Consider the following 57,671-nt stretch of genomic DNA (forward strand, 5'->3'; position numbering starts at 1 on the left):
TTGAGTAACGGGCAGCATCCACCCCAACAGCCTCAACCAAATCGTCAAGGGTGATAACGGTGCCGGCACGCTTCGACATCTTGACGGCTTTACCGTCACGCACCAAGTTCACCATCTGGCCAATAAGCACCTCTACCCCATCCGGGTCATAGCCCAAGGCCTGCGCGGCAGCTTTGAGACGGGCAATATAACCATGATGGTCCGCACCCAACATGTAGATGCACAGGTCATGGCCACGATCGAACTTGTTTTTTACGTAGGCGATATCGCCAGCGATATAGGCAGCATTACCATCAGACTTGATGACAACACGATCCTTATCATCACCAAAATCAGTGGACCGCAACCACCAGGCACCATCTGCAAAGTAGAGCTTGTCAGAATCCTTGAGAATCTTAATCGCGGCATCAACAGAGCCATCCTCAAATAGGGAATTCTCATGGAAGTAGACATCAAAATCAGTGCCGAACTCGTGGAGAGTGCGCTTAATATGCGCAAACATCATCTCCACGCCCTGGCTTCTGAAAACTTCCTGACGCTCATCCGCGGGAAGATCACACACACCAGGGTTCTTTTCCACAATAGTGGCGGCAATGTCATCAATGTAGTCACCGGCGTAACCATCCGGTGGCGTCGGCAAATGCAGAGCAGAAAACACCAGAGAGTTAGAAAAACGATCAATCTGGTTACCGTGATCATTGAAGTAGTACTCGCGGGTAACCTGAGCCCCCTGTGCCTCCATAACACGCCCCAGAGCATCACCCACAGCCGCCCAGCGGGTACCACCCAAATGAATAGGGCCAGTGGGGTTCGCCGAAACAAATTCGAGATTAATACGTTTCCCGGCGAGACTATCGCCGCGGCCAAAGTCCTCCCCCGCAGCCACAATAGTGCGCACAAGTTCACCCTGCGCATCTGCAGCAAGGCGAATATTCACAAAGCCAGGACCCGCAACAGTAGCCTCCGCAATCGCATCCGCTTCCCCCAACACAGCGGCAAGCTCAGTAGCGAGCTGACGAGGATTAGTCCCCAACTTCTTCGCACTCTGAAGAGCAATAGTCGTGGCATAATCGCCATTTTCGGGATTACGCGGCCGCTCCACCGTCACCTCCGAAGGAAGCACAGTAGAGTCAAGACTTTGTTCTTTAACGACCTGCTGCAAGGCAGCAAGGACAACTTTTCCTAATTCTGCGGGCGTCACAATTGACCATTCTACGTGGTAAAGCCCCTAAAGTGGTACCCGTCCAGGTGGAGTGCTTTAGTAGTCAAGCGGACTGACTGGTACACTCTAAATTCGTTACGCCTCCGTAGCTCAGGGGATAGAGCATTGGTTTCCGGTACCAAAGGTCGCACGTTCGAATCGTGTCGGGGGCACCACCACAGCAAGTAAAGCTATTCCACCGTCGGATTGTTCCAGTCCAGATGTAATCCAGGGATTTCTGTAAACCGGCTACTGTCACAGGTGAAGATGATGAGCTGGCCGACTGATGTGGGGTCAGACTCGGCGAGAGCTGTTGCTGTCTCTATTGCCTTGGCCATATCTCCACGATGCTCAGGGTCTGAATAGCCCAGGATATCGTCCAAGATGACGGGAACACTTCCCTGGTTGACCAGCTGGTAGCAGGCTAGTCGAGAGAGCACAGCTAACTGTTCACGCGTACCAGTGGAAAGATCCTTATAGGCTATGGGGCTGCCGCCTGGCCGTGTAATCGCGCTTTCGATTCTGAGGTTATCGGCAACATTGACGGAGAAATCCTCACCCCACACGTGCTGGCCAAGTGCTGTTAATGCAGTGACATAAGGGGTTTGGTAGCGGGCGGCGGTACGTTGCCGGGCGTCCACAAGAGTGTCGCGGAGTAAGCGAGCCGCCTCAGCCTCTGCAGTGACACGCTTATTAGCACGCGATAGTTCTTCACACTGTCCTTCTTTATCCTCCAGGGCGGTGTGCAGTCCTAAGTCCAAATGTGAATCAAGGACGCCTTGCTGATGCTGATATTTGTTCTCAGCCTCGCGATACTTTTCCCGAAGGTTAGTTAATGCGCTGGTGGCATCACTTAATGCTGGTGTTGGGTCGCCCATGTCGGCATGCATAGCGTCAAAGTCGGAGATTTTCGCACGCTGTTTAGAAACAGTAACTTCCTGCTCGTGAAGTGCCGCAGTATGAGCTTTCATTGCTTCCTCATCTAGCGGGGCAAGTTCTTGTTCTTCCTCACGTGCACTGTTAAGAGTCTGGGTGAGAACTTCTCGCCGAGCACATGCGTTCTCATAATCCCGGGATGCAGCTTCCCACCGCTGCTTTGTTTCCGTGTAGCCACTACGTAGTTCTTCCAGATCATCTGCGGACAGGGTAGGTAATGTACCTGCTCGGGCCTGGTCGATAAGCTCCGTGGGGTATGTCGCAAATTCTTGTGTAAGAGTTTGTTCTTCCTCCGACAGACGTGATTCTGGATGCACTGCGTCAAACGTCTGTAGGTCTGTAGTGGCAGTGGTGTATGCCTCATCAGCTTTTTCCCATGCATCGGCTTGCGCAGCTGCACTCTGCCAGTCGCTAACGTGTAGTTCTGCAAGCGCAGCCTGGTAATCGTTTTCCTGCTGTTGCAACATGTCGTGCAAGTGTGCTGCTTCAGCTGCCGGTTCCACTGCAATAGTGACATGCCCAGGGACTTCAATAGTGAGCGGCTGCCCCAAGTCGGCGCGTAAAGATTCGTGGAGTTCCCCGCCATTACAGAGGATGTGGCTATCCTCCGTCTGTGGTGTGATGGTGATTGTTCCAGCTGTTGCGTTGAGTGCTTGGCGAAGACTTTCCGTTTCCGTGTGGAGTTTCTCTGCCTGCTGATACACCGCAGGATTATGGGCAAAGGACGCACGTTTTTCAGCAGCATCGTCTACTGCTTCACGAAGTTTTTTCGCCTGTTCTTGTATGTCGTGGAGAGCATATTCACGCTTCACAAGATCTACTAGATGAGTAGCGCTCGTCATCTCTTCAAGTGCTGTTGCTAACTGCGCACACTTCTTTTCTAGTTCCGTTACTTCGTTGCCATCTGCAGATGGCAAGTCCGCTAACTCTTTTTCCGCATTTTTTATGCGTTTTTGGACATTCTCATGCTGGTTAAGAAGATTACTATCGGCTTCTACAACAGCCTGTGCAGCAGCTAGCGTCGCTTCATTTGCCGTCAATTGAGTGCGTAACTTATCTTTCTGCTGTCGCTGATGGGCATAGTTTTTCGCCTGCTGCTGTAGTTCTTTTTCGTCCGCTTCTACCTGGTGAATCTGGTCGGCTAAAGTATCGCGCTGCGTCGCAAGCTCCGTGACATTCTGCGCTATGTCGTGTGTTTCCTTTATCTGGTCTTTAAGATCAGCAATCTCCTGTGTAAGTTTTTCTTCTTCCTGAATACTGTGATTGCGTTCCTTGTTGGGACGTCCAGTTTTTGTGAAATAGCGATCACATTCAGCCTGGGCCGCATCCAAAATATGGTCCCCCGACATGGCACCATCATTCTGCTCACTGGCGGCAGCATCCAATGCTTCTTGGAGAGCTGACTGCCCGTCGGTAAGTTCAAAACTCGCTAAGTCTTTCCCCTGTAGAAAGCTCAGGGCAGAAAACAGGGCCATATCTTCATGCTCTGCCAGCAGTTCTTGCACATAGTTGTGTGCGGGATCTCCCCACAAAGCCTCTTTACTACCATCCGCGAAGACAAGCGTTGTCCCTGCTTGACGTCCCCGCCCAAATTCTTTCCGCAGGGTAAAACGTTCCCCCCCGATAGTGACATCTAGCTCCACAATGGCAGGACGGTCCACCCCACTGCGCCGAATCGCTTTAACAGCTTCTTTACGGGAAGTCGCTTTCTCTGTGAGAACGAGGTTAATAGCTTCAATAACACTGGATTTACCTGACTGGTTGGGGCCTGCAATGACGGTGATACCGTGGTCGTGAAAATCAATCTTTTGTTGTGCAATTCCACGGTAATCCTGCACTGTAATGGAGTGAAGGCGCATTAGTGGTATCCTCCCTGTGCTGCTAGCCGATACAACAACATAAGCGCATTTTGAGCAGTTTCATCGCCGGCTTCCGCTTGTTGTGCAAGCTCATCTGCCGCTTCTGCCACATAACCGGCAAGATTTTTACGCACCTCATCGGTGGCGGGAAGTACGTGTGTAGAACTATTTCTCTCCCATACATGGAACCCGGCCAGCATACTTTCCCAGCGGTCTTCTTCTTCAGCGAGATACGCTGCGTCATCGAGGGGAAGAGTGGCGTTACACGCCAACCGAATGACGGTACGGCGTTTATTAGGAAGCGTATCGAAATAGTGTGCTAGCTCAGTGATATCGGCAACGCTATTGATATCCTTCTGCACAGTATGAAACGTCCATTTCCCGCAATCGAGTGGGGTTACTGTGCAGTCATCTGCTGCGAGTTCAACAAGGAGACAGTGCCCTGAATCCTTCTCCACATCATCAAAATCTGTCATTTCGGGGCTTCCTGAATACCAGATTCTTCCGCTCTTCCCCACCGTGGCTGTAGAATGTCGATCCCCTAACGCGATGTAATCACAGTCGTACTGCGATAGTGCGTTTTCCAGCTTCTCAAGGGGAATAACGTCACCACCGATCGCATCATCCAACTGCGGGGCGAAAGTATCCACACTTCCATGCACGATACCTACCCGGTAAGTATCGGAATCTTTAGGATGATTTTCTATACTCTGCAGTGCTGTGAAAAAAGGGTTTTCCGTGGGGTAGCGATTCGTATAAGGCCCAACAATGAGCTCTAGCTGGGAAATTTCTGGCAATACCAACACGGTAGGTTCGGTGGGAACTATGACGTTATCTGGGCAGTGGGTACGAAACGCTGGTGCGCAATAGACACTTTCACGCTGATACGAGTCATGGTTACCTGGCTGCAGAACAACAGGACACGGTAAGTCTCCCAACATTTCTAGCAGGGACACTATGGTATTGCTATCTAGCTGAGTGCCATCAAAAATATCCCCCGCTACTACTACTGCCGCAACATCATAGTTGACAGCATGCTCGCAGAGACGTTCCACTGCGCTTAATCGAGCATCCCGAAAAACAGCTTGTTTTGATTCGGGGAGATGACGGCGCGTCATCCCAATATGCCAGTCACTGCTGTGTAGAAGACGCAGGCTGTCAGTCATGTGTAGTCTCCTCAGTGTCGATGTCACCAGTGAGGAAGTCCCAGGCATCGTGTAGATCGGATTCCATCGTGAGTTTATCAACGGGGTCATTAGTGTAGGCGGTGGCAGCAGCCATCCTCTGCACTGGATCGAGGTCTTTATAGGCTGGATCTGGTAGTGGGTGCGGCACCTCGGGAAGTTCACCAGATAACGACCAATAACGGTAACTATCAATCGCTATGGGTGTATCCGTCTTCGACTCGTCTGCATCTGCATGCGCTGGCCGAGTGATACGCTGCGCCTGCTCCCCACGCGGAATAGTGACGGTAGTACCAGTGGTGTTAGTTTCTGCTTCCACTGGATCTGTTGAGACAAGAATATCCCCCAGCGAGATTCCACGAAGCTGCAGGTACCATTCACTATCCCGGTCCATTCGCTCCACAAGGAGGTATCCCAGTGCAAGTGTGTGGGAACACCGTTGGTCAATAGCTGGGCAAGTACATGCGCAATGCAGATCCGCGCCACCCAGCGGTAAAAGATCTTCCAGAAATGCGGGCAGTGTTCCCGCAATAATCTCTTCCGCAGAGCCGGGATGCTGTGCGATAGCAGTACGCACTGCAGCAATGGTCGCAGCACTAACTGGGGCACAGGTAATAGTTGGGGAAAAAGGCGAAAGTTGGCTTCCTTGTACCTCCCCCGCCACAGTGGTTCCATAATGTTCCATAGCGAGGACAGCACCATTGCGCGCCAATGCTTTAGCCCGCGTCACATGGGGGTGGCGGATAGCAGAATTCCGGTAGTTGTGGTAGTCCTGCCTCCGATAGGGTTCTTCTAATGCTTGTTCTACCTGCTTTCCCCACCAGGTACGCCCAAAATGTCCGGTTCTTTTCTGTGCGACAAGACCCCTCATTTACGTCACCTCCAGACGGAAGAGTTCCTGTAGCTGCTCGTCGTCGAGTTCTGTGAGCCAGGTTTCGCCAGTACTCACCACAAGATCCGACATGGTGGATTTATGGGAAATAATGTCGTCAATACGCTCCTCAATAGTGCCGTCGCAGACAAGTTTTCGTACCTGCACATCCTTAGTTTGACCAATGCGATAGGCACGGTCAGTGGCCTGATTCTCAACGGCTGGATTCCACCACCGGTCATAGTGAATGACGTGGTTTGCCGCAGTAAGAGTGAGCCCCGTTCCCCCAGCTTTCAGTGAAAGCACCATAATAGGGGGCCCATCTGGAGACTGGAAACTATCCACCATAGCGTCGCGTTCTTCGCGTCGGAGTGAACCATGTAAGAAAGGAGCAGGAACACCAAAACGCTTCCTCACATAGTCCGACAGATATTCACCAAACTCTTTGTACTGGGTGAAAATGAGAGCCTTCTCCCCTTCCGCCAGAATTGTTGAGAGGAGTTCTTCCAGCAATGCGAGTTTTCCAGAACGGTGTTGTCCGTGGCGGAGAACCGCAGAACCATCACCGAAATAGTGGGCGGGATGGTTACAAACTTGCTTTAGCTTTGTTAGCGCCGCCAGGACCGCCCCTTTACGCTGCAGTCCCTTTGCCTGCTGGATTTTTTCCATCATGTCGTCAACGACAGCTTGGTAAAGGCCAGCCTGTTCAGCTGTGAGAGTGGCCCGCATAACGATTTCTGTCTTCTCCGGTAGATCACTGATAACTGCCGGATCACTCTTAAGGCGACGCAGGAGGAAAGGAGATGTCAGAGAACGTAATTGCGCTGCCATAGTGTCGTCATGGTCGCGTTCAATCGGTAATGCGTAATGATGGCGGAAACCATGCTGCGTCCCCAAATATCCTGGGTTCACCAGATCCATAATGGCCCGGAATTCCTCTAAATTGTTCTCCATGGGAGTACCAGTAAGGGCAAGACGATGAGTTGCTGGCAAAGCACGGGCAGCGCGTGATTGTTGTGTCGCAACATTTTTCAAATGCTGCGCCTCATCGTACACAATTCTCCACCACGTTATTTTTTCCAGCTCCGCACGATCTCGATGGAGAAGGTTATACGTCGTAATAATGACATCATGCTGCGCCACTAAAGTACGGAATTCTTCCCCAGCCTGTCGATCGGCACCATGGTGAATAGCGACGGAAAGTTGTGGAGCAAATTTTTGTGCTTCGTGATACCAGTTAGCGGCAAGAGACATGGGGCAGACAACAAGTACTGCAGATTCTGCGGGGACCACCCCACATGCTTTGTCATAGGCCATAACAGTGAGTACTTGAAGGGTTTTCCCCAAACCCATGTCATCAGCCAAAATTCCACCCTGGCCAAGCATGTCAAGGCTTGCTATCCAATCCACGCCACGTTGTTGATAGGGACGCAGTTGTGCATTGACAAGGCCGTCAGTTGTGACGTGAACGGGCTGCGCACAGTGGGCCATAAGATCATCGATCATCTGCGATCCAGCTACCCCCGCTACCGGCACGGGGGCTTCACTGCTGACAAGCTCATGCAGAATATCGCCAGCGGCCCCCTGCTGCGTCGATTCGAGATCTGCCTGCCGCAACGCTTTTTTACGCCGTTTTCCACTCTTAGCCGCAATAAACTCGGCAGCCCGGCGCAACAGTAGCGGGTCTGCTTGTACCCAGCCGTCACGTAAATGGACTAACCCGGATTGTTCTTGCACAATGTCAAAAAGTTCCGCGGGGCTGAGAACTGTTTCCCCTAATGCCACTTGCCATTGGTAGTCCATGATGGCGTCTAGGCCAACTTTGGCGCCGCTGACGGCGGAGCGGGCGGCTTGTTCATCCTCGCCGGGAGTGACGTGTAGCCGGACAGATACGGGAGCGGAGACCCAGGCGCGTGGCAGCATGACGACAACACCTTGTGCGCGGACTAGGTCTACTCCGCGGGTGACGAAGTCTGTGACTTGTGTGGTGGTGAGGAGGCGGTCTTCCCCGTAGCCGGAGGGGATACTGTCTAGTAGTGCCGGGTAGGCGTCTGTTGCCCGCCCCCACAGACGGGTTGCTGTGGTGTAGGAGGCCGCATCGATTGCACTGGGAATGAGGGGTTCTGGGGCGCCGCCGAGAACTCGCACGGACACTTCTAACCCCCACCAGTCGGGGGTATCAGGCAGAGGTTCGTGGATACGCAGTACTAATTCTGTGTCATTGTCTGCGGCTCCGTTCTGCCATTCTCGTAGTCTTTCGGAAAATCCTATGTTTCCTTCAAGAAAGGGTTCTCCGGTGATGAGTGCTTCTACGAAAGGGTGGCGTGGACGGTGCGGCATAGTGCGGAGCTTGTGCCGGCAGGTTTCTGCCGTCATGGCCTCTACGAAACTTTCTACGGCAGCAAACCCGCCATTGTGGGCGAGTTCTGGTGGCATAGCGTGGAGAAGTTCTGTTAACCATACGCGTTGTGCTCCCCCGCCGAGCAGCTGCCATTGGGCGTACCAGGTGGGGCCTTTTCTCCATAGTCGGGGGACGACTCGGCCGGCCCGCACCCACTGGTTCACGCCTGCTACTGCGTGGGCAAGAAAACGCAGGTCGTCTCCTAAACCAGGAATGGGGTCTGGCTCCTCATTACAGGCGGTCTCATTGCAGGCGGTGAGGAAGTTGAGGGCTGCTCCTGCACTAATCACAAGGCAGGGAACAGTCTGGGAGCGGGGGTGTCCGTCACTATCCACTGTGGTGAAAGGAAGACTATGGCGGAAAACTGGCACTCTGCTGATGAGTGTCGTGATGAGTGCGGGGAATGCTGCGTCCGGTAAATCCTCTACTCGGCCTACTACCTCTCCCCCTGCAACATCACGAATCCACAGCATTAAGCCGCGGTCGGGTATCCACCGACCGCGTAGCTCGTAGGATGATGCTGCGGGTTGAGTCATGCTTCTATCCAACCAGTCCCCTGTAACATTTTCTGCTGCGCCATGGCCTATTAGCGACAATACGCGCCGAGGGCATAAAGTAGCTCCCCCACGAAGAACGTACATGTGCTTAACTACAGGTTCTTCCCCTAGTAGAGAAATACTTTTATGCTTTCATCTCCTCCACCTTTATCTCCTCCACCATTCAGCACAGTATCTCAGACGACAGCGCAGACGGCACTCCAGACCTCTCCTCAAACAACGCCTCGAACAGCACCTCAAAACATAGCTGCTGAGCCGGTTCATTTGTGGAGTTTACGCGGACGCCGGTGGCTACTGTGGGTGGGATGGGTTATTGTCCCGCTCGTGATTGCGCTGGTGATGATGGGTTTGCAGTGGATTCCTCCCCGACAGCAATGGCCGGGTAGCCCCTCCCGCGATGATGTCAGCAAACTTCTTGCGCGTGTTCGTGTTGTTTCTACGCGACATCATGTACTGGGCTATGAGAGATCCTGTACAGGCACGTCTGCGTGTAGTTTTGGGGAGCCCTGGACTGATAATTCTGACGCACCAGGCAGCCATAATGGTGTCGATACGCGCTCTGATATGCTGCGTAACCTCTCTTCACCACTGGATCCTTATACTGGGCAGCCTCTTCCCCAACAGCGTCGTCAGAAACATATTGACCACTTGTTCCCACTGGCAGCCGCTTGGGATTTGGGGGCAGCCCAGTGGCCGCAGCGGAAACGGACAAGTTTTGCCAACGATATAGAACGCAATCTGGTTGTTGTGTCTGGCGATGTCAATATCGACAAGGGCGACAGTACCCCCAGTGAATGGCTACCGCCGTGGAAGGGATCTCAGTGTTGGTATGCGGCACGCTACCTTACTGTCGCCATTTACTATCAGCTTGCTATTACGGAAGCTGATTGGCATGCGCTTTCCGGAGCGCGCCGACTATGTCACCGTTCCTAGTGCACTCTTAGTGCTTTTTGCCGTGCTTATGCCCGGAAAAATCATTTTTCTTGGAATACCCTTTACCACCTGGCTGGTAGCTCTTTGTAGATCGGGGATTCCAGTCTTTCCGATTATTCCGATTTTTCCAGTCACTCCGGTCATGATTTTGCTTGCGGGAGTACTTCTTGGGGCGTTTGTAATTGCCCTTCTGTTTCTTATCCCGTTTTGCCTGCTTTAGTGCACCGGGGCGGTTGGCGGGCGGGCCCGGATCCAACTCCAGGTGAATAAGCTGCCCAGAAATCCGTGTCTTCTGGAGATTATCGAAGACTTCTTGGGGAAGGTCAGCTGGCATGTCGACGAGGGAATGGTCACCCCGGATAGAGATGTGGCCAATATCGGCACTACTGATACCGCCCTCATTCGCAATAGCGCCCACAATGCTGGAGGGGGTGACTTTATGGCGTTTGCCAACAGCAATACGGTAGGACACGAGATCTTTGCCACTGCGTGACTGGTGCCGTCCTTCTTTACGCTTTCCACCATGGGAGAAGGAACGTTGCCGCCCCTGGTAGTCCTCTACTTCTAGTTCCTCGGTAAGGAGGAAATCCTCAGTGTCATCGACGGTTTGTACTGCTAAAGCGGCAGCAATACCTACCATGTCGACGCCGGTATCTGCTGCATAAAGTTGTACGAACCCGCGGAAAAGATCCAGGTGTTCGTCTTCTAAAGCGTGAGTGATGGACTCGTTGAAGCGGCGCACGCGGGTTTCGTTCACATCGTCCACGCTGGGAAGTTTGACTTCTTCCAGAGACTGCCCTGTGACACGCCCGATTTGTTTAATCATGCGGCGCTCGCGCGGCGTGACGAAAAGCAGTGCCTGGCCAGTTCTACCGGCGCGGCCAGTACGCCCAATGCGGTGAACGTAAGACTCGGGGTCATGCGGCATGTCGTAGTTGAGGACGTAGCTAATACGGTCAACATCAAGGCCGCGGGCAGCCACATCGGTGGCAATAAGAATATCGAGTGCGCCTTCTTTGAGCTGGTTAATGGTGCGTTCACGCTGCGCCTGCACCATATCACCGTTAATGGCGGCGGCACCGTAGCCACGTGCCCGTAGCTTATCGGCCATCTCTTCGGTCTGCTGCTTGGTGCGGACGAAAAGAATCATGGCCTCGAAGGTCTCTACCTCGAGGATACGAGTAAGCGCATCAATCTTGGATCGCTGGTTAACAATCACGTAGCGTTGTTCGATATTGGCGTTAGTGGTGGTGGGAGTCTCAATCTCAATTTGTTGCGGATCGGTGAGATATGACTCCGAAATGCGCCGGATAGCCGGCGGGATCGTCGCGGAGAAAAGCGCGGTCTGACGCGTCTCGGGAGTCTGTGAGAGGATCTCTTCAACATCCTCCTGAAACCCCATCTTGAGCATCTCATCAGCTTCATCGAGCACAAGATAACGCAGTTCGGAAAGATCGAGTTTTCCCTTAGAGAGATGGTCAATGATGCGCCCGGGGGTGCCCACAATAATCTGTGCCCCGCGTTTTAATCCAGCGATCTGGACACCGTAGGACTGTCCCCCATAGATGGGGAGAACTTTCACACCGGGCAGGTGCCGGGCGAAGGTAGACACTGCGTCCGCTACTTGCAGGGCGAGTTCACGGGTAGGGGCAAGAACGAGAGCTTGGGGAGCTTTAAGCTCGGGGTCAATTGACGCCACCATGGGTAGGCCAAAAGCGGCAGTTTTGCCGGTACCGGTTTGGGCCATGCCCACAACGTCTTTTCCGGCAAGGAGGAGAGGGATAGTAGCAGCCTGAATTTGGCTGGGGGACTCGAAACCGAGGTCACTGATTGCTTGAAGAATCGGAGCGGGCAGAGCGAAGTCAGAAAATGTTTCGACAGTAGTCATCGGATCCTATACTACCTGCTACTACCTGCGGAAACCTAAAGGGAGCGAGAGGTAGTACAGTTTTCTGTTACTGACGGTAGCGTTTCACGTGCCGGGACCCAGGCCAGAGCACTTACCGTCAAAACAATGCCGGTAATGCCGAATGCCCAGGTATAGCCCAATGCATCCGCAATAGCGCCAGCCACCAATGTTCCCACAATAGATCCAAGATCTGAGGACATCTGTACCGATGCCAATATTGTGCCAGCACGATAACCTGCTACAACATCCCCAATAGCAGCCTGCTGGGCGGGGTTAATCACGCCCCCACCGAGACCGGCGAGAAAGGAAAGGCCGTAGATGACGCCAATGTTTGTTCCTTGCCCAAGAAGTATCGTCATTATTCCGCAGAGAATGAGTCCACCAATAATGAGTGGACGCCTCCCCCACCGATCTGACCAGTGCCGTGTAGTGTAGAGCGCCACAACGTTTCCAATGGCAAAAATAGCCATGGCGATACCAGCTTGCGCTGCCCCATTTGTATGAAGAAGAGAGGAAACGAAAAGCGGTAAGAGTGCTACGCGGACACCGAAGTTTCCCCACCCGTTAGAAAAGTTTGTCGCTAGGCAGGCCCAGTAGGCGCTATCCCGCTTGACGTCTCGTAGCTTCAGCTCAGGAGTACACACTGTAGTAGAAGATGTTGTGTGCTGTGGTGATGAGGACTCTTCACAGTTCTTTTTATCTTCTTTGGCATTGTCCGTATTATCAGCAGCCTGCGGGATACGCCCAGCGGGAAGCATCTGCCACACAACAATGATCGCCAACAATAGCGCCACTGTATAGACATAGAAAGGCAGACGAATATCCACGTGCCCCAACATGCCACCCACCACGGGGCCAGCAATATTACCGATGAGAAAGGCACCACCGTATGCCGAGGTGGCGCGTCCCCGCATGTGTGCGGGAACCATGCGAACAATCATGGCGGTGGCGGAAACAGTGAACAGTGTGGATCCAATGCCACCTGCACCACGGTAGACAATAAGTTCCCAGTAACCGTGAGCAAAAGTCGTTGCCAATGTGGACGCGGCCACGATAAAAAGACCAGTGATGTACATGGGACGCGCGCCTAATGCATTAATAAGTTTGCCGGACGCTGGTGCAAAGACCAATCGCATAAAGCCAAACACACTAACAATGGCGGATGCCGCCATAACACTCACACCAAAACTGTGCGCATACTGTGGTAGCACTGGCGTAATAAGCCCATAGCCAATGGCTATGAGAAATGCTGCCCCTACGAGGACCCAGACTCCCTGTGGGAGAGCTTCCCGAGATCGCGTATGTGGAGTCTCCCGCGTCTCTTGTCTCTTCTGTTTATGCATGCTGAGTGAGATGGGCTAGTACGCGGGCACCGCCATGGACGGCACTGGCGGGGACTCGTTCGTTTTTTGCATGGAAATGGCCAAAACCGTCATAGTCGCTGGGAAGTTGCAGGGGCACGAAGCCGAAACATTCAATACCTAGATGCTGCAGGAACTTATTATCTGTTCCAGCTGGTAGGTGGTAGGGTGCCACTACCCCAGCGGGGTCAGTCGTAGCAAGAGATGCCCGCACAGTATCCACAAAGGGTGCATGGGGGTCACTGGATACGGCATTGGGTTGCTCCCACTCAATGGTGAGTGCTTCATAGTCTTCCCCCAATTCAGTACGCAGCAGCGTGTCAACAGTGTGGAAAAACTCTTCTTCATGCCCGGGGAGAACACGGCAGTCGATAGTTGCTGTTGCTTCAGCTGGGATAACATTCACTGCATAGCCGGCATGCAGCTGTGTGGGGGCGGCGGTATGACGCAAACTAGCACGCACAACGGGCCCTAAGAATCCCCACTCTTCAGTGGCGGTATCGAGGTCATCATCGTCATACTGCTGGCCTGTTACTTCGGTGATTGTGTCCAAGAAAGCATCCAGTGCTGGAGTATGGACAATGGGGAATTGATAGCGGGCGATCGCTGCTACAGAACGCGCAATTACTGATACTGCATTAGTTCCGGAGGGGCGTGAACCGTGCCCGGCGCGACCTGTAGCACTAAGCCGTGCCCACGCTACCCCCTTTTCGGCAACAGCGAGGGGATAGATTCGCTTATCTGGATAGCCGGGAAGGGTGACGGAGAAGCCTCCCACTTCGCTGAGTGCTTGGGTTACGCCTGTGAACCATTCAGGATGGTGGTCAACGAGCCAGTGGGATCCCCATACTCCGTCGTGTTCTTCGTCCGAGAACCACACCATCATGAGAGTGCGTGCTGGTCGCATGCCGCTAAGTGCATAGTGGCGGGCGACTGCCAGCATCATGCCGGCAAAATCTTTCATGTCGACAGCGCCTCGTCCCCAGATCCAGCCGTCAATAATGTCACCGCTGAATGGGGGGTGGTCCCATTCGTCGGCGTTGGCGGGGACGACGTCGACGTGTCCGTGGAGGAGAAGCGCATGTGGGTCGTCTCCGGGGATAATGATGCGATAGTTTCCGCGTCCCGGGCGGGATGCTAGGTAGTCCCCTTTTATTCCTACTTCAGCGAGTTTGTCGGCAATGAAGTGAATGCAGCGGTCTTCCCCGTCACCAATATCGGGGTCGCCAGTATTAACGGAGGGGATGCGGATGAGCTCTTGTGTGAATGCTACGGCTTCGCTGCCAAGAGTGTCCCAGTCGTTCCAGTCTCGTGCGGGAAGAGAATGTGCGCTAGTGATCGTCATACCTTCTAGTGTAGGGGGAGAGAGACGGGACGTTTTTCGGCATTACGGACAATTGTCCGTATGACGAGGGTAAGGGACTCTTCCACCACTTTCATGGCATCCGCGCTACTTGCTAGAGCGGGTTTTTGGGGAGTTCGGAGACTGAGGTGCCGGAGGAGATAGCCATGCATAAGGTCGACGATAACGGATGCTAACTGGTTGAGATCCATTGACCAGACAACGGCGGTGCGTTGCGCTATTAGTTCGAGGTAATTGCAGAACAGTTGGGTGAGGGAATTGTAGTAGCGGGTGATGAGATCTTGAAAGCGTTTATTCGAGTTGTGGAATGCGTACGAGATGATCTCGTATATCAGTGGAGAGTTTTCGGCTTTGGCGGATGTTTCGTTGAGGACTCTAATGGCATCGCTGTATAACGCTTCTTCTAATCCGGTAATACTGAGCCCTGTCATACTGTTTGACTCTGTTCGGGAAACGGTGGTGCGCACGCTGTTGGTGATGGTAGAAATAATTTCGTTAATGGTATGAGCAGCCATTTCGTAGAGCAGTTCTTCTTTATCTTGAAAACAGTAGTGCACTACACCAAGGGAGATGTCGGCTTCTTGGGCTACGGCACGGGTGGTAACTTGTGCGAAACCTTCTCGCCGAGCAACGATCATAGCTGCTTTTATAAGGTGCGCTCGACGATCTTCTTTATTCATACGCATGGTGTTGGTGCTCTCCACGAGGTAGTGAAGTTGTCGCGTAGCGGGGCATATGTACAGCATTATCCTAATCGGGATGGCGTGCGGACAGCGTGCTGCAGTTAAAATTTACTTATTCTTACATGCTTTTCTGTAACTTAAATCACTCTCTCTACTTTCTAGGTACCATGGAGAGAAGAAAATACTCTAAGAAAATGAGGATTACCAGTGACGATACCATCAGATTCTTTTGGACAGAACCAATGGTTAGTAGACGAAATGTATCGAAAGTTCCGTCATGATCCAGACAGTGATCCAGACAGTGTTGATGAATCTTGGCGCGCCTACTTTACTGATCACCGGTTAATCCCCACCCCCACACACGTCCTTCCACAAAGAGAAGAAAAAGTTATCTCTGAACCCGGTGGCCCCACCAACCCCACAGCCTTCCTCTCCGACTACAACTATTCGGAGACTGCCGCAGATCCTGTTCATGTTGAGCGTGTTTCCACAGAAAAGGTACGTTCTGCCGCGAAAGATGCCCTCACCACTATGTACAACGTGGAGCAACCTACTGGTCCCACGTATCCAACCCTAGAAGCGGAAGAAATGACCCTGCTCCGTGGTGTGGCTCGTGCAATTGCCCGCAACATGAACGCTTCTCGCGATATTCCCATGGCGACCTCGGTGCGGTCTATCCCCGCAAAGTTGATGATAGAGAACCGTCTTCTCATTAATAGTTATCTTGCGAAAACGCGCGGCGGGAAGGTCTCTTTCACTCACCTTATTGGCTACGCCATGATTCAAGCTATAAAAGCGTATCTGAATATGAACTGCCGTCTGGAAGAAAAAGATGGGCATTTCACGCGTGTACAGCCAGACCATATCAATCTTGGCTTAGCGGTAGATCTACGCGGGAAAAATGGTGGCCGCTCCCTAGTTGTTGCTGCCATTAAAGAAACCGAAAATATGGACTTTCGACAGTTCGTCGCTGCCTATGAAGATATTGTGGCACGTGCCCGCAATGGTGAACTTACTGCAGCTGATTTTGCGGGAGTAACTATATCACTCACTAACCCGGGCGGAATTGGTACTATTCGTTCTGTCCCCCGCCTCACACCTGGTCAGGGATGTATTCTCGGTGTTGGTGCACTGCAATATCCGGCAGAATATGCAGGAATGAGTGAGACGAGTCTCGCTGAATTAGGTGTCGGCAAGATGCTGACGGTTACCTCCACTTATGATCACCGCATTATCCAGGGCGCTGAATCTGGCGAATGGTTGGGAACCATTCATAAATTATTGCTGTCCGATGAGTTCTACGACGAGATCTTTACGAGTCTTAATCTGCCTTTCGAACCATGGCGGTGGCGTCGTGATATTACCTCCCACAGTGTTAATAAGGACGCCCGAGTTCTCCAGCTTATTGAGGCCTACCGCGATCGCGGTCACCTAATTGCGGATACGAACCCACTGAATTTCAGCGAACCTGGTCGCAAACGCCAAACATATCCCGATCTCAACATTGCCACGTATGGGCTAACTATATGGGACCTCGATCGTGAGTTTGCAGTAGGTGGGTTAGCCGGGCATGAACGTATGAAACTGCGTGACGTCATGACAATTCTCCGCAGTGCCTATTGCGGAAAAATGACTGTCGAGTACACCTATATTCTTGACAATGAGCAGCGTGAATGGATCCGTACCTATGTGGAGAATACGAATGCTCCTCTCTCCAACAAGGATCAAAAACTCACACTCACTACTCTTATTGCGGCAGAGGCATTTGAGTCTTTCCTCCAAACAAAATATGTGGGGCAGAAACGCTTCTCCCTCGAAGGCTCTGAATCCCTCATCCCTATGATGGATCGCATTATTGATGTTGCCGCCGACCATCATGTGCAGGAAGTTGTTATCGGCATGCCACATCGGGGTCGCCTTAACGTCCTCGCTAATATCGTCGGCAAACCCTACAAGCAGATCTTCAGTGAATTTGAAGGCAATATGCTCTCCACTGAACAGCAGGGCTCCGGCGACGTGAAGTACCATTTGGGATCCGAAGGTATCCACTACCAGATGTATGGCGATAACGACATTAAAGTGACGCTCACCGCCAATCCTTCCCACTTGGAGGCCGTTGACCCAGTTCTTATTGGCATTGTCAAAGCCAAGCAGGATCTTCTCGCTCGCACAACAGACCACACTTCGCACGACGATTCTGAAAAACGACAAACAGAACAACAAGCAGAGCAGCTGACAGAGTATCCCGTCATGCCGCTTATGCTGCATGGCGACGCCGCTTTCTCCGGCCAAGGTGTAGCCTACGAAACTCTCAATTTAGCGTTATTGGAAGGCTATAACGTGGGTGGCACTGTCCATATTGTGGTGAATAACCAAATCGGTTTCACGACTTCTCCTTCGCAGGGACGCTCTAGCGAATACTGCACTGATATTGCGAAAGCTTTTGGCGTTCCTGTTTTCCACGTCAATGGAGATGATCCGGAGGCATGTGTCCGCGTTGCTCGCGCTGCAGTCGAATTTAACCAGCGCTTCGCTAAAGATGTTGTTATTGACCTAGTTTCCTACCGTCGCCGGGGCCACAATGAGGCTGACGACCCCTCCATGACGCAGCCTGCCATGTACGACATTATCGACAATAAACGCTCCGTGCGGCAGTCTTACTTGGAAACTCTCATTGGGCGTGGAGACATCACCACACAAGAAGCAGAAACTGCTATGCAGGATTACCGTGGAGAACTTGAAAACGTTTTCCAACAGGTTAAAGAACTGGAGAAGGAATCTGCACCGCTCTCCCACTCTGTTGCTACCAAGCAGCGTGTTCCCTACAATCTTCAAACTGCTATTTCTGCTGAACGTTTGGAAGAGATTGGTGATGCCTTCATCAATGTCCCCGAAGGCTTCTCTGTTCACCCACGAGTAAAGCCCATTCTGGAATCCCGCTACCGGATGACGCGCGAAGGCAAGGTTGACTGGGCGATGGCGGAACTTCTTTCCTGGGGGTCACTACTCCAGGAGGGACGCGATATTCGTATTGCGGGAGAGGATAGTTGTCGCGGTACGTTCACACAACGCCACGCCATTATCGTAGATAGGAAAAATAGCAATATTTATAGTCCGCTCCGGGCTATTGCCCAAACTCACGGCGGGCACTTTGATATCTATAATTCGTCACTATCCGAGTTCGCTGGACTGGGCGTGGAATACGGATACAGTGTGGCCCACACCGATGCTCTTGTCTGTTGGGAGGCACATCGCCAATGGTGCACAAACTATTGTCGACGAGTACGTTTCCTCCGCGGAGGCTAAGTGGAACCAGTGTTCAGGGCTCGTTATGCTTCTTCCCCATGGGCAAGAAGGGGCGGGACCGGATCACTCTTCTGCACGTATTGAGCGTTATCTACAACTGTGTGCTGAGTCCAATATGACAATTGCGCAGCCCTCTACGCCAGCCAATTATTTCCATCTACTTCGTCGCCATACTCTTTCTAGTATCGTTCGTCCGCTTATTGTGGCGACGCCGAAGTCTATGTTGCGAATGAAAGCAGCCACCAGCCCCCTGGAAGATTTTACGCAGCGCAAATTCCGGTCTGTTATTGACGACCCGTATTTCTACGACCGCACACAGCTACATGACCCTAGCTCGGTAAAGACCTTAGTGCTCTGCTCTGGCAAGGTGTATTACGAGTTGGCTCGCCGCCGCGATGCAGAGAGCCGCTATGACCTGGCAATTGCTCGTTTGGAGCAAATCTATCCTGTGCCCTTCCGACGTCTCTACGAGCTTGTAGCGCGCTACCCACAGGTCGAGAAAGTCGTATGGGTCCAGGAAGAACCGTCTAACCAGGGAGCATGGCCATTCCTCAAGGTGAAACTCCCTACGGTCGTTGGGAATCTTCCACCTTTTGAGCACTTCTCACGGCGCAGTATGTCGGCACCGGCTACTGGTGTTTCCAGTGTTAACCATGCCGAGCAAAATCTACTGATGGATACAGTATTTTCGACTACGCTACCGCAGTAATAGTTACGATTGCTTAGCTTTTTCTGCAGCAGCTTTCACAGCAGCTGTGACGGCTGGGCATACCCGTGTATCGAGTGGCGATGGAATGATGTAGTCAGCTGCTAAGTCATCCGGGTCGATAACGTCAGCGATGGCATAGGCGGCTGCCTGCAGCATTTCTTCACTGATATCGGTAGCACACGCGTCCAAAGCTCCTCGGAAAATACCGGGGAAAGCGAGAACGTTGTTGAGCTGGTTGGGATAATCAGAACGGCCCGTTGCGACAATGGAAGCATGCCGGTGTGCAACGTCGATAGGTATCTCCGGGTCGGGGTTAGAGAGCGAGAAGATCATGGCGTCAGGAGCCATGGTCTTCACAACGTCTTCTGGTACATGTCCGCAAGACACTCCCACGTAAACATCAGCATCGCGCAGTGCTTCTTCCTGTCCACCGACGATATTGTTCGGGTTGGTGATCTTAGCCAGTTTTTCTTTTACGGGGTTAAGACCATCTCGACCGCGCGAAATAATGCCATGGGAATCTAACACCACAATGTTTTTGACTCCCGCATTGAGAATAATTTTTGTGCAGGCAACGCCGGCAGCACCGGCACCCGAAACAACAACTTTCAGATCTTCTGCTTTGCGCCCGGTAAACCGGCAGGCATTAATCATACCGGCAAGGACAACAACCGCTGTACCATGCTGATCGTCGTGCATGACGGGAATATCGAGTTCTTTTTTCAGACGGTTTTCGATTTCGAAGCAGCGCGGTGCAGAGATATCCTCCAAGTTGATTGCGCCGAAACTGGGTTGTAGACGGATACATGTCTCGACGATCTCATCGGGGTCGGTAGTGTCTAGTACAATCGGGATAGCATTGAGCCCGGAGAACTGTTTGAACAGTGCGCATTTACCTTCCATAACGGGGAGTGCGGCTTTTGGACCAATGTTTCCCAGCCCAAGCACTGCAGTTCCGTCACTAATAACGGCGACCAGGCGTCCTGCCCAGGTGTAGCGCCTGACATCTTCTGGTTTGTCGTAGATGTCGTTACATGCGAGAGCTACTCCAGGGGTGTAGGCAACTGATAAATCGTGCTGGGTATCTAGTGGAGAATGCAGCGCGATATCGAGTTTTCCATCGAGGTGATACTTCAATACTTCTTCTTCTGTTACCGCATCTTCATTAATTGCGGCAGTGAACATACCGTCATCGGCGTTATTACGTGTTGTGATAGTCTGTGTCACTTGTATCCCCTTCACGTCACAATATTTCTCACTAGTGATGTAAGAGACAATACCCTTACTCGTCTTATCCTAGCGACAGGTAAACTTCCATTCCATGCATGTAGTACAACTTCCTCTTCCTCAGTGTTTTCTCTTTGAAGCCCCCACCTTCCCGGATAAACGGGGTTTCTTTTCAGCCCCATTTCATGCCCCTACCTTTATCGATACGGTTGGCTATAAACTGGCTGTAAAGCAAACAAACCTTAGCCCCACTCACCGTGGCGCCGTTCGCGGAATCCACTTCGCAGATGTTCCACCAGGACAATCCAAGTACGTTTATGCAGCTAGCGGGCGTTTATTAGATGTCCTTGTAGACCTCCGTGTAGGTTCTCCAACTTTTTCTCAACATGTTGCCGTCGAGTTGTCACCTAATAGTGGAAAAGCTGTCTTTCTCCCCGAGGGAATGGGACACCTTGTTATTGGACTCACCGATGATGCAGCTTTAAATTATCTCTGTTCAGAGGCCTATAATCCGCCTGCTGAACATGGCATTAACCCATTTGACCCAACTCTTTCACTGCCATTTAACACATGGTGTGAAAAATACGGTCTCGGTAATAAAAGTTGCCTAACACTGTCAGAGAAAGATCAAGCAGCGCCCACATTAAGAGCTGTAAAAGAATCTGAAGCACTTCCCCGCTACGATGAATGTGTCGCTTACTATCATGATTTGCAGCACATGCCATCCGACCACTAACTACTCTCTAGTCCGCCTACCTCATCTACAGGAGCGTGCAATGGGTTTTACTACCTTCTGGGATAAACTCTTCAACCCTCAGAAAAATACTCACGAAGAGTCTAGAGAGAATGCCCATATCCCCACTGCTGAAGCAACCACAGGATGCGATGTTTATGATGAGAACGGACACCACATTGACCGCACGTTCGACTATCGCAGTGGCTTCCATTGGGTAGAAGAGCATCCCGGACATTTCGTATGGCTACAACTCCGCGACCCGAATCGTCGGCAGATGACACACGTAGGGCGTGTCTACAATCTACACGAACTCCTTGTAGAAGACTGCTCTACCGACCACCAACGCCCCAAACTTGAGTCCTTCGACGATTCCCTTACCCTAGTAGCCCGCACCCTCCGCTATGTTGACCACGAAGTTATCGACAATCCTGCAGACGCCGTTGAAACAGGTGAAGTGGTTCTTGTCGCAGGTAAAAACTACTTTATCTCTATACAACACGGCAACGGTCGCAGCCTCGATAGAGTCCACAAACGCCTCTCGCACAATCCCGAGGATCTAGCACAAGGTCCCATGATGTGTTTCTACAGCGTCGTCGACCATGTTGTGGACTCATATCTTAAAGTCGCAGCACTCATGGATAACGATATTGACGACCTAGAAGAGGAAGTCTTCGATCCCAACACCGATATCGACATTGATGAAATTTATGCCGTAAAACGAGAAGTGCTGGAAATTAAACACCTCATCTCGCCACTCCGCACACCACTCCACGAACTGTGCAACAGTGACCAAATCTACGTAGACGAAGATATCCGCAGTTACTTCCGCGACGTTGAAGACCACCTCCTGCGCGCCATATCAGACGTGCACGGATTCGATGAAGTGCTCAGCTCCCTCATCTCTGCTGCAGCTGCAAAAGTAGGCGTTGAGCAAAACGTTATTAGCCGTGCATTGTCTGCATGGGCTGCCATCATTGCCGTCCCCACACTTATCGCCAGCATCTACGGTATGAACTTCACATTCATGCCCTTGCTTGAAGTTCACGGAGCCTACTATGTTGTCGTTGCCCTCATGGTGGTCTGGTCAGTCACTATGTACATGGTCTTCAGACGAAAGAAATGGCTCTAATCTCTACTCTGTTACTCTTTATTCTGTTTGTCGACGCCAGGCCGGTGACATTTTTTCGTGGAATGTCCCGCCTTCTTTAACAATCATGGTGCAAGCTATATCCATTTTTATAGCCTGTTCCATACCTTTATCGGGTCCCAATACGTCAAGGCCCGTCGCCAACCCGTCAGCCGTCATACACGAATGATGCATAACAGTTACCGAGGCAAGATTATGAGTAATAGGGCGGCCAGTACTCGGATCAATCGTATGCGAATAACGATGCCCGTCCTTTTCAAAATAGTTACGATAATCCCCCGATGTGGCTACTGAAGAATCGGCTAAATGCACCATCCGGTCTAAGAACGTATCCTCTTGCGATATCGGGCGTTCTACTGCTACCCGCCACGGACCACCATGCGCACTAGCCCCCAGGCCGCGCACCTCTCCCCCCACATCCACTAGGTAACGGTCTATTCCCAATGCTTCTAATTCATCGGCAATGTATTCCACCCCAAAGCCTTTAGCAATAGAAGATAGATCAACATAAAGGTCCGGAATTTTCTTCACCAGTGCATCCCCAACAATGTCCAAATTATTGATGCCGCACTGTGCTTTAGCTCTCCTAATCTCAGCGTCGGTAGGTACCCTATTCGCACGGCCATCTGGGCCAAACCCCCACAAGTTCACTAACGGCCCAACAGTAACATCAAGTTTTCCCGCAGTAACTGCATGAAGACGGATAGCCTCCCGCACCACCGTAATAACGTTTGAAGAAACAGGAAAAGGAGTATTAACGTCACGGAACTGGTTAAACCGAGACAGTTCAGAGTCCGGAATATAGGTGGACATCTGCTGATTAATAGCGGAAAACCGTTCTTCTATCTTTTTACGAACATCCTCAACAGAAGGATTTTTCCCATCATGGAGATACGTAATTGCATAATACGTTCCCATGGTGGTGCCACGAATAACATTCTTTTGTAGGGTCTCATCCAAACTACAGCCCGTTGCTGCCCCCAACCCGAGGACTCCTGCAGACCCAGCCATCCTAAGAAATGTACGTCTGGAAAGATGGCGCGTATTTCTGTACGCACTGTACGTTCTATACACTCTGTGCGCCCAAGGAGCAGAAAATTTCTTTTTCATGACACCGCTCTCGCAGACAATACGCACTACTGCGTCTACCCAGCACTGTCCATCTAGTATAGTGGCACTTCACACCGCATCTTACTGTGGAGTACATGTGACAATGCCTACAGTGTTAATTACGCTACAGTGTTAATTCCGCACGCATTACACTGAATACATGAACTCACCTAACCGTGTTTTCGTAGGGCGACTAGATAATCTTGTCGTTCTCGGCCCCGATGGTGAATCACTTGGTCGCGTTCGGGATGTTGTTCTTACCCTGCAAGATCCCACTTCTTCACCTCGTGCTGTAGGGCTGGTTATTCAGCTTCTCAATAGACGCCGTATCTTCCTCCCCATGCTGCGCATTGCGAGTTTTTCTGAATCTGCCGTCACCCTCGTGACAGGAAACGTCACTGTCCGTTCCTTCAAACAACACCCTATGGAGATCCAAGTACTAGGCGAAATGGTGGACTCCATCGTCCAGGTACGCGATCCTGAAATTGAAGATCTTGACGGTAAAAACGTCGTTGTCACAGATGTTGAAATTGAACAAACACGAAGCCGTGACTGGATTGTTTCCCGGCTAGCCGTACGCCGTCGCACCGGCCCCTTCTCCCGCCGCGGTGCTATCCATCTAGTGGAGTGGGAATTTATTCAAGGGTTCTCTAACACCACTGTTTTGAATAATGAGCAGGATGCGGCTGCTCTTGCCCAACGATATGAGGACATGCGCCCAGCAGATGTTGCCTCCGCTATTCTTAGCCTTCCGCAAAAGCGGCGTCTGGAATTGGCCTCTGTACTTGATGATGAGCGTCTTGCCGATATTGTGCAGGAGCTTCCCGATGACGATCAGACGGAGCTTCTTACAGCGTTACCGCTCGCCCGTGCCGCCGACGTTCTGGAAGCTATGGATCCCGATGACGCCGCTGATGTCCTTGGAGAAATGCCGTCACACGAGGCAGAAAGTCTGCTTAGCCTCATGAATAAGCAGGACGCTGGTACAGTCCGCCGCCTGCTTACATTTAGTCCTGAAACCGCTGGCGGCATTATGACGCCTGAACCCATTATCCTGACTGCACAAACAACTGTGGCAGAAGCACTGGCGCATGTTCGTAATCCAGATCGTTCTGCGGCCGTATCCTCCCTTGTCTATGTCGTGCGTCCCCCTACACAAACTCCCACTGGGAAATATCTTGGCGTTGTGCATACGCAACGATTACTTCGGGAACCACCATCAACACTCATTGGCGATTACATTGATACCGATCTCACTGCGCTCACCCCAGAAGCCTCCACGGAATCGGTAGCTCGTTACCTTGCCACATATAACTTGGTGTGTGGACCGGTGGTGGATAGTACCGGGCACCTACTGGGTGCTGTCAGCGTTGACGATCTGCTCGACCACCTTTTGCCGGAGAACTGGCGCGAAGCAGAAATGGCAGTAAGGGAGGTAGATGATGACAGATAATCATAACCGTCTCGATATTCCTCAGCTGAGTGGACGTCGGCGACGCATCTTCGATACAGAAACTGTCGGTCGTCGTGCTGAAGTAGTGGCGCGTTTTCTAGGTACCGGCAAATATTTGGCCTACTAGACCGTGTTCGTTGTGGGGTGGATCGTCCTCAATATTGTGCTAGCACGCCACGCTTTTGACCCCTACCCTTTTATCCTTCTCAACTTGGCATTTTCGACGCAGGCCGCCTATGCAGCACCGCTTATTCTGCTGGCACAAAATCGTCAAGAGAATCGCGATCGTGTCAGTCTGCAGGAAGATCGTGTACGTGCCGCCCAAACTAAAGCTGATACTGAATTCCTCGCCCGTGAACTTGCCGGTGTCCGTATTGCGGTAGGCGAGACTGTTACACGCGACTACATGCGCCATGAATTAGATGAGATCCATGACACGTTACAAAAGATCAATGAACGACTCGACCACTTATCTAATTCTTCTGATATGCAAGAACATGCTGATAGCGCAGCTATTACTGCACCATCTGAGACATCATAAATTTTCTCAATAGTCTGGCACGCTATAAGCGAGCCCAGTCGATAACTATTCTCTCCACTCGCTAAACTGAAATCCATGACTGCTGTAAATCTTGATGCGGTACAAGCTGCCCTTGCTACTGTAAAAGACCCTGAAATTCACCGCCCCATCACAGATTTGGGAATGGTAGACAATGTCGATATCGATCCCAATGGCCACGTTACTGTAGCTATTCTTCTGACGATTGCGGGCTGCCCCTTACAGTCCTCCATCCGCGATAGTGTCATCTCAGCAGTTTCTCGCGTTGAGGGAGTAACTGCAGTAGACGTCACCTTGGGAGTTATGACGGACGAACAGCGACGCGCAATGCGCCAAAAACTACAAGGTCCTGGCGCCCAAAAAGATATTCCCTTTAATAAGCCCGGTAATCATACAACCGTCTACGCCGTCACCTCCGGCAAGGGCGGAGTTGGCAAATCCTCTACCACTGTGAACTTAGCCGCCACCCTAGCTAAACGCGGCTTTTCCGTAGGCATCTTAGACGCTGATATCTACGGCCATTCCATTCCCCCCATGCTTGGCTCCACTATGCCGCCTACCAAAGTAGACGACATGATGATGCCGCCTGAGGCGCATGGTGTGAAATGTATTTCCATTGCTCAATTCACCGCCGGTAATGCTCCCGTTGTCTGGCGTGGCCCCATGCTCCACCGCGCACTACAGCAATTCCTGACAGACGTGTACTGGGGCGATCTTGACTTCCTCCTCCTCGATCTTCCCCCCGGAACAGGCGACATTGCCCTCTCTATCCCCTCCTTGCTCCCGAATTCCCAGCTCCTCATTGTGACAACCCCACAGACGGCAGCTGCAGAAGTAGCGGAACGCTCCGGCATGATGGCGGCACAAACCAAGCAGAAAGTTGTTGGCGTTATCGAAAATATGTCTTGGATGGAGCTTCCTGACGGTTCCACCGTGGAAATGTTTGGAAATGGTGGCGGTATGACGGTCGCTATGGATCTCACCCGCATGTTGGGATACCAAGTCAACGTGTTGGACCAGATTCCTATGGATGTGCGTCTTCGTGAAGGAGGAGACGCGGGCGTCCCCATCGTCCTTTCTCACCCGGATAGTACTGTGGCTAAAGCCTTCAATAATATTGTTGATCAGCTTCTTGAACAGCGCGAAAGCATTGTTGGACAGTCGCTAGGTATTCAGCCGCATTAATCCCACTATCGTTCCTCTACAGGAAACCATATCTATAACACTGCCCTTCTCAACACTGGTTATGTGCTGAGAAGGGCAGTGAGTTTATATGGTGCAATAAGATTGTTGAGTTAGTCTTCCTCATCAAAGGAAATCTCAACATCTTCTTCGTTAGATTCTTCCCAACTATCCCCCACTGTAAGAGGAGCACTCGGAGATCCTGTTCCTTCCGTGGAGGACGTTTCCTGCGGCCGATATCGCGCTAAACCATCCGCACTAAAAGCAGCTTCCTCAGCCGTAGACGCAATGCCATCATTAATAGTTACTGCAGAAGTAGTGGTGTGATTGTGCAACCTTGTCGCTCCCGATACCGCATCACTGCCCTCATGCCCACTACCTTCATGAGGGCCACGCACCGGTTGCTCAGGTGCTGCCCGGAATGCTGATTCATCAACATCATTGAGACCGCTAAGTTCTTTAAGATCAAAAGTAAGATCTTTCTTCCCCAAATCAACGTCTAGAACAGACGCATCATCATCTAGTAAGTAGTGGATGGCTGCAGCCTTCGGTCCCATTGTTTTAATACGGGCAATTTCTTTTACTGGTTCCTGGAATTCTTTAAGATCCCCGAATTCTTCATCCACGTTATCTTTTAACTGGTCTTGTGCATTATTAGCCCAATCACGCAGTTTACGTAGTCCTTTAGCAAGGCGACGAGCAGCATCTGGGAGACGATCAGGACCTAAAATGATGACAGCGACAACGAGGATAACGAGAATTTCCCCCCAGCCGACATTGCTAAACATAATTCTCTTTCACCACTCTTATTCGCTTCTAAAACCGCTCTGCCACTTCAGTGAAATCCCTTGCGTGAAATGGCGAACGCGCATCCGGATATGTGCTCCCACTGCGCGCCATCCTTCACGTATCTCTTCTTTCTGGGCGATAGTGTGCAATGAACTTACCATATTGTTATCTTCTGCATAGTGCGTAGCCGCGGCATACCCCTCACTAGTTGCTATTTTACGCAAGACCTCATCGTTTGCAGGAATAGCATGGAGCTTGCGAACTAGTGAGTGTGGAGTACTGAGAGGTTTATTCGCCTGTTGAAGACGTGCACGTGCTTGTCTTTGTTGTTCAACCAGTGCCCGGCATTCCGGGCACTGCCGGAGATGCTGTTCCGCCCGCATACGCACGTAATTAGGCATAACGCCATCGACATACACACTGATGGCTTCTTCTGAAAGATGCTCTGTGGACCTAAACGGCACTGTTTTATGGCCCATGCTCCACCTTTCGCCTACACGCCCCAAAAAATCTCTAGAGAACTAGAAAACTCTCTCTACAGTCGAGTATACGGAGCTTATGGCACACTACCAGAGCAGGTGAAAGAAAAGATGAAGAATTATACGAGAACTGGCCTGGTATTACCGAGCTGAGCACGCAACTGGGCGCGACCACGATGGATGCGGGAACGAACTGTCCCAATTTTTACCCCCAGTAGATCAGCAATCTCCTCATAGGTATGTCCTTCAATATCGCAAAGAACTACTGCCACACGATAATCAGGAGAGAGCGAATCCAGTGCACGCTGTAGATCAGGATGCAGGACTTTCTCATCAACAACTGCAGCGGGACCAGCAGAATTAGACACGACACGTTCTGTATCCTCAGGGAGACACTCCATACGAAGAACAGAACGATGGCGAACTTGATCTAAGAAAAGATTAGTCGTAATACGGTGCAGCCAGCCTTCAAAGGTTCCGGGGCGATAACGATCAAGCGAGCGGAACACTCGAATAAAAGTCTCTTGTGTAAGGTCTTCTGCATCCTGCGCATTACCACTGAGACGATATGCTAAGCCATAGACGGAATCTGCGTATGTCCGAACAATCTCATCCCAGTTTTCGCGTGATACCGCCGGAGATTCTACAGTCTCAGCTGACGTGGATATTTCAGCTGGTGTGTGGGTATTCGTGGCCGTCGATGCCTGAGCACGACTATGTATCGTGGTTTCTTTGGGCATCGTAATCATTGGTGTCATCCTTTCATGCACCGTGTTGAATTCCCAAAGAATGTTTCCGGGAACTCAACCAGACACCATGAGTATCGGAAAATGCCTTGCAAAGGCACTGGAATTAGTCTGTGTTTTCCCTGTGAGTTACAAAACACCTCGTCACACCATATTTATCTGTAAAAATTACCATGCTTTCGGTGTTTTACCAGCTATCTTCGGATTATCCTCGTTAAGCTACACTTGTGATTGAGCTTGTAGATTCCATTACGTCCAGCATTATCGAAACACCCGCTCTTAGCGATGCCCGTCAAGAATCCCTCAATAAAGGTTTTACGCCGCTTTCTCCCATTGCGGCAGAAACCGTCACAATGCTGTCCGCTACAACGGAAGTTCACACTGCTGCAATCGTCTCTTCTTCGGGGGCTGTGGCAGCACTCAGCATTGCCCACGGCATGCAGCAAGGTGGTGTTGTCACCTACATCAATCCACAACCTGAACTAGTGGACCATACCCGCCAAAACTACAACGCTGAAAAACCGGCGGGAGTACTGCTGCGCCCCATTACAGGTCTGCCACTAGACGTTATGAGCCGATTGGCTGACGACGCCTACGACCTTGTCTACGTTGAGGACGTCGCTGATCAATTGGGAATTTTTGTGGAGACCTCAGCCCGCCTTCTCCACACGGGAGGAATTCTTATTCTGCCGAATTCCCTCGCTAATGGTCACTTCCTGGAAGAAACAGATCCGGCAGAAGCAACAAACGACGATGATAATAAAGCCATCGCCGCCACTACCCTAGCCGGTATGCTAGCAGAAACTGACGATTTTGAGGTTTTTCGTCTGCCTCTCGATGAAGGAATGACCATCGCACGCCGCGTGTAATAATGTCCATCCAGATGTCTTTACGTTAGCTATCTTTACGCTTGTATTGCCGTATTTCCACAGAGCACGTTATTTGTTGGTGCACAGCGGCTAATTCTGCTGCGGCCGCAGATACTTTTTCTGTATCACTGTGATAGCTCGATGGTCCCATCGTAATGATCTGTTCAATTTGGGAGCGGGTAGGCGTAATTGTCCACTCACACAAATCGCAGTCAACCTCGTCAAAATACTCTATAAATCCTTGGCGTAAACGGTCTGCTTTCTGACTATCCACGTGTACCGCAATACCTGCTGCCACTAGTTCTTGCAGATGGCGTTGAGATGGTGCCACAACAAGCACGCCTCCTCCCGGACGCAATACACGAGCTGCCTCCGCGGGGTTGCGCGGAGCAAAAACATGCATAACGAGGTCTGCGCAAGCATCCTTAATGGGCCACCGCTGCCACACGTCGGCAACAATAGCGCCTACATGACCATCTAACTTTGCAAGACGCTTCGCCGCTGGCACAGAAATATCTGCAGCAATAATGCGTGTTTCTGAACTCACTGCACGTTGTAGCTCATGGGTGTAATAGCCAGTTCCAGCACCCATATCAACAATGACAGGAGTGTGTTGATCACTACTCATAGTCATTTGTGCCCCATGGGCTGCTATACGGCGCGCTAGAGGAGCATAGAGACCGCTGGCGAGAAAAGTATCTCGATTCATCACCATGTGCGCATTATCGCCAGGAAAAGCACGACCTGCTCCAAAAAGTGTGACATATCCTTGACGGGCTACATCGTAGTGGCGTCCCGACTCTGTCGTCAGTACTCGTTTGTCATTTCCGCACCACTGTAATGATTCTCCTGTACGTGGATCAGCTAAATACGCGACAACATCATCCAGCATACTTTTTACCCCACACAACAATAATGTCCGCCGGTTTCCCGACGGACATTAGAGAAAAACTGTATTAAGCCTCAATCTTGGCCAGCTCCTGGCCAAGTTCAACTGCTTCGTCAGGAGTCAGCTCGACAACAAGACGGCCACCTCCCTGCAGGGGGACTCGCATGATAACCATACGGCCTTCTTTGACAGCTTCCATTGGCCCATCGCCAGTGCGTGGTTTCATTGCCGCCATGCTGTGCTTCCTCCTATTTTTGAAATATGCTCGACGTCCATTGTCTCTCATTTTGGAATAAAATGCCAATGATATTGAACTATTCGTGCTTGTCAGAGGGTGTATTGCAGTTTTCACGGCGGGAAAGATCACTCGCAATTTGAGCTAGTGCCCAATCAACTTCTCGACGATCATATCCACGTTTTTCAGAATGAAAACGAAGATTATTAATATCCGCCGACCGTATATCGTGAGCGGGAAGAAACGTTTCTACTGTTGGAGTAGTCTCTGAAAGTTTTCTCTCCTGCGGAAGAAAACTCCATGTCGTTAGCAGGAAAGTGACAATAGCACCCACTACACCAGCAGCAATACAAATAGCTACCCATGCACCTGCACTCATAGCATTCTCCTTGAGTTTTTCAGCACCTGTTTACCAACAGTACCGACTATTCCTCCTCATCCGCTTCGAGTGTTTCATCGTCGTCATCCAATGCATCAGTAAAACTATCAACTTGATGTTGATGAATTTTAATGATGTGACGAACCGCGTCTTGCGCAGAGTCCGTTACATACAAAAGCTTGATATCTTCAGGCGAGATCATTCCCTCATCAAGCAACGTGGTAGTAATCCAGTCCATTAGCGGACCCCAGAATTCACTGCCAAACAAGACAATGGGGAATCGAGAAATTTTCTTCGTCTGTACTAGCGTCAAAGCCTCAAAAAGCTCATCTAACGTACCGAAACCACCTGGCATACAGACAAATGCCTGCGAGTATTTCACAAACATTGTCTTGCGGACGAAGAAGTAGCGGAAGTTCATTCCCAGATCAACCCACTTGTTGATCTTTTGCTCAAATGGCAATTCAATACCTAAGCCAACAGAAAAGCCTTTAGCGTCAACTGCCCCTTTATTCGCGGCTTCCATCTCTCCCGGGCCGCCCCCTGTAACAACCGCATATCCTGCTTTACTGAGTTCTTCAGCAACTTCGTATGCCGCGTGATACCACTTGTTATCTGTTTCTGTACGGGCAGATCCAAAAACACTTACTGCTGGCGGCATTTCCGCTAGTGCACCGAATCCATCAATAAATTCGGACTGGATGCGCATTACTCGCCACGGATCAGTGTGCAACCACCCGGTATCTGGCTGTGGCTGGAGAAGACGAGAATCAGTGGTGGAACCACCGCGCCGCACTTGTGCACGACGTCGTACTACTGGTCCCCTCATATAGGACGCAGCAGATTGATACATGGCATTGGGGTTAGTATTCGTACTTTTCACAATTAATCTTTCTTTACATACTCTGAAGGAGTGGTCAAATAGGTGCGCACAATCTCCGTGACACCAGCGATATGCTCCACTGGACAATGTTCATCCCGCTTGTGGGCAAGAGACGGGTCCCCCGGTCCCAGATTCACAGCTGGCATTCCCATTGCCGCAAAACGTGAAACATCAGTCCATCCATATTTAGCTCGTACTTTTCCCCCAGCCGCGGCAACGAGTGGAATTGCTGCCGGGGCGGAGAGACCGGGCATGGCACTTGCAGACATATCGAGAATTTCCCACGTCAGACCATTGACAATAGTGTCCTGACGAGTACCTTCCGACGTTTCTGTGACGCCTTCTAGGCTCAGCCCCAAGGTGGTGCACACGTAGGATAGGGCCTCTGCTTCTGAACGATCGGGGGCAAACCGAAAGTTTATTTCCACCCATGCTTCATCTGGAATGACGTTCCCGGCTACTCCTCCAGACATTCGCACAGCGTTAAGTCCCTCACGGTAAAGACAGCCGTCAATGTTAACGTCACGAGCTTCATGGCGAGCGAGTTTAGCGAGAACTGGACTTAGCGCATGAATGGCGTTGTCTCCCATCCATGCACGGGCTGAATGTGCACGCAAACCATGGCTTTCAATACGCATACGCATTGTTCCCTGACAGCCTGCTTCAATCCAGCCGCCAGAAGGTTCACCCAGTATGGCCAGATCACCCTGTAATAGTTCTGGATACTCGCGTTGCAAAGCTCCCAGACCATTAAAAGACCCTGTAATTTCCTCGCAGTCATAGTAGACGAGGGTCATATCATGCTGCAGCTGCGGATCGTCGGCAAGAGTATAGAACAGGTGATAAAAGACTGCATCCCCAGACTTCATATCCACGCTGCCACAACCATGAATACAATCTGTTCCCTGCTCTCCCGGCCCACGATAGCTAGGTACATTATTGGCAATGGGGACAGTGTCAAGATGGCCCGCGAGAACAACACGACTTGGTAGTCCACGGTGAGTCCGCGCCACTAGACGATTGCCGTGCCGTTCTACCGTGATAGTTGGGTGATCTACTTGGGCTATTTCCCGAAGCCCGCGCTCTACCGCATCAGCGATAGCAGTTTCCTCCTGCGAAACGGAGGGAATATCCACAAAGTCCTGGGTTAAGGAGATGGGATCACGGCGGGGGTCAAGTATCATAGGAATTTTCATTCTCACCCCCACAGTTTACGGTGGACAAGACTGTTTATGGAGAGTCTTACCATTATTCACTTTGTCGTTAACGACACAATAGTATGTGAACTAGCACACATATCACCTGTACAGTAGGCTGATTTTATGACGACATACGGAGCATTTGCGCGCGGAATCGCGACTGTCACCAGCGATGGCAAAATTCTAGACACCTGGTACATAGACCCAGTTTTACAAGAAACCACAGGTGGTGAAAGCTACACTCACAAGCTCACCCCTGATGATCTCAATTCCAGTTGGGAAAATTTGCTCGGCTACGACGCTGCCCGCGATGTCGAGCGTATAGCTGTAGAAACAGTAATCGCAGATCTTGATACTCCCCCCGTTGACGCATACGACGCTTACTTACGGCTCCACCTCCTCTCCTATCGCTTGGTAAAACCCAATACGATTAACCTGTCAACTCTCTATCGAGTGTTACAGAACGTCGTATGGACCAATTTTGGCCCCTGCTCTGTAGAAACCTTCGCTGCCACACGTCTCAAACTGGTACAGCGTGGACCTGTTATTGTCTACGGCATCGACCGTTTCCCCCGCATGGTCGATTACGTCATCCCCTCTGGGGTACGCATCAGTGATGCCGATCGTGTCAGGCTCGGTGCGTACCTCTCGGAGGGCACCACCGTCATGCATGAAGGTTTTGTGAACTTTAATGCGGGCACTCTCGGTGTCTCTATGGTGGAAGGGCGTATCTCTCAAGGCGTTATAGTAGGAGATGGCTCTGATATTGGTGGCGGTGCCAGCATTATGGGCACACTCTCCGGCGGCGGTACACAGCACATCACCATAGGTGAACGCTGTCTCCTGGGGGCTAACTCTGGCCTTGGAATCCCCCTGGGAAACGATTGTGTTGTAGAAGCAGGCCTTTACATTACTGCCGGCTCCAAAATCATGAACTATCTCGATGGCGATCCCACCGAGGTAAAAGCCTTAGACCTAGCAGGTCGAGACAATGTTCTCTTCCGCCGTAATTCCTTGACGGGTGTAGTTGAAGCCGTCAAGTATGGCAAAGTGGGAATTGAACTGAACGATAGTCTCCATAACAATTAATTTCTAAAGAAGGTCGTATGGCTAAGTTCACACCGACAACTCCTCATAATTCCAACGCATCCAATAATCTGTCTGAAAGCGTATCTTCCTCTGACGAGAAGCCAGCCTTACGAAAAGGTTTACAAGTCCGTCACCTCACCATGATGGGGCTGGGATCCGCTATTGGTGCAGGTCTTTTCCTAGGAACTGGACAAGGTATTCACGCTGCAGGACCAGCTATCCTTATCTCCTATATTGTTGCTGGAATTATTGCTGTTCTCATCATGCAGATGCTTGGCGAGCTCAGCGCTGCCCGCCCCTCCAGTGGTTCTTTCTCCACCTATGTAGAGATGGCCTACGGGCGCACTGGTGGATTCGTGACGGGGTGGCTCTACTGGTTTATGCTCATTATGGTCTTGGGCGCAGAGATGACAGGCGCCGCCGGTATTATGGGCCAATGGTTCCATTGCCCCTCATGGATTCCTGCACTGGTCTGCATGATCTTCTTTACCATTATTAATCTTGCCCAAGTTGGCGGTTTCGGAGAGTTCGAGTTCTGGTTTGCCGCCATCAAAGTTACCGTCATCGTGCTCTTTCTTATTGTTGGCATCCTTCTTATTTTCGGTATTCTGCCCGGTACTGAACCAGTGGGATTCACCAATTTTCTTGGCCACGGTGGCTTTATGCCCAAGGGTTGGAGTGGCGTGGCGGCCGGTCTTTTATCCGTCGCTTTTGCTTTTGGTGGTATCGAGATTGTCACTATTGCAGCAGCCGAATGTGATAATCCCAGCCTCTCCATCGCAAAATCGGTTCGCTCGGTCATCTTCCGCATTGCCGTATTCTATTTAGGGTCTGTTGTCGTTATTACGTTCCTCCTTCCCTGGGATCAATTACAGGGAGCGAAAAACGCGTCTGAAAGCCCCTTCACGGCAGTACTAGAGAAAGCGCACATACCTGGCGTTGTCACGTTCATGGAAGTCATTATTGTGCTCTCCCTGCTGAGCGCATTTAATGCCCAGATTTATGCCACCTCCCGAATGATGTTCTCGCTGGCTAAACGTGGCCATGGACCTCAAGTACTTACTAAAATCTCCCGTACTGGAGTACCTCTTAACTCGCTACTGGTCAGCGTCTTTTTCGGGTTTGTCTCAGTTGCGCTGAACTACCTAAATCTTCCGGGACTGCTTGTCTTCCTCCTCAATTCAGCGGGGGCTGCCCTGCTGGTTGTCTGGGCTTCTATTGCTCTTTCCGAGCTTAAATTGCGTCCAGTTTTTGAAAAAGAAGGAGATCTACCAGTAAAAATGTGGGGCTACCCCTACCTAACGTGGGTTGCCCTCGTACTGATGGCAGGGCTTACTGTATTGATGTTTACGGACGAAACAACCCGTAACCAACTCTTTGCCACCATCATTATTGTCATTGTTCTGGTGATTCTAGGTTCTATCAATCGTGCATGGCGCAAACAACATCCAGTGGAGAACACTCTCTCGCAGGATTAAGGCTGTAAACGTTCGCAGGCTGCGTCAATACGCTCATCGGTGGCAGTTAGCGCAATGCGCACATGCTCTGCCCCACGTGGACCATAGAATTCACCTGGAGCGACAAGAATACCCCGCTCGGCAAACCAGTGCGTGAGTTCTCTGCAGGGTGTACCGTTTGTTGTCCACAGATAAAGCCCAGCCGCAGAATCATCAACCCGCATTCCCGCAGATTCCACCGCTGCTTTGAGCTTTTGGCGACGTTGCCGATAACGATCGTATTGTTCATGAACATGACGATCGTCACGCAAGGCAGCTGCACTAGCGGACTGTATGACAGTTGGCACCATAAAACCAGCATGTTTTCGGACTGTTAAAAGTTCTTGGATAAGAGAAGGATCTCCCTCGACAAAACCAGACCGATAGCTCGCCATATTAGACGTCTTAGAAAGAGAATGAATAGCGAGTATGTTGCTAGTATCTCCATCGCAGACTGCAGGATCTAGGATAGAAGGAGCTTTTCCTTCCCAGCACAGACCAAGGTAGCACTCGTCTGCAGCAATGATGACGCCACGCTCCCGCGCCCACGCCACAACCTTCCGTAAATGCTCAACAGGTAGTACCTTGCCTGTAGGATTAGAGGGACTATTGAGATACATTAATGCTGGAGTACAGGGCCCCACCTGGGCTGTTCCATCTGCACGGACAACAGTACATCCTGCTAACAGTGCACCTACTTCATACGTGGGGTACGCAATCTCTGGGATAACGACAGTATCGTGTTCTCCCAGCCCCAGCAGAGTGGGCAACCAGGCAATGAATTCTTTCGTCCCTATAACCGGCAGAATTTGTGTGGCTGGATCGAGCGGAATAATGCCGTATCGGCGGGTAAGAGCATCTGCACAGGCCTCACGCACATCGTGGGTACCAATAGTTTGCGGATAGCCGGGGACGTCGGCTGCTTCCTCTAAAGCGTTCTGGATAAAGGGATCAACTTTATCAACAGGGGTGCCTACAGAAAGATCGACAATGCCGTCGGGGTGGCTAGCCGCTAGGCTACGCACCTCCGCCAAAGTATCCCAAGGAAAAGCAGGAAGTCCTGCAGCGACGGGGGTACGTTTACGGGGTGCGATAGACATAAAAACTTATTCGCTTTCGTTTTGTGGGGGTAGCGAGCTCACAAAGTCAGTGTCGTATCCAGTGCGTCCAACACTGGCGGCTCCACCCGGGGATCCCAGCTCATCAAAAAAGTCGGCGTTGGTCTTTGTATATTCAGACCACTCATCCGGAACATCATCTTCATAGAAGATGGCTTCCACAGGGCAGGCGGGCTCGCAGGCGCCACAATCGACACATTCATCGGGGTGAATGTAGAGCATGCGGTCGCCTTCGTAGATACAGTCCACCGGGCACTCTTCCACGCATGCGCGATCAAGATAATCAACACAGGGCTGCGCGATGACGTATGCCACGATGTCATCCTTTCCGACTTACCACGCTAGGACTAGCGTGTGAGGGACGGCGCAGAATATAACGCCGTAATCATCACAAGACTGCTTAAGAGCAGAGTTACTCACTCAGTTTAGTATGTGCCAGCGCCGCCGCAATATCAGCGGAGTTCACAGCGCTAGCGGAATGCGGGTGACGAACAAGCCGATACTCCTCCGTCCGCAAAAGCGGCTGTGCGATATTATTCGACATAGCAAACGAGACTGGCCCAGAGGTCGGCGCATATACTGTGACTTGCGTAGCATGCGCCCGCAATGCAGCAATTTTAGCGGCGTAGGCAGCATCGTCGAGGGCAATAGTGTGGGTCGCTTCATTGTCTGCAGTGTTGAAGATGTCGTGTGCCGCCGGCATAGACCACTGTGATGGAATAGCCCCGGCTATAGTGTTGAGTCCTGCTTCTACGCGGCTCATCGACTGCATCATCCAGTACACCAATGGCACATCCCAGGCGGGTGCGAGAGGTTCTTTTTCAAGAGGCTCTTCCGCATGGTAAAGATGCGTACCCCCATATCCGCATCGATGTTCAGCCTGCCATAGTGGATCGGCATAAAGACCAGCTTCATGCAGTTGCTCAATGCTTCTATCCCCTGTGTAAGCAGCTTTATCAACTGCTAAAAGACCACAGTGATGGGCGCGAATATGGTCAGGATGCCCATAGGTTCCACCGTCGTCATAAACCAACACCACGTGGGGCCGCATCCACCGAATCCAGCACGCTATAAGATCTGCTACGTGATCAGGATCGGCGCGGAGAAAAGCACGTGGATGGTCATTTGCTGGAGTGTTCAGCATACCGGAGTCGCGGAAATGTCCCGCGCCGCCCAAAAAATGTGGACACCCTGCATGCAAAGCCTGCAGTGCCTGGGTAAGTTCGTGAATACGGTAACCACCTAGTTGGTCCGCTCCCCCTCCTGCGGCGACAAGCTGCGCGTAGGTTTCCCCAATTACTTCGCCTTCTTCGCCGAGCGTGCAAGTTAGCACGGCTGTTTGTGCCCCTGCTGCCTGGTAGGCCGCTAGTGTTCCGCCGGTGTAGAGAGTTTCATCGTCAGGGTGTGCATGGAGTGCTAAAACGCGAAGTTTTTCACCGTCAACATATCCGGTAAGAGAAGCTGGCCGAGAAGCAGACAGAGAATCTGATACTGCCGTCATTGGACTATCCCCTCCTGCTCTTTAATAGCGACAGTCCACTGGGAAACATTGTAAAAATAGCCCAATGAAGGGGTGGAGAGAATCTCATGGACGGGGTTAGAGATACGGGAACTGTATGCCTCGAGGAGAGTTTCCTGCCAAATGGGTAGTACTAATCCCAATTCCCCTAATCGTTGCTCTATCTTTTGAAGGAAAGGAAGCGCTACCACAATTTGCTGTTGTGGTGATAGCGGATCTGTAGCGGTTCGCATTTCTTTAATGAGAGAGTTCAGAATGGGATCACAGATACCGGTGGTATTGACACCGCGGCTTCCTCTCTGAACATTTTTGCTACGCGCTTGGTCTGCTTGTTGGCCATTTTCTTTGCTTGGCAGTTTACTGTATTTTTCTCGCAATACCTGCAGCGATTGTCCCGTGCTGGGATCTACTCCTCGATGTTGTTGCGCATTGGAAATGCTGTCAGAAATTTCTTTTTGCTGGGACTCATTCCCCACTGCGGAAGACGCAAGCGTATCTAACTGCGCTGATTGGATACGGGCTGGATCTGGGCGGACGGCATCCCCCACAGTGCAGTGGAAACGGCTGGCGACACTAGCGATAACTGATTGGTCGGTACTGTGCCAATCCACTACCAGATCAACTTTTCCGCGTGGTAGCCAAAAACCGTAGAGATCTGTCGCCGTTGTATCTTGCACAATTGTGGGGAATCCTTGTTGGCTCAGTTGATCAGCGATAGCTGTTGCTGCAGCTATCGCCTCTACGTCTCCTCGTACAGTTCCGATAATGAGAGCTCGGTTATGGCCGTGGCGAGTAACAATACGGCGCCCTTGCTGCGCCCATCCTGCATTGTGGAGAATCGCGGCCCCTTTACTCTTGGTAGATGCCATGCTGGGGGTAAGAGAGTAAAGCGCACTGCGTTGCGGAGGCACGGTAACGAGTTGCGGTAATGCTACTGCGGGGACGCGTCCGCCGGTAACTGTATCTAGCCGGTTGGATGCTAGTTGTGCCACTAGCGGCACATTAATAAGGCTAAAGAGTGCTCGGGACACTGCTGGCTGCCCTCCCACTAGTGAGGAGGCGGCATTGATAGAAAGAGAGAGTTGTCGGGGACGCCACGCATACGCTGTGCTTATTCCCGGAATAGCGTTAAGACGAGTTGGCGCTAGTGAATCGCCTTGAATATACCCTGCCTGAACACTTTCCGAGCGTAACCCTTCAGCGATTTGGTCAGAGGCGCTTTGACGTTGAATGCGGATGGAATCTGCGGCCATAGGTGCCCCGGTAACGAATTTGTCGTTTGGCATCAGTGTAATTTGCCCGCGGTCTATGTCGACGCTGCGAACTGTCGCCACACCAGCCGAGTACGGCATATCGTGATCCAACTGGGACAGACCAGGAATATCGTTCAGGAATTGAGACGGTAGAAGGTGCTGGAACAACGTCCGCCACTGCGCATAGGGATGTTTGAAGGTAACAACTACTGTCTTCCCGTCATTTTTCCCCTTTATAGAGGTAATAAGGTCATAGCCTGCAGTAGTGTCAATCTCCGGAGCTTTCATCATGACGTGCCACAGGTAGCTGAAATCGCGTGCTTCGACGGGGACGGGAGGACTACCTCCCCACTGTGCACCTGGCTGAATTCGATATGTCACCTGGAAAGGCGACTGGCTTGTTACCTCCGCTGAACGCATCAGCGATTTATTCATCGTCCACTGTGTGGAATCTACTAATGCGGTTTGGCTTGTATCACCCGCTGTGGCGGCGGGCACAAAAACACTGGGTAGGGTGAGGCTTGCCAGGATATCGGTAGTGAGTGTTCTATCTCCCGCAAAGTGCGGATTGAACCCTGCTTCTAGCTGGTCAGTAACAATTCCAACAACATTGTCCCCGTCCGTTTTTACGCTAGGAGCAGGTTGTCCAATTTGTGCGTTAGGAGCTTTTGCCGTACATCCCGCCACAAGGACAAGAGCACTACAGAGTAATGCGATGTGGGTGGTGGGATGCCGACGCACTATTCCTCCTGAATGCTACATATGCTTCATATGCCCGCGAGCGCGGCCGCGTTCAGCAGCTGAGAGTACTACTTTACGCACACGGATAGCGTTAGGAGCCACTTCGACACATTCGTCGTTGGCGCAGAACTCCATTGCTTCTTCCAAGCTAAGCGTACGTGCTTTAGCGAGTGTTTCTGTCTGATCGGCAGTGGAAGAACGCATATTTGTCAACTTCTTTTCTTTGGTGATGTTGACATCCATGTCTTCCGGACGAGGATTCTCGCCCACAACAACGCCTTCGTAGACTTCATCACCGGGGGTAACGAAGAAATCGCCACGGTCTGCGAGCTGGAGCAATGCGTAGGCGGTTACTTGTCCAGCCCGGTCCGCAACGAGGGAACCAGAGTGACGGGCGCGAATGTCACCGGCCCAGGGGGCGTAACCGGCAGATACAGAGTTGGCAATACCAGTACCGCGGGTTTCCGTAAGGAAGGCGGTACGGAAGCCAATAAGTCCACGAGAGGGAACGGTGAATTCCATACGTACCCAGCCGGTGCCATGGTTGCTCATCTTATCCATCTGGCCTCTTCGCGTTGCCATGAGCTGAGTAATGGCGCCTAGGTGCTCTTCGGGAACGTCAATAGTGGTGTTCTCGTAGGGCTCGTAGACTTTGCCGTTAATCTTCTTGGTCACAACGTTTGGCTTGCCGACGGTCAGCTCGAAGCCTTCGCGACGCATGGTTTCTACCAGCACGGAGAGGGCCATTTCGCCACGTCCGTGGACTTCCCACTCGTCGGGGCGGTCGGTGGGTAGTACGCGTAGGGAGACGTTACCAATAAGTTCACGGTCGAGACGGTCTTTCACCATGCGTGCAGTTAACTTAGTACCGCCATTTCGTCCGGCCATAGGCGAGGTGTTAACGCCGAGGGTCATGGAGATTGCGGGCTCATCGACGGTGATGCTGGGGAGGGCCTCAGGGTGTTCCGGGTCAGCCAGGGTATCGCCGATCATAACGTCGGGAATACCAGCGATAGCAACGATATCTCCGGCGACGGCTTCGGTGGCGGGCTGACGCTCTACACCGATAGTCTTCAGCAGTTCTGTAATCTTAACGACCTTTGTGACCTGCTCACCTTCGGGGGTGGTGTGAATCCAGGCGACTTGCTGTCCTTTACGCAGGGTGCCGTTGTAAATACGAACTAGTCCAATACGGCCGAGGAAGCTGGAGGCGTCCAGGTTGGTGACGTGTGCTTGAAGCGGGGCGTCCGGGTCACCGGTGGGTTCGGGGATGATCTTGGTAATGAGGTCAAAGAGGCATTCGAGGTTGTCGGAGTTAGGCAGTTGGCCGTTTTCCGGCATTTCTAGAGAGGCAACGCCGGCGCGGCCAGAAGCATAAACGGTGGGGGTATCCAGCAGTGCTTCGGCGGCAGCAATGGCTTTTTCATCGGAGAGGTCTGCGGCCAAGTCAAGCAGCAGGTCTTGGCACTCGGCAACAACTTCGGGAATGCGGGCGTCGGGGCGATCTGTCTTATTGACAACAATAATGACGGGAAGGCAGGCTTCGAGGGCTTTGCGGAGAACGAAGCGGGTTTGTGGGAGTGGTCCTTCGGAGGCGTCAACAAGGAGGATAACGCCGTCAACCATGCTGAGACCGCGTTCTACTTCGCCGCCGAAGTCGGCGTGCCCGGGGGTGTCAATAATGTTGAGGATGAGGTCTCCCCCATCTTTTGCTTGTCCGGGACGATGCACAGCTGTGTTTTTGGCGAGAATGGTAATGCCCTTTTCTCGCTCTAGATCGCCGGAGTCCATAACTCGTTCAGCAACTTCCTGGTGTTCAGAGAAGACACCGGACTGTTCCAGCATTGCATCAACTAGGGTGGTTTTACCGTGGTCAACGTGGGCGATGATGGCTACATTGCGGAATTCGTGCTTCTGAGGCAAGAGAGCTCCTAGCAAGGATCGACAGATTCAGCCGCAGTACTTATGGGCTGTGGAGTGAGCTGTAAACACAAGACCGACGCTGTGCGCGGCAGCTCCAACGGCAACTTTACACGTCACAGTTTGAAAACTGTTAGTTGGAGGCTTATTGCCCACTTCTCACCGAAAATTGTGTAAAAAACTTTTATTTTCTAGTTTGCCGGTAAAGTTAGCCACTAAGTCACTTATCCGCTACACGCTATGAAAGACCCTCATAGCCTCGATCCCATTAACAAGGACTCCATCAGTGTCGTCAACTAGCTGGACTATTCTCGCCCTCGTCGTCTACTTTGTGGCGATGATCGGTATTGGTCTCTATGCCTTCCGCAAGACCACGAGCCACGAAGGATACATGCTGGCTGACCGACAACTTCACCCCTTCACAGCAGCTTTATCGGCGGGTGCGTCGGACATGTCGGGATGGCTTCTGATGGGTTTGCCCGGCGCCATCTACATTTCAGGTCTCTGTGAAGCCTGGATTGCGGTGGGTTTGACGGTGGGTGCGTGGCTGAACTGGAAGATTGTGGCTCCGCGTTTGCGGTCGTATTCCGTTGTGACGCAGGACTCTATTACTATTCCGACGTTCTTAGAAAATCGTCTCCATGATTCGTCCCATGTCTTGCGTATTTGTTCGGGGCTTGTCATCCTGTTTTTCTTTACCTTCTATGTGTCCTCCGGCATGGTGGCGGGGGGAACGTTTTTCCAGGCCACGTTTGGTACCTCCTATTTGACGGGCATGCTCATTGTTTCCGGTGTAGTGGTGCTGTATACGTTTGTGGGCGGCTTTTTAGCTGTTTCATACACCGATGTTGTGCAGGGTCTTCTCATGATGACGGCGCTGATCGCTATTTCCATTACGGCGGTAGTGTCCTTGGGTGGTTTTTCTGAGACAACGGACATTATTCGCACGTCGTTCCCGGATCATTTTTCTATGGTGCATGGTGTGGCGCCGTTGACTATTGTGTCTGCGCTGGGGTGGGGTTTGGGGTATGTGGGGCAACCGCACATCATTGTGCGTTTTATGGCCTTGCGGTCTCCTCGTGAAGCTGCTTATGGTAGGCGTGTCGGCACGACGTGGATGGCGGTATCCATTCTGGGGGCTATTGCTACCGGTTTGGTGGGGTGTGCTTATCTCCATGTTGATGGGCATGAGTTGACAGAGTCTCAGCAAACTGCGGAAACAGTGTTTTTGGTGATGGGCCAGAAACTCTTTCACCCATTCTTAGCGGGTGTGGTGTTGGCGGCGGTGTTGGCTGCCATTATGTCGACTATTTCTTCGCAGTTATTGGTGACGTCTTCTGTACTGGTGGAGGATCTTTACCGCGGGATTTTCAAGAAGAAGGTGTCGCAGCGCAGGTTGGTGTTGTTGTCTCGCTTCGCGGTGTTGGCGGTGGCGATTGTTGCGGCACTGTTGGCGATTCCCCGCTCTAACACCATTTTGGAGTTGGTGGCGTTTGCGTGGGCGGGCTTCGGTGCCGCATTTGGCCCCATTATTGTGCTGTCGTTGTGGTGGAAGCGTCTTACTAAGGAAGGCGCTATTGCCGGTTTGCTGACGGGTGCTGTAGTGGTAGCTGTGTGGGGATTCACTCCGGTATTGTCGTCGCTTATCTATGAGATGATTCCGGGGTTCTGTGCAAATATGCTTGTCGCAGTTATCGTGAGCTATCTCACCAAGCCGCCATCTGAGCAGGTCGTGGCTGAATTTGAGAAAGCGGTTAAAGATTCCCGCGAGTAGAAATCGTTTCCCCCTCTCCATTAATTATTAGGCAAGCCTATACTTACAGTTATGGGAGGAATCCTAAGAAGGTACCCCTCCCGTTACTGTCCGTTACCTAATGGAGATGAGAATGTCTGCTGACAACCAGGAATACCGCATTGAGCACGACACTATGGGCGACGTAAAAGTCCCCAAAAACGCCCTCTACGCCGCACAAACCCAACGAGCCGTAGAAAACTTCCCTATCAGTGGTAACACCATCACTCCGCACCACATTGCCGCCCTTGGACACATTAAGCGCGCCGCCGCACTCGCCAACCTCGAACTAGGTGTTATCGACGAAGCCACCAGTAAAGCCATCGTCACCGCCGCAGACGAGGTTATCGCCGGCAAACACAACGACGAATTCCCCATCGACATCTTCCAAACGGGCTCTGGCACCTCCTCTAATATGAACACCAATGAGGTCATTGCCACCCTGGCCACACGCTACAAGAAGGAAGCTTGGGAAGCCGCCGGTAAACCCGCCGACGAGTTCACCCCCGTCCACCCCAACGACCACGTGAATGCCTCCCAGTCCTCCAATGATGTTTTCCCCTCCTCCATCCACATTGCCGCAGTGGAAGCCATCACCACAGTTCTAAAGCCAGGCCTAGAAACCCTCGCCACCGCCTTGGAAAAGAAGGCAAAAGAGTTCACATCTGTTGTGAAATCCGGTCGTACCCATTTGATGGACGCCACGCCCATTACGCTTGGGCAGGAATTCTCCGGACACGCCCAGCAGATTCGCAATGGTCTGGACCGTATCGACTCCTCCTTTGGCCGCCTCTGCGAACTCCCCCTCGGCGGCACTGCCGTTGGCACCGGCATTAATACTCCGGCTGGTTTCTCACAGCGCGTTATCGAGCTCATTTCCGAGAACACCGGTCTCCCAGTTGTGGAAGCCCCCAATCATTTTGAGGCACAGGCTGCACAGGATTCTCTCGTCGAGATGTCCGGTATGCTGCGCACCATCGCCGTCAGCGAAGTCAAGATCGCTAATGACCTGCGCTGGATGGGATCTGGCCCGCGCACAGGCATCGGCGAGATCTCCCTTCCCGACCTGCAGCCCGGCTCCTCCATCATGCCCGGCAAAGTTAACCCGGTTCTCCCCGAAGCCACCGTCCAGGTAGCCGCTCAGGTTATCGGCAACGATGCCGCCATCGCCTTCGCAGGTGCACAGGGTAACTTTGATCTTCTGGTTATGCTGCCGGTAATGGCCGCTAACCTCCTGACCTCCATCACCATTCTCGGCAACGTATCTCGCGTACTAGCTGAGCGGTGCATTGATGGTCTTGTCGCCAATGAAGAACGCTGCCTGCAGCTAGCCGAATCCAGCCCCTCCATCGTCACCCCACTTAACCGCGTTATCGGCTACGAAGCATCCGCCAAGATCGCCAAATATGCCATCAAGAAGAACCTCACCATTCGCGAGGCCACTATTGAACTTGGCTACGTTGAACGCGGCGAAATTACCGAGGAGAAGCTAGCAGAAGCCCTCAATGTGGCTGCCATGACACACCCGCAGAAGTAGCCAACTTCTCCCGTTAACTATTTTCCCTTCTGCATACTCCCCCGTAGGAACTGAAACAGTAACTGAAACAGTGTCATACACAGACAGTTTCTCCTGCGGGGGAGCATGTAATTTTTAACACACTGCATCTTTTTATTGCACTAAATAAGCAGCTCAGCAAAGTTTTTAACAAAATAGCGTAGGCTATCCTTGGCAGACGTCATCGAAAAAGAAACCTAGGGTGAGAGTTGAGTATTTACCCTCTCTGCCCAAGGAATGATGATGCCGGAATTCTTCTACGAAGACATGCTGCCCCTGCAATCCGACCCCACTGAATACCGCCTCCTTACCAAAGAAGGCGTGGAAACAGTGGAAGGACCGGACGGCACTACTTTCCTCAAGGTGAGCGACGAAGCCCTCACCTTGCTATCGGAAACCGCAATGCACGACATTGCCCACTACCTGCGTCCCACCCACCTCGCAAAACTCCGCAAGATTTACGACGATCCGGAAGCTAGCGACAACGACAAATTCGTCGCCTACAACCTTCTACAGAACGCCGTCATCGCCGCGGAGGGAACCCTCCCCATGTGCCAGGACACTGGCACCGCCATTATCAAGGGCGAACGCGGCCAGTACGTCCTTACCGAAGGTACCGACGAGCGTGCTCTCTCTCGCGGCGTCTACAACGCCTACACCCAGGACAACCTGCGCTACTCCCAAAACGCACCACTGTCCATGTACGAGGAAAAGAACACCGGCTGCAACCTCCCCGCGCAGATCGAACTCTATGCTGACACCAAGCCGGAATCTGACCGCGACTACCACTTCCTCTTCATGGCTAAAGGCGGCGGCTCCGCTAACAAGAGCTACCTCTTCCAAGAGACCAAAGCCATCCTTAACCACGAATCCATGATGCACTTCCTGGAAGGCAAGATCCGCAGCCTCGGCACCGCCGCCTGCCCGCCCTACCACCTTGGCATCGTTATCGGTGGTACCTCCGCTGAATACGCTCTCAAGACCGCAAAGTACGCCAGCGCCCGCTACCTCGACACTCTTCCCACCCACGGAAGCGAAACCGCCCACGGTTTCCGAGACCTGGAAATGGAAGAAAAAGTCCTCGACATGACCCGCCACATGGACATCGGTGCCCAGTTCGGCGGCAAGTACTTCTGCCACGACGTCCGCGTCATTCGTCTCCCCCGCCACGGCGCATCCCTGCCCGTCGCCATCGCCGTCTCCTGCTCCGCAGACCGCCAGGCCAAGGCCAAGATCACACCCGAGGGTATTTTCTTGGAGAAGTTGGAAACCAACCCCGGCCAGTATCTGCCGGAACTCACCGATGCAGACATTGATCACAAGGGTGGCGACGACACCGCCGTCAAGATTGATCTTTCCAAGCCGATGGATGAGATCCTTGCAACCCTCTCCAAGTACCCCATCAAGACCCGCGTCTCCATGACCGGAACCATGATCGTTGCCCGCGACATTGCCCACGCCAAGATCCGTGAACGCATTGAAGCCGGCGAACCCATGCCCGAGTACATGAAGAACCACCCGGTCTACTACGCCGGCCCCGCCAAGACCCCCGAGGGTATGGCTTCTGGCTCCTTCGGCCCCACCACCGCTGGACGTATGGACCCCTACGTTGATCCCTTCCAGGAAAAGGGTGGCTCCATGATCATGGTGGCCAAGGGCAACCGCTCCAAGCAGGTCACCGATGCTTGCAAGAAGCACGGCGGCTTCTACCTGGGCTCCATTGGTGGCCCCGCAGCTGTTCTCGCCAAGAACTGCATTAAGAAGGTAGAGGTACTGGAGTACCCCGAACTCGGTATGGAAGCAGTATGGAAGATTGAGGTAGAAGACTTCCCCGCCTTCATCGTCGTTGACGACAAGGGCAATGACTTCTTCGCCCACACCCAGGAATGCACACTGACCATCGGCAAGCGTCCCGGACTGTAAACACTCCCCGCTAGTAATTACTAGCGACTGCACTCCTTAAAAAATTAAGGGGAGGGGCTGTACATTCGTTATCATGTACAGCCCCTCCCCGCATTTATGCACGCAAACACGGCGTGGGAATATTGATCCTACTTGTTAACTTCTTTCTGGTCTGCTGCATCGTTGCTAATAACGTGGTTGACGGAGATCTTCCGCGGCTTAGCTTCTTCTGCCACAGGCAGAGTGAGCTTCAAAACGCCATCAACATAGGTAGCCTCAATACGGTCGGTAGCAAGTCCGCGGCCGAGTGTTAGTTGGCGGGCGAATGTACCATTGCGACGTTCCCGGGTGAGCCATTCAATATCGTCCCCGGAAACAGAGGCGCGTGCCGCGCGAACCGTGAGAGTGCGATCGTCAATATCAATGTCGATAGAGGCGGGATCAACACCTGGCATATCGATTTCTGCAATGAAGACGTCGCCCTTCTTGTAAAGGTCCATGGAGAGGCTGGAGTCCTGGGCGGTAGCGACACCGTTGAAGAGACGCTCGAATTCGTGGAAAGGATCGAAAGTAGCAGTAGCCATAATGGCGACCTCCTTAAAGTCTTATTTGTCTATGTAGTATTTGTGCTATTTACTTCATTACCAGAGTTGAGTGCTATGCAATCAACTCTTACAGGAGCAATTATAACCCTTGATACAAATAGACTCAAGTATTATTTTCATTTTCCTCTAAAAATTTTTCATCTACTATAAGAACTATGCCTGACCAGGAAGTTCTCCTAAAAGAAGCACAACACCTCTGCGCCACAGCAGAAAAAATTGCAGTTCTTTCCGGCGCAGGAATCTCCGCAGAATCCGGAATACCCACCTACCGCACTTCCCAAACCGGACTATGGGAACAGTTCGATCCCCAAACATTGGCTACCCCCGAAGCATGGCGCCGCGACCACCAAATGGTGTGGGCATGGTACCTATGGCGCAACTCCCTTGTCCGAGACGTCCAACCCAACATCGCTCACCACACACTGGCTAAATGGCAGGAATATGCAGACGTTCGAATTTGCACCCAAAATGTGGACGATCTCCACGAGCGCGCCGGATCGACACAGGTAGAGCACGTCCACGGCACACTATTCCATTTCATCTGCTCAGAATGTCGCAAAGACTACCCCGACACAGTAGACATCCCCACCACGGAAGTATTCCGCGCTGAACCACCCGCCTGCCCTTACTGTGGTGCCCCTATCCGACCCGACATTGTGTGGTTCGGTGAAATGCTCCCCCAACGCCCCTGGGAACACAGTGTTATCGCCGCCGAACAATGCGACGTATACCTAGTAGTAGGAACCTCAGCGGTTGTACAACCTGCCGCCACACTCCCCCGCATTGCCGCTCACTCCGGTGCACCCGTCATCGAGATCAACCCGGCGCGCACCCCCGAATCCGGTCTCTGCGATATCAGTCTCCGCATGAGTGCCAGTGATGCGCTACCTCCCCTTCTCGCCGCACGACAGAATGCTGCTGGGGAGAAAACAACCACGTAAAGCAGACTAAAGTAATGGCTTATCATGCACTATTTGTGTATCTATGCGTTCTCTAAAAATCGTTAATAGCGATATTCGTGGAAAGTTGCCGTCTACTGGTGCACTTCGCGTAATTCTCATCATTATTTGAACCCGATATATGCACATATGTGATTAGCATCATATTTAGAGCACCGGAAAAGGAACCGGCGCATTCACAAGGGATCAATAATGACTGAAACAATGCTTGCTGAACGCTTTCATGCAGCGGATCGTTCGATCTCCCTTGAAGAGATCCCGATTCCACACCCCGGCCCCGGCGAAGTACTCATGAAAGTCGCCTACTGTGGTATCTGCCACTCCGACCTAAGCCTCATCAACGGTGCTATTCCCGCCTCGCTCCCTGTCGTTACCCAAGGACACGAAGCCTCCGGCACCATCGTTGAAGTAGGACCCGGTGTCACCAGGTGGAAGGAAGGCGACCGCGTTATCCCCTCAGCCGGCCGACCCTGCCTCAAATGCCGCAAATGCCAGCGTGGCGCTTTCACCGACTGCCTAGACCTACACCTCATGGCATTCGCCTACGACGGTGCCTGGGCGGAATACCATGTTGCCCAAGCGTCCGGGCTCACAAAAATCCCCGACAACGTCCCCATGGATCAAGCCGCCCTCCTCGCAGACGCCGTCTCTACCCCCTACGCCGCCGTAGTCCACACTGCCCAAGTACACATGGGTAACACTGTGGCAGTATGGGGCGTTGGTGGTGTTGGCGCTCACCTAGTCCAGCTATCCAAACTCGCCGGTGCCGTACCCGTCATTGCCGTCGACCTCAACGACGCTGTACTGGAACGCGCTAAGCGCCTCGGCGCCGACTACGCTTTCCGCAGTGATGACCCCGACCTCATGAAGAAAATCGAGGACATCACAGACGGCCGTATGGTAGACATTGCCTTCGATGCTGTCGGTATTCAACCCACCCTACGAGCCTGCGTTGAATCCCTCGATATAAACGGAAAAGCCGTCTCGATCGGCTTGTCCCCCCAAAATATCGACGCCGGCACATTCCTAGAGTTCAACCTGAAAAAGAAGCAACTCCTCGGCCACCTAGGGTACAAGCGGCAGGACATCGCCAGGCTCGCAGACATGCTGTCCTACGGGCGACTCGACCTTACCGAATCCATCTCTAAGATCATCCCCCTCACAGACATCAAACAAGGCATCGACGACCTAGAAAACCACCGCGGAAACCCCATCCGCATCCTCGTCAAACCCTAACCACCACACCACAACCAACAACTACACAAAAGTGGGTGCCGTCACGATAATTTCGTGGCGGCACCCACACTACTATGCCAACTTGTTATGCCAGCAAAAGCTACACGTTGAAGCGGAATTCGACGACGTCGCCTTCTTGCATGACGTAGTCTTTGCCTTCCATGCGGACTTTGCCGGCGGCGCGGCAGTCGTTGATGGAGCCGTGTTCCACGAGGTCGTCGTAGGAGACGATTTCGGCCTTAATGAAGCCTTTTTCGAAGTCACTGTGAATAACGCCAGCGGCTTGGGGTGCGGTATCTCCTTGGTGAATGGTCCAGGCGCGAACTTCTTTTTCGCCGGCGGTGAGGTAGGTTTGCAGCCCCAGGGTGCGGAAGCCGGCGCGCGCTAGCTGTGCGAGGCCGGGTTCGTCTTGTCCGATGGATTCCAGCAGTTCGAGGGCGTCTTCGTCGTCAAGTTCTGCTAGTTCGGATTCCACTTTGGCGTCCAGGAAGATAGCTTCTGCGGGGGCTACTTGGTCGCGGAGTTCCTGTTTGCGGGCTTCGTCGGTGAGGATGGCTTCGTCTGCGTTGAAAACGTAGAGGAAGGGTTTGGTGGTCAGCAGGTGTAGTTCGTAGAGGAGTTCGCCGTCTACTTCGCTTGCGCGGGAGAAGATGGTGTCGCCGTTTTCGAGGATTTCTTGGGCTTTCTTGACCTCCGCTACCTGCTTTTGGAGGGATTTGTCCTGCTTTGCTTGTTTTTCCAGGCGGGGCAGTGCTTTTTCTATTGTTTGCAGGTCGGCGATAATCAGCTCGGTTTCAATAACTTGAATATCGTCGAGTGGGTCGACTTTGCCTGACACGTGTACTACGTCGGGGTCGCCGAAAACGCGCACTACTTGGCAGATGGCGTCGGAGTCGCGGATATTGGCCAGGAATTTATTGCCGAGGCCTTCACCTTCGGAAGCACCCTTCACAATGCCGGCAATGTCCACGAAGGACACTGTGGCGGGCACGATGCGCTTTGCATTAAACATTTCCTGTAGTTTCGGCAGGCGTTTATCGGGCAGTTCTACCACACCCACGTTGGGTTCAATGGTGGCGAAGGGATAGTTCGCAGCTAGTACATCGTTTTTGGTTAGGGCATTAAAAAGGGTGGACTTGCCCACATTGGGCAGACCAACAATTCCAAGTGTAAGGCTCACGGCTCTTTACTCTACTCGCTACCTGCATAATTGCCCTTACCGCTATTGTTACTAGGGTGACTGCAGCAAACACAGACAGTAAAACGCCCGCTGCGCGCGAGACATTCTCCAAGCGTTCAGTGTTTATTATGGCCGCGATCGGCTCTGCCGTGGGCCTTGGCAACATTTGGCGATTCCCCTACGTCGCCTACCAAAACGGCGGTGGTGCTTTCCTTATCCCCTATCTGTGTGCGCTCCTCACAGCCGGCATTCCGCTTCTTATCCTGGAGTATTCCCTGGGGCACCGCTACCGCGGATCCGGCCCCCTCGCCTTCCGCCGCATTAGCCGCTGGGGGGAATTCGCGGGCTGGTTCCAGGTGTTTATCGCTTTCCTTATTGCCCTCTACTACCCCATCATCATTGCCTGGTCCGTGCGCTATATGGGCTACAGTTTCCACCGGGAATGGGGCGACAACCCCACCCGCTTCTTCAATGAGTCTTTTCTCCATAAAGCTGATGGTTTTGGGCTTCACATGGTGCCTAACCTGCTTATTCCACTGCTAGTTGTGTGGGCTGTCATTGTTATTGTGATGGCATTCGGTGTGGAGAACGGCATTGGGCGGCTGAACCGAATCTTCGTCCCTGTTCTCGTTATTCTTTTTGCCTCACTGGTTATTCGTGCACTTTTCCTGCCCGGCGCGGCCCAGGGACTCAATGTTTTCTTCACACCCAAGTGGGGATCGCTCCGTCACCCGTCTGTGTGGATTGCCGCCTATGGGCAGATTTTCTTCTCGCTCAATGTCGGTTTTGCGGTCATGATTACCTACAGTTCCTATTTGAAGAGCAAAACTAACCTGGTGGGGACGGCGCATGTAGTGGCTTTTGCGAATTCTTCCTTTGAGGCATTGGCCGGTATTGGTGTGTTCGCCACGTTGGGTTTCCTGGCGGCCAGCTCCGGCCAGCCAGTTGGGGAAGTTGCAGAGGGCGGCATTGGATTAGCATTTATTGCGTTCCCCACCATTATTTCGCAGATGCCGGGCGGTACTGTTTTCGGGGTTATTTTCTTCGGCTGTCTGTCTATTGCTGGGCTGACCTCGGAAATATCGGTGGTGGAAGTATGTATTTCTGCTATTCGCGATAAGTTCGGCCTGGCCCGCTGGGCGGCGACGACTGCTGTTATCCTGCCGCTCGTTATAGCGTCGGTGTTGTTGTTCCCCACGACTACTGGTGCTAGCACGCTCGATATTTTTGATAAGTTTGTGTGCTCTATCGGTATTGTGAGCGCCGCTATTATTTCTATGTTGACGATCAGCTGGGGGTTACGGCATCTCCCCGTTCTGCAGTTACACCTCAATGCGTTATCGTCTCGCAAGGTAGGTAGGCCGTGGCGTTTCTATGTTTCGGTACTGACTCCGGCGGTGCTGCTCATTATTTTGGGGACAGAAACGCACTCCATCATCACTGAGGGGTATGGAAATTATCCGCAGTGGGCATTACTTGTTTTTGGGTGGCTTCCTATCCTCTGTTTCTTTGTCGTTTCTCTTCTACTGCCGCTTGCTCCTTGGCCTGCTGCTGCGGAAGTGGAGAAGGGTGCTGTGCGGCGGCCGGAGGAAGAACTTCTTGATACTCCTCACAGTAAAAATCCACATAGTGAAAATTATGCTGAGAAAAATACTGTCCGACACGATAATTCGGCATAGGATGGGGAGGTAACTGTCTTTCTCCGCTGGATAGAGAGCTATTCTGCTACACACATCCATACGTATTGTGCTTTCCCGGAGAAACACTTTATTCGCCACCATACGTTTAGAGAGCGCAGGCGTGACGACTCGTAGCCGTTCTCACGACCACGTCAGGATATGAATGAGTAACACTAGTCCAGCCCAACGAGAAACTTTCTCCAAACGCTCAGTCTTTATTCTGGCGGCCATCGGTTCAGCAATTGGCCTTGGTAGTATCTGGCGTTTCCCCTACGTCGCCTACCAAAACGGCGGCGGCGCCTTCCTTATCCCCTTCCTCATAGCGCTCCTTACCGCCGGTATCCCCATGCTGTTCCTGGACTATGCCATGGGACATCGTTTCCGCGGCGGCGCACCACTCACCTTCCGCCGCTTCGCTAAGCACACGGAAACTCTCGGCTGGTTCCAAGTAGCTATCTGTTTCGTTATTGCCTGCTACTATTCCGTCATTATCGCCTGGTCATGCGCCTACATGGTGTACTCGGTTAAAGAGGCATGGGGAAACAACCCAGCCGAGTTCTTTAATAATGATTTTCTGCAGTCACAGAGTTCGCTCAGTGTAGATTTTGTGCCAGCTGTCCTTATCCCCCTCATCATTGTGTGGGTTATTACTATCGGCACGCTAGCTCTTGGTGTACAAAACGGCGTGGGCAATATGTCCAAATTCTTCGTTCCTCTCCTCGCCGCCCTCTTCCTCATCCTGGTAGTACGCTCCCTTTTCCTATCTGGTGCCAGTGACGGCCTGGAAGTATTCTTCCACGCTAACTGGAATTTGCTCTCTGACGGCAAGGTCTGGATTGCGGCCTATAGCCAGATATTCTTCTCACTGTCTGTTGGCTACGGCATCATGATCACCTACAGTTCTTATCTGAAGCGCCGTACCGATCTGGCCGGTTCCAGCCTTGTCGTAGCTTTTGCAACAACCTCTTTCCAGGTGTTGGCCGGTATTTGTGTTTTTGCCGCGCTCGGTTTCCTCGCTCACCAGCAGGGCACCAGCGTGGATAGTGTTGCTGCCAACGGTATTGGCCTAGCGTTTATCGCTTTCCCCTCCGTCATCTCGCAGATGCACGGTGGCCCTATTTTTGGGGTATTGTTCTTCCTCAGTCTTGTTCTTGCTGGTCTTACCTCCTCCATTAGTCTGGTGGAGGTTGTCGCGGCAGCTTTCCAGGATAAGTTCGGATTACGTCGCGTCCCGGCTGTGCTCATTACGGGCATTCCCATGGCCATCATTTCCATCGTGCTCTTCGCAACAACCTCCGGCGTTAATGTTCTTTCGGTTGTCGATAAGTTCATCAATAACGCCATTGCACTCAATGCCCTGGTCACCCTCATTTTGATCTCGTGGGTGTATCGCCGCGTGGAGGAATTGCACAAGCACCTCATTTCCGTGTCGTCTCTGCCGGTGGGGAAATGGTGGAATGCGTGCATCTCCATCATTACGCCCGTCGCACTTGTGTGGATGCTCTTCGTGGAGTTTTCCACCATCATCCGCGATGGGTACGAAGACCACCCCACCTGGTTCCTCGTTGCCTTTGGTTGGGGCAGTATGATCTTCGCTCTAGTCTTCGCCATTATTTTGGCGCTGTGCCCCTGGAGTGACCGAATAGTACATCTAGACGGCCCTGTCTTTACGCCCGAATTAACTACTGAATATCAGCACCCCTACTACCGGGAGTGGCTGGCGAAACATCACCCGGAACAATTAAATGCTGCCCCAACTACTTCAGCTGCTCCGGTAGAGACAATTGCTTCTGAAAGACAGGAGGAAACAGAATGAGTGCAGGATCTATCGTTATGATGGTGTTGTTTCTGGTCATCATTTGGGGTGGACTTATTGCTAGTAGCGTCCATCTTATGAAACACCCAGATACTACCGCCGACAGCGATGAATAAATCACACATACAATAAGGGCAGATTGCTCATACTATCTATATGTCGTACCTGCGTATCGGTAAACGACATCACTAAACGACAGCGGTGTGTGTTGTTGGAGAGAACTACATGTCTAACAAAAACAGCAAACCGGAGCTGATAGGTAAAGACAGCTCTGCTGACACACCTGCGCTCGATAGCGGGAACGACACAAAAAACGCGTCTTCTACCGCTACTACTTCCTCTCGTCACGGAAAGAACGAGAAAAAAGATAAGAAAGACGAGCGTGAACACCCCTCGTCTAGGCGTATGCACTCCACAAGCCGATCTGCTGTTATTGGCCAGGATCTTCGCAAACTGGCTAATTGGTCCCTTCGCTTCATTATTGTTGTCGCCGCCGGCTATATCCTCTACAAACTCTGCCAGTTCATCTGGGTAGGGCTCCTCCCCACTATCCTCGCTATCATTATCTGCTCGGCATTGTGGCCGCCAGTTAAATGGCTCACCAACCATAAAGTACCTAGTTGGATAGCGTCCCTGGGCATGCTCCTTGTTGTTTTAGGAGTTGTCAGCGGTATTCTCTCCGCAATCGCCCCCAGTATCGCCTCCCAAATTAATCCCATCTCCCAAAAAACAGTGCAGGGACTCCGAGATCTACAACATTGGCTCCTCGGCCCTCCTTTCAACGTCAATCAGACACAGCTAAACCGTATTGTGGCATCAATAACGGATAAGATTCAGTCTTCATCCACCCAAATCGCCTCCGCTGCTATTAACGGTGTTTCAACAGCCTCTAACGTGGTGGTGACGCTACTCATCACCTTCATGCTGTGTTTCTTCTTCCTCAAAGACGGCTCAAAGGTTCTCCCGTGGGTAAAACGCGTTGTGGGAATGCCCGCCTACGCACATATTGAAGAACTGACTCTACGCTGCTGGACTACCCTGGGTGGCTTTATCCGTACACAGTGCATTGTGTCTGCGATTGATGCCGTTGGTATTGGCATCGGCATGATCGTTCTTAAAGTTCCGCTTGCGGGGCCACTCGCCATTATCACCTTCATGGGTGGCTTCATCCCTATTGTGGGCGCTTTCGTCTCCGGATTCCTGGCAGTATTGGTTGCTTGGGTAGGAGTATCGTTCAAAGCGGCCATCATCATGCTCATCGTGATTATCGTGGTGCAACAGTTGGAGGGGAATGTTCTCTCCCCCATCCTGCAGTCCAACGCCATGGACCTGCACCCCGTCATCGTGCTGCTTGTTGTTTCCGCCGGCGGCAGCCTCTACGGGATCGTGGGAGCTTTCCTCGCCGTTCCAATTACCGCTGTTATTGCAGTTATCCTCCGCTACATTGTGGAGTCATGGGATGAACGCGCAAAAATTGTTGTGACAAACCAACCCAGTGAACAACCGGAGACGAAACACACAAAAATGCGTCGCTGGTTGCGGCGCCGCTCTAGTTCATTGCGGAATTTCGTCCACGATGAAGATAACGAGCTCTTACATGACACTACATCTACGGAAGAACCTCCTGCACATGTAGACGAAGATGCTGAGTCGACATCATTGTTAACAGCATCATTACCAGATGAGACTAGCGATACTGCAGATAGTGATAATGATGCAGATGTCACCAGTTCTGACAGCACTCCTGGGGATAGATCCGACGATAAACCTGGAGACAGTCCTAGCCGTGAAGAGTCGTAGCAACAGTAAGTTTTGTTACAGTCCTCTGGTAAAAAGACAGGCATGAACGTTCTTGCCATTATCGGTCTTATTGCCGCTGGTTTAGTCCTCGGGTTCATCATTGGCTGGCTGGCACGAGGAAACTCCCGGGCGACTCGCCGAGATATCGCGCAACAAGCCGCATTATCCAGAGAGATGATGCAGCGGCAATCAGATTCCGTGTCCGACATAGTACTGCCTGTTATTTCTCCTCTTGAAAAATCCCTCCAGGGGTTTAGCCTTCACATGGAGCAGTTAGAACAAAACCACTTACGTGAGTTCTCCCAGCTCACTGAATCTGTAGTAGCTATGCAGCGGAGTTCCCGTATTCTCTCGGAAGAAACGGGGCGTCTTTCTTCTGCTTTACGGTCCCCCAATATTCGTGGGCGTTGGGGAGAAATGCAGTTAGAACGGGTAGTTGAACTTTCTGGCATGGCAAAACATTGTGATTTTTCTCCGCAACATCATGTTCATGGCAGTAACGGCGTGCAGCGTCCCGATCTTGTTATCCATTTATCGGGGCAACGCACCATTGTGGTGGACGCTAAAGTTCCCTTTGATTCTTACCTCACCGCTGTAAACGCGGCAGACCGCAGCACACAACAAAAAGCACAACGAGCCTGCGCGAAAGCTGTTCGCACACATGCCGATGCTCTTGCGAAGAAAAGTTATTGGGAGGCGTTTTCCTCCACACCTGAGTTTGTGGTGATGTTCCTCCCCAGTGACCCCTTTCTAGATACAGTGTTGCAGGAGGATCCCTCTATTCTCGATTATGCTTTTTCACAGAATGTTATTCTAAGCACCCCCACAACACTCATTGCCTTACTTAAAACTGTTG

General features: G+C 52.0%; 44 protein-coding genes, 1 tRNA gene and 2 pseudogenes (2 of these 47 running past the window's edge). 21 read left to right on the forward strand and 26 right to left on the reverse strand.

Annotation, left to right across the window (positions count from 1 at the left end; all coding sequences use genetic code 11):
• Positions 1-1,201, reverse strand: partial view of an arginine--tRNA ligase gene (gene argS, locus QZV76_RS01630; protein ID WP_290595488.1) — the 5' portion only. It extends 464 nt beyond the left edge of the window; only the first 1,201 of its 1,665 coding nucleotides appear in the window; it begins with the start codon at positions 1,199-1,201; its stop codon lies off the left edge, out of view.
• Positions 1,202-1,301: 100 nt separating this feature from the next.
• Between argS and QZV76_RS01635 the strand changes: the two genes are divergently transcribed.
• Positions 1,302-1,377, forward strand: a tRNA-Arg gene (locus tag QZV76_RS01635).
• Positions 1,378-1,392: 15 nt separating this feature from the next.
• On the opposite strand, the gene QZV76_RS01640 is transcribed toward QZV76_RS01635, so the two are convergent.
• Genes QZV76_RS01640 through QZV76_RS01655 form a run of 4 tightly spaced genes read right to left on the reverse strand, consistent with a single transcriptional unit; the run spans position 1,393 to position 8,988 of the window.
• Positions 1,393-3,996 (reverse strand): AAA family ATPase, encoded by a 2,604-nt coding sequence (locus QZV76_RS01640; RefSeq protein WP_290595489.1) that lies wholly within the window; start codon positions 3,994-3,996, stop codon positions 1,393-1,395.
• Positions 3,996-5,162, reverse strand: coding sequence for a metallophosphoesterase (locus QZV76_RS01645; RefSeq protein WP_290595490.1), 1,167 nt, complete (start codon positions 5,160-5,162; stop codon positions 3,996-3,998). The genes QZV76_RS01640 and QZV76_RS01645 overlap by 1 nt, the downstream gene beginning before the upstream one ends.
• Positions 5,155-6,051: a hypothetical protein gene (locus QZV76_RS01650; protein WP_290595491.1), complete on the reverse strand. Its 897-nt coding sequence runs from the start codon at positions 6,049-6,051 to the stop codon at positions 5,155-5,157. The genes QZV76_RS01645 and QZV76_RS01650 overlap by 8 nt, the downstream gene beginning before the upstream one ends.
• On the reverse strand, positions 6,052-8,988 hold the full coding sequence (locus tag QZV76_RS01655; RefSeq protein ID WP_290595492.1) for a DEAD/DEAH box helicase: 2,937 nt from the start codon (positions 8,986-8,988) through the stop codon (positions 6,052-6,054).
• Positions 8,989-9,273: 285 nt separating this feature from the next.
• On the opposite strand from QZV76_RS01655, the gene QZV76_RS01660 reads away from it, so the two are divergent.
• The gene (locus QZV76_RS01660) at positions 9,274-9,942 is read left to right on the forward strand and encodes an HNH endonuclease family protein (RefSeq protein ID WP_290595493.1); all 669 of its coding nucleotides are present in this window, start codon (positions 9,274-9,276) and stop codon (positions 9,940-9,942) included.
• A gap of 7 nt (positions 9,943-9,949) precedes the next feature.
• On the opposite strand, the gene QZV76_RS01665 is transcribed toward QZV76_RS01660, so the two are convergent.
• The 4 genes from QZV76_RS01665 to QZV76_RS01680 are packed head-to-tail and all read right to left on the reverse strand — an operon-like array spanning position 9,950 to position 15,321.
• The gene (locus tag QZV76_RS01665; RefSeq protein ID WP_290595494.1) at positions 9,950-11,830 is read right to left on the reverse strand and encodes a DEAD/DEAH box helicase; all 1,881 of its coding nucleotides are present in this window, start codon (positions 11,828-11,830) and stop codon (positions 9,950-9,952) included.
• A 35-nt stretch (positions 11,831-11,865) separates the two neighbouring features.
• Complete coding sequence (locus QZV76_RS01670) at positions 11,866-13,194, reverse strand: MFS transporter (protein WP_290595495.1); 1,329 nt, start codon at positions 13,192-13,194, stop codon at positions 11,866-11,868.
• Complete coding sequence (locus tag QZV76_RS01675) at positions 13,187-14,557, reverse strand: M20/M25/M40 family metallo-hydrolase (RefSeq protein ID WP_290595496.1); 1,371 nt, start codon at positions 14,555-14,557, stop codon at positions 13,187-13,189. The genes QZV76_RS01670 and QZV76_RS01675 overlap by 8 nt, the downstream gene beginning before the upstream one ends.
• Positions 14,558-14,562: 5 nt before the next feature.
• On the reverse strand, positions 14,563-15,321 hold the full coding sequence (locus QZV76_RS01680; RefSeq protein ID WP_290595497.1) for a TetR family transcriptional regulator: 759 nt from the start codon (positions 15,319-15,321) through the stop codon (positions 14,563-14,565).
• 195 nt (positions 15,322-15,516) lie between these two features.
• Between QZV76_RS01680 and QZV76_RS01685 the strand changes: the two are divergent.
• Positions 15,517-19,273 (forward strand): annotated as a pseudogene (locus tag QZV76_RS01685) (multifunctional oxoglutarate decarboxylase/oxoglutarate dehydrogenase thiamine pyrophosphate-binding subunit/dihydrolipoyllysine-residue succinyltransferase subunit).
• Positions 19,274-19,276: 3 nt separating this feature from the next.
• On the opposite strand, the gene QZV76_RS01690 reads toward QZV76_RS01685, so the two are convergent.
• Positions 19,277-20,458, reverse strand: coding sequence for a malic enzyme-like NAD(P)-binding protein (locus tag QZV76_RS01690; protein ID WP_290595669.1), 1,182 nt, complete (start codon positions 20,456-20,458; stop codon positions 19,277-19,279).
• A 136-nt stretch (positions 20,459-20,594) separates the two neighbouring features.
• Here QZV76_RS01690 and rfbC point away from each other — a divergent pair, with 136 nt between their 5' ends.
• Positions 20,595-21,236, forward strand: coding sequence for a dTDP-4-dehydrorhamnose 3,5-epimerase (gene rfbC / locus QZV76_RS01695; protein WP_290595498.1), 642 nt, complete (start codon positions 20,595-20,597; stop codon positions 21,234-21,236).
• 40 nt (positions 21,237-21,276) lie between these two features.
• Positions 21,277-22,365: a magnesium and cobalt transport protein CorA gene (locus QZV76_RS01700; RefSeq protein ID WP_290595499.1), complete on the forward strand. Its 1,089-nt coding sequence runs from the start codon at positions 21,277-21,279 to the stop codon at positions 22,363-22,365.
• An 18-nt stretch (positions 22,366-22,383) separates the two neighbouring features.
• Here the strand turns inward: QZV76_RS01700 and QZV76_RS01705 are convergent, their stop codons facing one another.
• Entirely contained in the window at positions 22,384-23,394 is a 1,011-nt protein-coding gene (locus QZV76_RS01705) for an FAD:protein FMN transferase (protein ID WP_290595500.1), read from the reverse strand.
• A 259-nt stretch (positions 23,395-23,653) separates the two neighbouring features.
• Here QZV76_RS01705 and QZV76_RS01710 point away from each other — a divergent pair, with 259 nt between their 5' ends.
• The 3 genes and pseudogenes from QZV76_RS01710 (at position 23,654) to QZV76_RS01720 (ending at position 26,690) form a co-directional block, all read left to right on the forward strand.
• Positions 23,654-24,946, forward strand: coding sequence for a CBS domain-containing protein (locus QZV76_RS01710; RefSeq protein WP_290595501.1), 1,293 nt, complete (start codon positions 23,654-23,656; stop codon positions 24,944-24,946).
• Positions 24,936-25,487, forward strand: a pseudogene (locus tag QZV76_RS01715) (DUF1003 domain-containing protein). Before QZV76_RS01710 ends, QZV76_RS01715 begins: the two are co-directional and overlap by 11 nt.
• A gap of 75 nt (positions 25,488-25,562) precedes the next feature.
• A complete protein-coding gene (locus QZV76_RS01720) occupies positions 25,563-26,690 on the forward strand; it encodes an Mrp/NBP35 family ATP-binding protein (protein ID WP_290595502.1) in 1,128 nt (375 codons plus the stop codon).
• Positions 26,691-26,800: 110 nt separating this feature from the next.
• On the opposite strand, the gene tatB is transcribed toward QZV76_RS01720, so the two are convergent.
• From tatB to sigE, 3 genes are all read right to left on the reverse strand, one after another.
• Positions 26,801-27,475, reverse strand: a complete 675-nt coding sequence (gene tatB / locus QZV76_RS01725; RefSeq protein ID WP_290595503.1) for a Sec-independent protein translocase protein TatB — start codon at positions 27,473-27,475, stop codon at positions 26,801-26,803.
• 18 nt (positions 27,476-27,493) lie between these two features.
• Entirely contained in the window at positions 27,494-27,955 is a 462-nt protein-coding gene (locus tag QZV76_RS01730; protein ID WP_290595504.1) for a zf-HC2 domain-containing protein, read from the reverse strand.
• A gap of 119 nt (positions 27,956-28,074) precedes the next feature.
• A complete protein-coding gene (gene sigE, locus QZV76_RS01735) occupies positions 28,075-28,704 on the reverse strand; it encodes an RNA polymerase sigma factor SigE (protein WP_290595505.1) in 630 nt (209 codons plus the stop codon).
• Positions 28,705-28,928: 224 nt separating this feature from the next.
• Here sigE and QZV76_RS01740 point away from each other — a divergent pair, with 224 nt between their 5' ends.
• Entirely contained in the window at positions 28,929-29,570 is a 642-nt protein-coding gene (locus QZV76_RS01740; RefSeq protein WP_290595506.1) for a hypothetical protein, read from the forward strand.
• A gap of 25 nt (positions 29,571-29,595) precedes the next feature.
• Here the strand turns inward: QZV76_RS01740 and QZV76_RS01745 are convergent, their stop codons facing one another.
• The 5 genes from QZV76_RS01745 to dapE all read right to left on the reverse strand — a co-directional run bounded on the left by QZV76_RS01745 (position 29,596) and on the right by dapE (position 33,140).
• Positions 29,596-30,462, reverse strand: a complete 867-nt coding sequence (locus QZV76_RS01745) for a methyltransferase domain-containing protein (protein ID WP_290595507.1) — start codon at positions 30,460-30,462, stop codon at positions 29,596-29,598.
• 64 nt (positions 30,463-30,526) lie between these two features.
• Complete coding sequence (locus tag QZV76_RS01750; protein WP_290595508.1) at positions 30,527-30,694, reverse strand: DUF3117 domain-containing protein; 168 nt, start codon at positions 30,692-30,694, stop codon at positions 30,527-30,529.
• A gap of 79 nt (positions 30,695-30,773) precedes the next feature.
• Positions 30,774-31,073, reverse strand: a complete 300-nt coding sequence (locus QZV76_RS01755) for a DivIVA domain-containing protein (RefSeq protein WP_290595509.1) — start codon at positions 31,071-31,073, stop codon at positions 30,774-30,776.
• A gap of 46 nt (positions 31,074-31,119) precedes the next feature.
• Positions 31,120-31,902, reverse strand: coding sequence for a TIGR00730 family Rossman fold protein (locus QZV76_RS01760; RefSeq protein ID WP_290595671.1), 783 nt, complete (start codon positions 31,900-31,902; stop codon positions 31,120-31,122).
• 56 nt (positions 31,903-31,958) lie between these two features.
• On the reverse strand, positions 31,959-33,140 hold the full coding sequence (dapE, locus tag QZV76_RS01765; RefSeq protein WP_290595510.1) for a succinyl-diaminopimelate desuccinylase: 1,182 nt from the start codon (positions 33,138-33,140) through the stop codon (positions 31,959-31,961).
• Between the two features lie 138 nt (positions 33,141-33,278).
• On the opposite strand from dapE, the gene dapD reads away from it, so the two are divergent.
• Both dapD and QZV76_RS01775 read left to right on the forward strand, forming a co-directional pair.
• Entirely contained in the window at positions 33,279-34,244 is a 966-nt protein-coding gene (gene dapD / locus QZV76_RS01770; RefSeq protein ID WP_290595511.1) for a 2,3,4,5-tetrahydropyridine-2,6-dicarboxylate N-succinyltransferase, read from the forward strand.
• A gap of 140 nt (positions 34,245-34,384) precedes the next feature.
• Positions 34,385-35,722: an amino acid permease gene (locus QZV76_RS01775; RefSeq protein WP_366664340.1), complete on the forward strand. Its 1,338-nt coding sequence runs from the start codon at positions 34,385-34,387 to the stop codon at positions 35,720-35,722.
• Here the strand turns inward: QZV76_RS01775 and dapC are convergent.
• The 5 genes from dapC to typA all read right to left on the reverse strand — a co-directional run bounded on the left by dapC (position 35,719) and on the right by typA (position 42,294).
• Positions 35,719-36,840, reverse strand: coding sequence for a succinyldiaminopimelate transaminase (gene dapC / locus QZV76_RS01780; protein ID WP_290595513.1), 1,122 nt, complete (start codon positions 36,838-36,840; stop codon positions 35,719-35,721). The two genes, QZV76_RS01775 and dapC, sit on opposite strands and share 4 nt — an antisense overlap.
• A gap of 6 nt (positions 36,841-36,846) precedes the next feature.
• Positions 36,847-37,173 carry a ferredoxin gene (gene fdxA / locus QZV76_RS01785; RefSeq protein ID WP_290595514.1) on the reverse strand — a complete coding sequence of 109 codons (327 nt, stop codon included), beginning with the start codon at positions 37,171-37,173 and terminating at the stop codon, positions 36,847-36,849.
• A 97-nt stretch (positions 37,174-37,270) separates the two neighbouring features.
• Entirely contained in the window at positions 37,271-38,359 is a 1,089-nt protein-coding gene (locus tag QZV76_RS01790; protein WP_290595515.1) for a PIG-L family deacetylase, read from the reverse strand.
• The gene (locus QZV76_RS01795) at positions 38,356-40,371 is read right to left on the reverse strand and encodes an ABC transporter substrate-binding protein (protein WP_290595516.1); all 2,016 of its coding nucleotides are present in this window, start codon (positions 40,369-40,371) and stop codon (positions 38,356-38,358) included. The genes QZV76_RS01790 and QZV76_RS01795 overlap by 4 nt, the downstream gene beginning before the upstream one ends.
• 15 nt (positions 40,372-40,386) lie before the next feature.
• Positions 40,387-42,294, reverse strand: coding sequence for a translational GTPase TypA (gene typA / locus QZV76_RS01800; protein WP_290595517.1), 1,908 nt, complete (start codon positions 42,292-42,294; stop codon positions 40,387-40,389).
• 283 nt (positions 42,295-42,577) lie between these two features.
• Between typA and putP the strand changes: the two genes are divergently transcribed.
• From putP to QZV76_RS01815, 3 genes are all read left to right on the forward strand, one after another.
• Positions 42,578-44,065, forward strand: a complete 1,488-nt coding sequence (gene putP / locus QZV76_RS01805; protein ID WP_290595518.1) for a sodium/proline symporter PutP — start codon at positions 42,578-42,580, stop codon at positions 44,063-44,065.
• A gap of 112 nt (positions 44,066-44,177) precedes the next feature.
• Positions 44,178-45,620 carry a class II fumarate hydratase gene (locus QZV76_RS01810; protein ID WP_290595519.1) on the forward strand — a complete coding sequence of 481 codons (1,443 nt, stop codon included), beginning with the start codon at positions 44,178-44,180 and terminating at the stop codon, positions 45,618-45,620.
• A 261-nt stretch (positions 45,621-45,881) separates the two neighbouring features.
• Complete coding sequence (locus QZV76_RS01815; protein ID WP_290595520.1) at positions 45,882-47,561, forward strand: fumarate hydratase; 1,680 nt, start codon at positions 45,882-45,884, stop codon at positions 47,559-47,561.
• Between the two features lie 128 nt (positions 47,562-47,689).
• On the opposite strand, the gene QZV76_RS01820 is transcribed toward QZV76_RS01815, so the two are convergent.
• Positions 47,690-48,124, reverse strand: coding sequence for an Hsp20/alpha crystallin family protein (locus QZV76_RS01820; RefSeq protein WP_290595521.1), 435 nt, complete (start codon positions 48,122-48,124; stop codon positions 47,690-47,692).
• A gap of 176 nt (positions 48,125-48,300) precedes the next feature.
• Between QZV76_RS01820 and QZV76_RS01825 the strand changes: the two genes are divergently transcribed.
• Both QZV76_RS01825 and QZV76_RS01830 read left to right on the forward strand, forming a co-directional pair.
• Positions 48,301-49,086: an NAD-dependent deacylase gene (locus QZV76_RS01825; protein WP_290595522.1), complete on the forward strand. Its 786-nt coding sequence runs from the start codon at positions 48,301-48,303 to the stop codon at positions 49,084-49,086.
• 210 nt (positions 49,087-49,296) lie between these two features.
• The gene (locus QZV76_RS01830) at positions 49,297-50,340 is read left to right on the forward strand and encodes a zinc-binding dehydrogenase (protein WP_290595523.1); all 1,044 of its coding nucleotides are present in this window, start codon (positions 49,297-49,299) and stop codon (positions 50,338-50,340) included.
• A gap of 100 nt (positions 50,341-50,440) precedes the next feature.
• Here QZV76_RS01830 and ychF read toward each other — a convergent pair whose 3' ends face one another.
• Positions 50,441-51,520, reverse strand: coding sequence for a redox-regulated ATPase YchF (ychF, locus tag QZV76_RS01835; RefSeq protein ID WP_290595524.1), 1,080 nt, complete (start codon positions 51,518-51,520; stop codon positions 50,441-50,443).
• A 56-nt stretch (positions 51,521-51,576) separates the two neighbouring features.
• Here ychF and QZV76_RS01840 point away from each other — a divergent pair, with 56 nt between their 5' ends.
• The 5 genes from QZV76_RS01840 to QZV76_RS01860 form a co-directional block, all read left to right on the forward strand.
• On the forward strand, positions 51,577-53,199 hold the full coding sequence (locus QZV76_RS01840) for a sodium-dependent transporter (RefSeq protein WP_290595525.1): 1,623 nt from the start codon (positions 51,577-51,579) through the stop codon (positions 53,197-53,199).
• A gap of 163 nt (positions 53,200-53,362) precedes the next feature.
• Positions 53,363-55,015: a sodium-dependent transporter gene (locus QZV76_RS01845; protein WP_290595526.1), complete on the forward strand. Its 1,653-nt coding sequence runs from the start codon at positions 53,363-53,365 to the stop codon at positions 55,013-55,015.
• Entirely contained in the window at positions 55,012-55,131 is a 120-nt protein-coding gene (locus QZV76_RS01850; RefSeq protein WP_290595527.1) for a methionine/alanine import family NSS transporter small subunit, read from the forward strand. Before QZV76_RS01845 ends, QZV76_RS01850 begins: the two co-directional genes overlap by 4 nt.
• A gap of 109 nt (positions 55,132-55,240) precedes the next feature.
• Positions 55,241-56,815: an AI-2E family transporter gene (locus QZV76_RS01855; protein WP_290595528.1), complete on the forward strand. Its 1,575-nt coding sequence runs from the start codon at positions 55,241-55,243 to the stop codon at positions 56,813-56,815.
• A 42-nt stretch (positions 56,816-56,857) separates the two neighbouring features.
• A protein-coding gene (locus QZV76_RS01860; protein ID WP_290595529.1) for a DNA recombination protein RmuC crosses the window boundary here: on the forward strand, positions 56,858-57,671 show its 5' portion. It continues 296 nt past the right edge of the window; only the first 814 of its 1,110 coding nucleotides appear in the window; the start codon lies at positions 56,858-56,860; its stop codon lies beyond the right edge, outside the window.

Source organism: Lawsonella sp. (assembly GCF_011525565.1).
GTDB lineage: Bacteria > Actinomycetota > Actinomycetes > Mycobacteriales > Mycobacteriaceae > Lawsonella > Lawsonella clevelandensis_A.

Coding starts and splice junctions, on each gene's coding strand:
- QZV76_RS01640 (WP_290595489.1), bottom strand. CDS start 3,996: ATGCGCCTTCACTCCATTACAGTGCAGGATTACCGTGGAATTGCACAA.
- QZV76_RS01645 (WP_290595490.1), bottom strand. CDS start 5,162: ATGACTGACAGCCTGCGTCTTCTACACAGCAGTGACTGGCATATTGGG.
- QZV76_RS01650 (WP_290595491.1), bottom strand. CDS start 6,051: ATGAGGGGTCTTGTCGCACAGAAAAGAACCGGACATTTTGGGCGTACC.
- QZV76_RS01655 (WP_290595492.1), bottom strand. CDS start 8,988: ATGACTCAACCCGCAGCATCATCCTACGAGCTACGCGGTCGGTGGATA.
- QZV76_RS01665 (WP_290595494.1), bottom strand. CDS start 11,830: ATGACTACTGTCGAAACATTTTCTGACTTCGCTCTGCCCGCTCCGATT.
- QZV76_RS01670 (WP_290595495.1), bottom strand. CDS start 13,194: ATGCATAAACAGAAGAGACAAGAGACGCGGGAGACTCCACATACGCGA.
- QZV76_RS01675 (WP_290595496.1), bottom strand. CDS start 14,557: ATGACGATCACTAGCGCACATTCTCTTCCCGCACGAGACTGGAACGAC.
- QZV76_RS01680 (WP_290595497.1), bottom strand. CDS start 15,321: ATGCTGTACATATGCCCCGCTACGCGACAACTTCACTACCTCGTGGAG.
- QZV76_RS01690 (WP_290595669.1), bottom strand. CDS start 20,458: ATGTTCACTGCCGCAATTAATGAAGATGCGGTAACAGAAGAAGAAGTA.
- rfbC (WP_290595498.1), top strand. CDS start 20,595: ATGCATGTAGTACAACTTCCTCTTCCTCAGTGTTTTCTCTTTGAAGCC.
- QZV76_RS01700 (WP_290595499.1), top strand. CDS start 21,277: ATGGGTTTTACTACCTTCTGGGATAAACTCTTCAACCCTCAGAAAAAT.
- QZV76_RS01705 (WP_290595500.1), bottom strand. CDS start 23,394: ATGGCTGGGTCTGCAGGAGTCCTCGGGTTGGGGGCAGCAACGGGCTGT.
- QZV76_RS01710 (WP_290595501.1), top strand. CDS start 23,654: ATGAACTCACCTAACCGTGTTTTCGTAGGGCGACTAGATAATCTTGTC.
- QZV76_RS01720 (WP_290595502.1), top strand. CDS start 25,563: ATGACTGCTGTAAATCTTGATGCGGTACAAGCTGCCCTTGCTACTGTA.
- tatB (WP_290595503.1), bottom strand. CDS start 27,475: ATGTTTAGCAATGTCGGCTGGGGGGAAATTCTCGTTATCCTCGTTGTC.
- QZV76_RS01730 (WP_290595504.1), bottom strand. CDS start 27,955: ATGGGCCATAAAACAGTGCCGTTTAGGTCCACAGAGCATCTTTCAGAA.
- sigE (WP_290595505.1), bottom strand. CDS start 28,704: ATGATTACGATGCCCAAAGAAACCACGATACATAGTCGTGCTCAGGCA.
- QZV76_RS01745 (WP_290595507.1), bottom strand. CDS start 30,462: ATGCTGGATGATGTTGTCGCGTATTTAGCTGATCCACGTACAGGAGAA.
- QZV76_RS01750 (WP_290595508.1), bottom strand. CDS start 30,694: ATGGCGGCAATGAAACCACGCACTGGCGATGGGCCAATGGAAGCTGTC.
- QZV76_RS01755 (WP_290595509.1), bottom strand. CDS start 31,073: ATGAGTGCAGGTGCATGGGTAGCTATTTGTATTGCTGCTGGTGTAGTG.
- QZV76_RS01760 (WP_290595671.1), bottom strand. CDS start 31,902: ATGAGGGGACCAGTAGTACGACGTCGTGCACAAGTGCGGCGCGGTGGT.
- dapE (WP_290595510.1), bottom strand. CDS start 33,140: ATGATACTTGACCCCCGCCGTGATCCCATCTCCTTAACCCAGGACTTT.
- dapD (WP_290595511.1), top strand. CDS start 33,279: ATGACGACATACGGAGCATTTGCGCGCGGAATCGCGACTGTCACCAGC.
- QZV76_RS01775 (WP_366664340.1), top strand. CDS start 34,385: ATGATGGGGCTGGGATCCGCTATTGGTGCAGGTCTTTTCCTAGGAACT.
- dapC (WP_290595513.1), bottom strand. CDS start 36,840: ATGTCTATCGCACCCCGTAAACGTACCCCCGTCGCTGCAGGACTTCCT.
- QZV76_RS01790 (WP_290595515.1), bottom strand. CDS start 38,359: ATGACGGCAGTATCAGATTCTCTGTCTGCTTCTCGGCCAGCTTCTCTT.
- QZV76_RS01810 (WP_290595519.1), top strand. CDS start 44,178: ATGTCTGCTGACAACCAGGAATACCGCATTGAGCACGACACTATGGGC.
- QZV76_RS01815 (WP_290595520.1), top strand. CDS start 45,882: ATGCCGGAATTCTTCTACGAAGACATGCTGCCCCTGCAATCCGACCCC.
- QZV76_RS01820 (WP_290595521.1), bottom strand. CDS start 48,124: ATGGCTACTGCTACTTTCGATCCTTTCCACGAATTCGAGCGTCTCTTC.
- QZV76_RS01825 (WP_290595522.1), top strand. CDS start 48,301: ATGCCTGACCAGGAAGTTCTCCTAAAAGAAGCACAACACCTCTGCGCC.
- QZV76_RS01830 (WP_290595523.1), top strand. CDS start 49,297: ATGACTGAAACAATGCTTGCTGAACGCTTTCATGCAGCGGATCGTTCG.
- QZV76_RS01845 (WP_290595526.1), top strand. CDS start 53,363: ATGAGTAACACTAGTCCAGCCCAACGAGAAACTTTCTCCAAACGCTCA.
- QZV76_RS01850 (WP_290595527.1), top strand. CDS start 55,012: ATGAGTGCAGGATCTATCGTTATGATGGTGTTGTTTCTGGTCATCATT.
- QZV76_RS01855 (WP_290595528.1), top strand. CDS start 55,241: ATGTCTAACAAAAACAGCAAACCGGAGCTGATAGGTAAAGACAGCTCT.